We start from the raw sequence: 56356 nt of genomic DNA on the forward strand, positions 1-56356 counted from the left end.
GTTGCGAAAACCGGTGGTTTAGCGGTCATCAATTCGAATCCAAAAAAGCCGTTTCGAACGTACCACTAAAAACGTGGGCGGTTGGGCCGGTCATCCAGACGCCATCATCACGCCAGTCAAGGGTCAGCCAGCCGCCATCAACTTCGATCTGAACAGTTTTGCCCGTCAGGCCGCGTAGATTTGCGGCAACTGCTGTTGCGCATGCACCTGAACCGCACGCTAGCGTAATTCCTGTACCGCGCTCCCAGACGCGCATGCGGATTTCCTGTTTGGACCGGATCTCGGCAAATTCGACGTTGGTGTTGTTCGGGAACAATTCATGGTGTTCTGTCTCCTTCCCGAGTTCAGCAACATTTACGGCAAGAATGTCGTCCACAAAAAACACACAGTGTGGATTTCCCATGCTGATGGCGACGGGATCGCCATCTATTGGCAGATGTTGAGTATCAACGGCATGGGATAATGGGATGTCCTCCCAATCGAGTTGTGGAATACCCATATTTACCGATACCAAATCGTTGTCGGCTCGCCTGGCCTGCAAAACTCCACGCAGCGTTTCGATGGTTAAGGTCTCGGTACCCGTTTCAGATAAAACATGTTGAGCGACGCAGCGCGTGGCATTGCCGCATGCACCGGCGACGGTTCCATCTGCATTCCAGAAATCCAAAATTATGTCGGTATTCTCACCGGAACGAATTTCCGCGAGTTGATCAAAGCCAACACCGGTATTTCGGTTGCCAATTTTTCGTGCAAGTGCAGGAGTCGTCACAGCCTTCCGGCCCCGCGAATCGATGACTACGAAGTCATTCCCAAGCCCGTGCATTTTCATGAAGGCAAGGTTTTGTGTTGAATCTGAATATTCCATCGGATAGCGACATAACCTGCCATGCAAAGATTTGAAAGAACCGGAAATTTATGCTTGACGCGTTTAGGGGGCAGGGGTAGGCACACGGCTTGAGTGGGCCGTTAGCTCAGCTGGTAGAGCAACTGACTTTTAATCAGTAGGTCGATGGTTCGAACCCATCACGGCTCACCACTTTATCAAAGCCTTAGGCGGAAACGCCTGAGGCTTTCTCTTTTTCAGCACGGTGCAGCAGAGCGTCTCATGGGAATCCGGGGTGGGGTTGTACAGGGTACAAACTTCTGAGTTTTCACGATTGACCAACAGTGGAAGCGTGAATTGTCAGGCTCAAAAATACCACCAATGGATTAGAATAGGCACGACTGGTAAGAGCGCAGCAAGGGGGACGAAAAGCCCTACACACGGGCTTTTCGCATCTTAAAACAACAAGGCGCGGCTTAGAATGCGGCGTTGAACTGGTCCCGCAATGCGCGGCCTGCGTCTGAGTTTTCAAAGCAGATATGAAGCCCATGTTCCGCCAATGGGACGGGGTTGAATTCCAGTCGTTCAGCAAGCGCGGGCATATCGGCAAGCAGGTGCGCCATGACTTCGCGGTCGATCACAGCAGCATCGATGCGACCAGCGGCAACCTTTTTAAGGTTTGCGTCATCGGCGGTCACTTCCTGGGTTTGGAGCTCCCCATTGGCGACCATGGCGTCGAAACGGGCCTCGTTAAGATAGCCGGACACCACACCAATGGTGTAGCTGGTCAGGTCGGCGTGGTCAGACCAGGTGATTGGCGCGTCGATCCGCTGGGCAAAGCCAACCGGGCTGGTGCCAAAGGATTTGGAATACAGGCAGCGATCGCCACCTTTGTCGGCATCATCCGCTTCGGAGTAATATTCTGGGTAGACGCCAAGCCACGCCGGGTCTTTGGCGGCCAGGTTCACCGCACGGTTCCAGGGGAAGACCTGCACGGTGGTTTCGATGCCGGCGCCTTGCAGAATTTCGATAACCCGGTCGGTGCTGGTCCCAGATCCATCGGAATTCACATAGGGCGGCCATTCCAGGGTAGTGAGTTGCACAGGCTCCGCCATTGTTTTTGACGCCATGAGGGACGCAGTACACACAACCGCTGCCGCGAGGGTCAGGGTTTTACCAATTAACTTCATACGTATCTCCGCGATTTGTTGCCCTGTTTGGGCATTCATTTCGGGAGCAACGCTATAGGATCTCCCTGAATTTCTGGTGAATCCCTTGGTGGAGTGTCTTTGGGGCAGGACTCATTGGCTGCGTCTTATGGTGGACCAAGCGGGAGATTGAACTGTGCTTTGCGCGCGGTGCCGCTGATCGCATCAAAGCTCTTGCCCAACCGGTCTTCCGCCAGCAGGACCACCTGCGCTGCGGCGCGGGCATCTTCCCCGGCGTCGTGGTGTTGAAACGAAAGCCCCAGTTCCCTTTTTAGGTTGCCCAGCCCATGCCCGCCGTTGCCTTTGAACTCAGGCCAGGCCCGGCGGGCAATCTTGACGCTGTCACTCCAGCTCAGATCTGCATTGGGCAGGCGATAGGCACGGCAAGCTGCGCTGATGGCCCTGCTGTCAAAGCTGCTGTGCTGCACCAGATGATGTAGTTCTAACAGCGGCTTCAGCAGTTCCCATGCCTCTGGAAAGCAGGGGGCCTGGGCGACAGTTGCTGCATCAATGCCGTGTAATTCGGTGTTGAAGGCGGCAAAGCTTTGCTCGGGGTTTACATAGGTTGTGTAGGTTTCGATGTGGCTGTCCGCACGTACACAGGCAATGCCGATCTGGCAGATGCTGGCGCTGTCACGGCTGGCGGTTTCCACATCCAGCGCGATGAACCGAAAGGGGCCAGCCGGCAGGGCTGCGTCGGGTGAATAACCGATCATTTCATTCGGCCCCATCAATGCCAAGACGATAGGCACGCAGTGACAGCAGAAGGCGGCACTGTTGGTGCAGCGCCGCGCTGTCGCTGCTGCCGCCCTATGGCGACCCCGTGGAACTCCTGTTTCCACAAGGTTTTGAGAGCCATATCGACAAGGGTAGGCCGGTAAGGGGAGTCGGCGCGGGGCATTTTGATCCTTGGGTTGAAATGATCGGTGCACAGTCGGCATCGCACCCTGTTCCAAGGGGGATGAGTTGCCCCATGACTACGCGCTCTCGTAACAAAAAGAAACTCACCGCCGTCCATGGCGATCAGATGGCCTGTTTGAGGAAGACGAAGATGCAACCCAGTCGCTGATGGCCATGGGGCCAGTGGCGGGAGGCAGTGGAGGGGGCTTTGGATAGGCTCGTGGCCTTAGGGTCCGGTTGCGACACTTATGAAAAGCAGCACAAATTTCAACTGGGGGCGATCCATGATTGGCGGGCCAAGCTGTCGGGGCGTTGCGGCCTGATTCATTCTGAATTCGCATGAATTGGGCAGATAATCTCATTGGAATTCATGTCTGGTTTGCCTGATAACAGGGGCGGAACAGACAAAGGGATAGCCAATGGACCGCGCTCAGATCGTGCATCAAAACTTCCTGGATCGGGTTGCCTCCGGCGCCCTGCCGCAGGGCGCGGCGCCAGCGGCGGGGCTGGCACCTGAGCAGGCGGTGGGGATCTACCGGGCACAGGTGTTGAGCAGGGCGTTGGATATTACCAGCCGGGCGATGCAAAAGGCGGGCCAGGGGTTTTATACCATTGGTTCGTCAGGGCATGAGGGCATGGCGGCGGTTGCCCGTGCGCTGCGCCCCGATGATATGGCGTTTTTGCACTACCGCGATGCCGCCTTTCAGATTTCCCGCGCCGATCAGGTGCCGGGGCAACGCATTGCCTGGGATATGCTTCTGTCCTTTGCATGTTCATCTGAGGACCCAACCTCGGGCGGGCGGCATAAGGTGCTGGGCTCCAAGGCGCTGATGATCCCGCCGCAGACCTCGACCATCGCCAGCCACCTGCCCAAGGCGGTAGGTGCTGCCTATTCCATCGGTGCTGCCAAACGCCATGCGCCCGAACATCAGCTCATGCGCGACGACAGCATTGTCATGTGTTCTTTTGGCGATGCTTCTGCCAATCACTCCACCGCGCAGGGGGCGATCAATACGGCTGGCTGGACCTCGGTACAGTCAATGCCGCTGCCGCTGTTGTTTGTCTGCGAAGACAACGGCATCGGCATTTCGACCAAGACACCCCAGGGCTGGATCGAGACCTCGATGCGCGCCCGCCCCGGTATCAAATACTTCAAGGCGGACGGGCTGGACATCTACGCGGCCCATGCGGTGGCACAAGAGGCCGCCGATTACGTGCGCCGCCGCAAGAAACCCGCCTTTTTGCATCTGCGCACTGTGCGGCTTTACGGTCATGCCGGCGCGGATGTGCCAACGACCTATTTGCCCAAATCCGAGGTCGAGGCAGACGAGGCCAATGATCCGCTGCTGCATTCGGTGCGCCTGTTGGACCAGGCCGGCGCCTTGCCCCGGGCAGAGGCGCTGAAGATCTACACCGAGACCTGTGCCCGGGTGGAACGTATCCGCGCCGAGGTGGTGACACGTCCGCATCTGCAAAGCGGTGCCGATGTTGCGGCCAGCCTGATCCCGCCCACCCGCGCCTGCGCTGCCAGCAATGGACCCAGCGCAGCGGACCGCGCCACTGCTTTTGGCGGTGACATGCGGGCTATGTCCGAGCCGCAGCCGATGTCGCGGCTGATAAACTGGGCGCTGACCGATCTGATGCTGGCGCATAGCGAGATCGTCATGATGGGCGAAGACGTGGGCCGTAAGGGCGGCGTTTACGGCGTCACCCAAAAGCTGCACCAGCGCTTTGGCCCGGACCGGATGATTGATACGCTGCTGGATGAGCAGTCGATTTTGGGGCTAGCCATTGGCATGGGGCATAATGGTTTTGTGCCGATGCCGGAAATTCAGTTCCTGGCCTATCTGCACAATGCCGAAGACCAGCTGCGCGGCGAGGCGGCAACCCTGCCGTTTTTCTCCAATGGCCAGTTCAGCAACCCGATGGTGCTGCGCATTGCGGGCCTGGGCTATCAAAAGGGTTTTGGTGGCCATTTCCACAATGACAACTCATTGGCGGTGTTGCGCGACATTCCGGGGATCGTGATTGCCTGCCCTTCGGATGGGGCAGAGGCGGCGATGATGCTGCGCGAATCCGTGCGACTGGCGCGTGAAGAACAGCGGGTGGTGGTTTTTGTCGAACCAATCGCGCTCTACCCGATGCGGGACCTGCACGCGGCCAAGGATGGCGGCTGGATGCGGACCTACCCAGCCCCTGATCAAAGCATCGCTTTGGGTGAGGTAGGTCAGCATGGCGCAGGGACGGATCTTGCCATCGTGACCTATGGCAATGGGCGCTATCTGTCGACTCAGGCCCAGGCCGAGCTGGAGGCGCGGGGCATAAAGACCCGCATTATTGATCTACGCTGGCTGGCACCGCTGCCGGCAGAGGCGCTGCTGGAAGCGACCAAGAGCTGCAAACATGTCCTGATTGTCGATGAATGCCGCACCACCGGCAGCCAATCCGAGGCGCTGATGGCACTGTTTACAGAGGCCAGCGACCGCCCTGCCGCGCGCATCGCTGCCGAGGATTGCTTCATCGCCACCGGCCCGGCCTATGCCGCAACGCTGCCCTCAAAAGACAGCATTCTTGCCGCAGCCCTGGACCTGGTAGGAGCAAAACCATGACCCGCACCGCCGTTCTGATCTGCCCCGGCCGGGGCACCTACAACAAACCCGAGCTGGGCTATCTGCACCGCCATCACGCCGATAAGGCGGCGCTGTTTGCGGGTTTTGACGCGGCGCGGGCTGCATTGGGCCAGGAAGAGGTCACCGCTCTGGATGGGGCAACGCGGTTTTCGGTGGGGAAATACTCGCGCGGGGATATTGCTTCACCGCTGATCTATGCCAGCGCTTTGGCGGATGCGCAGTCACTGGCGGAGGATATCGAGGTGGTTGCGGTCACTGGCAACTCCATGGGCTGGTATATCGCGCTGGCCGCTGCCGGGGCGCTGTCAGCGCAGGACGGGTTTGAGTTGGTGAACACCATGGGGACCTTGATGCAGGAGCATCTGATTGGCGGGCAGCTGGTCTATCCCTTTACCAGTGATGACTGGCGCCCAGATCTGCAGCGCAAGGCCGAGCTTTTGGCACTGGTGGCGCAGATCAACGGCCGCAGCGGGCATGTTTTGGCGCTGTCGATTGATCTGGGGGGGATGCTGGTGCTGGCCGGAGATGACGCAGGCCTGGCTGCCTTTGAAGCTGCGGTGCCGCAAATCGCAGATCGTTTCCCCATGCGGCTGGCCAACCACGCCGGATTTCACACAGCGCTACAGGCTCCGGTGGCCGCTGAGGGGCGCAAACGTCTCGATGGCGCCATGCTGACGCAGCCCGCAGTGCCGCTGGTGGATGGGCGCGGGGCAATCTGGCAGCCGGGGTCTACTGATCTGGCAAGTCTTTGGGACTATACCCTGGGGCATCAGGTGGTGGAGAGCTATGATTTCACCCGTGCTGTGCAGATCGCAGCGCAGGAATTTGCGCCGGATCTGTTTATCGTCACCGGCCCTGGCACCACGCTGGGTGGGGCTGTGGCGCAATCGCTGGTGCATCAGGATTGGCAGGGTATGACGGACAAGGCGGCGTTCAAGGCGCGGCAGGCAGAAGAGCCGCTGTTGATCTCCATGGGGGATGATAGTCAACGATCTGTGGCGACTGCTCCTGCTTCGTAGGTAGGCTGTGGCTGCTGTCTGGTTTGAAATGGTCAAACCAGTCGGATCTGGTAAGCGGACAGCCTGACAGGCAAGGGGGGGCTCCCGCGCGCCGGGCCTGTTTTACTGACGCAAAACCACCCGGCCCTTGGGCCCGGCGCCGCCCGTTCCGGGCGGCGCGCCAGCACCTGCGGCAGGCGGTGCGCCTTGTGATCCCGTCTATTTTGGGCAACTTCAATTGCGCAGCTATTTGATGACTTTGACGGGAACGGGCGGTGGGCCACCTGGTTCGGGCTGGGGCTTACGGTCTGGCGCGATGAGGAAGGGCGCGAGAGCGTAGCTTTCGACTGGTTGGCTGACATTGTGCAGGCTCAAGGCGCCGAGAGGTGTGGCGTTTTGGCAGGAGCCTGGCAGCGAGTTCTGGCTGACCACGATCTGATGGCCCAGCGTCTTGCCATAGTCGCCAAGGCGGGCCGCGATATTGGCAGCCTGGCCAATGACGGTGAAATCCAGCCGCTCCCGCGAGCCGACATTGCCATAGGTCACGGTGCCATAGGCAATACCGCTGGCACATTTGAGTTCAGGCAGGTCATGCTCGGCTGCGACCTCCGCCAGAGCCGGGACAATACTGCGGGCGGACTTCAGCGCCTGAGCACGGGCCTGATCTGCATCCTGACCGCTCTCCTCGCCGGCGGGAAACACGGCCAGAACCGCGTCGCCGATGAATTTCAGCACTTCGCCGCCATTGTCATGCACGATGGTAGAGGCGGTGTCGAAAAACGCATTCAGCAGCTTGATATAGTCATGCCGCCCCAGCTGCTCCTCCAGAAGGGTTGAGCCACGCAGATCGCAGAACATGATGGCGGCGTCGATCTCATCGCCTTCACCGCGGCGGATCTTGCCGCCCAAAACCCGTTCACCGGTGCGTTTGCCCACATAGGTTTCCAGCAGGGATTGGGCGTTTTCGCGCTGCATGAATACCTCATAGTAGCGCGCCACCACGGCGGAACATTCAAAGATCAGGCCCAGATTGGCGGTAGAGAACCCATTCGGGTGATCCGAGGCCACGGTGAGCAGATTGATTCGCCCATCCGAGAAGGGCAGCGGCATGGCGACGTAATCCGTTGCCCCGGCGGCGCGCAGGTCGCTGAGGATGGGGAAGGCATCGTCGCTGTCTTCGGTGTCGATACGATGGCGCACACCGCCCAGGCCTTTGGAGACATGGCGCAACGGGCTGGCATTATAGGCGGGGTGTTCGTAGATTTCATAGCTGGGCGCATAGGTCGTCACCTCATCTGTGGCCTTCTGCCAGATGAAGTTTTTCCCCGCGATTTGTGGGTGCAAGGACCAGGCCAGTACCGATAGGCGCGACAGGTTCACGCCTTGCTCAAGCAGCTTTTCAGCAAAGGCCTTGGTAAACTCTGCTGGGGTGGGTAAAAAGGCAGCCTCACGCAGCAGCCAGTCGACCAGCGGACCGGAGATATTGCCATATTCAGGTGGCGCAATCTGATTCGAGCCAAGGTCGATCAGGGTGTCAGGATCAGAGACGAAGCCCACATGGCCTGCGATCTGCGAGGCCTCTGGCAGGGTGTTCTCATAGATCCAGACGGCGTTGTCGACGCGACCATCCTCTAGTTTCAGGTCATGGTAGCAGGCGGTGCCTTTGAAGGGGCAGAAGGTCTGCAGACCAACTTTGTTGGAGAGATCCACCACGAGATCATCGCGCGGAATGTAGATGGTTGGCTGTACCCGGGTTTCATACATCACCCGCGCGCGGGTGCTTTTGGCCAAAAGGCAACCACCGCGCCGCACCTGAACCTCGCCGCGCAGGGGCTCGACCAGAATGCCATAGCCATGATTTTGCGGGCCGCGATTCTGTGGCCCGGTACTGTTGGGGCCGGCACTGTTGGGGGGAGGCGGAACATGTGCGTTCATTCGGGGCGATCCTCTTGTCCCCCCGACGTCCGAGAGGCCTGTTGAGCCCCGGACGCAACGAGAGACACCCCAGGGCGCCTCCCACAGGGAGGCAGCCCTATATGTGGGGCTTTGGAGGTGAATATCCAGTGGCTGGAAGGATCATCTGTGCACAGGGGATGTGTTTTGCTGCCAAATCCACCCCGGCTCGCCAAGTTGTGACCAGCACTTGGCGCGCCCAGACACAGGCAGGCAGGTCAGACCATGCGGATGACGTCTTTGCTGATCGCCAAGACATAGCCGCGTTTGGCAATGTTTTTGACCAGAAGTTCGCTCACCATCTGGTTGCCCAGAGTGTCGCGCAGCCGCTTGATCCGGGTGGCGCCGGCGGCCTCTTCGCAATCGCTGCTGTGCTTTCCGGAAATCACCGCCTCGATCTCGGCGCCTGACAGCACGTCATCATCCATCCGGGCCTCGGCCAGGGCAGAGAGTGTCTCCATCGCGGCGGCGGTCAGTTTGAACCCCATGTTGTTGAGGTAGACAGTGTGTTCCTCGCGACTGATCAACAGCTCGGTCACCTGAATACCCGATCGTTCGATCTGGGCCATGCGGCGGTTGAGCAGCAAGAGCATTGCCAGCACCACCAGAGCGACAATCATCATGGCGGTGGCAAAGACCAAGAGCACAAAAATCACCACCCGGTAGCTGGCCAGGGTATCGGCAAAGGCGGTGCCGGATTGGGCCAGGATCTCCAGCAGTTTGATTTCGGCCTGGGCGGTCAGGTCGTTTTCGACAAAGAGCTGTTCCACCCGTGCGTTAAAGGCATTGGCGTCGGGCAGGGCCAGCAATAGCACTGTGCCAGTGATGGCCAACAGGGCGGCGATCAGGGCGATGCCAAAGGCGATGATACGGCTGCCTGCGGTGCGGGCCTCAGAAACGGAGAAAGTAGGATCCGGCATTGGCCTTCCTTTGTTGCAGGCCTTCGGGACCAAAGATCGCCATCACATTCAACAGGGTCCAGCCGGAGGCCGCAAGGCGGGACTGGATTTCCCCCTGCGCGGCGGCCTTGTTGCAGGCGCCCCGGATCTGGATCACCCCGTAATGCAATTTCAGCGGGTTGTTCTGCTTGGCCTTGTAATCGGCATAGCAATCGGCGGCCTGTGCGGGCGCAATCTGCGCCAACAAAGCAAAGCATATCAGCGGTATGGCAAGGGCGTGTTTCATCCGCACACCCTGCCCTGAAAACCGAATGAAATTCAATAACAACAGCCGTTTGTCCCATCGGTTATTCGATATCATGGCGCTGTTATTGCCTGTCTGAGCGGTGTGGGCCGAGTGTGAGGGCACAGATTTTAAACCCGCCAACATCCCTGCCATAACCCCTGCCGACATCACGGCAGACATGGCTGAAACACAGCGGGTTGCCGCCCTATCAGGCGGCACCACCAGACAGTAACACAATAGGAACCAATCCGATGACCCAGAGCACACAGCCTAAACAACACCGTAAATTCATCGCCGTCATTCTGGCCGCAGCACTGGCCATCACCGGGGCCTCCTCGGGGCCTGCGCGGGCCGGGGATGACTTTGGCAAGGTGGTCGCAGGACTGGCGGTTTTGGGCATCCTGGGCGCGGCAATTCACGATCACAACACGCGGGACCACCGCCGTGGGACTGTGACCCGGCCGCATCGCCCAAATCCAACGCCGCATCCCCGTCCGCTGCCGCCGCGCTTTGGTCGCTATGATCTGCCGGCACAATGCGTGAAGTATTTTCCCAACTTCCGAAATGGCAAAACCCTGGTGGCGCGCGGTTGCCTGCAACGCAACTACAATCAGGTCCGTTCCCTGCCGCAAAGCTGCAAGGTGACCTTCTGGAACGGTCGGAAAAATCGCACCGCTTACAAGCCCTGGTGTCTGAACAAGCATGGCTACCGCCTGGTCAATCGCTAAGGGGCACGCTGAAAAGTGACCCAAGTGCAACACGTCGAGCAGACTTGAGGGGGCCTTGGCCCCCTTCTTTTTGTGCCTCACAGCGGTCGGCTTGCGCCGAGAGCTTGCAAAACGGGATGATTTTGGGTCTGACAGGGACATGGAACAGCCAGACAACAGCCTAGAGCTCGCCGCCCATGAAAAGGGCTATTTGAGGATTGCCGGAGTCGATGAGGTGGGCCGGGGGCCGCTTGCCGGACCCGTCACGGCGGCGGCCGTGGTCCTGGATCTGGCGCAGCTGCCTGAAGGGCTGAATGATTCCAAAAAGCTGAGCGCAAAAAAACGCGCCGCCCTCGCCGCAGAGATCTGGGCCAGTGCCGAGGTTTCCCTCGCAGAGGCCAGCGTTGAAGAGATTGATTCCATTAATATTCTCCGCGCCTCGCATCTGGCGATGGAGCGCGCGGTGGCGGCCTTGGACCCGCCCCCGGATTACCTGCTGATTGACGGCAATATGATCCCCCGCGACCTGACAATTGAGTCGGAAGCAGTGGTCAAAGGAGATGGCAAATCAGTCTCGATTGCAGCCGCCTCGATCGTGGCAAAAGAGGCACGCGATTTGCTCATGGTGGATTTGGCGCAACAGTTTCCAGGATATGGATGGGAGCGCAACGCCGGATATCCTTCAAAGCAACACCGGGAGGCCTTGGTCGAATTGGGGGTGACACCACATCATCGGCGCTCCTTCAAGCCGGTACACAAGATATTGTATCAAGAGTGAACCGTAGAGGGCTGATCTAAAAAACAAATTGACCTCGAATCCCGGATGACTCATCCTGTGGATAACCAAAATGAGCGCAAAAATGCGCCGAGTGGTTTTGAGGCAGAGCAAATGACTAAAACAATGACGAAGGGCGCCGCGGCGCTTCCTTTAAACACGATTATTGACGGCGATTGTATCGACGTGATGGCCGGGTTGCCGGACAACTCTATCGATCTGATCTTTGCGGACCCCCCCTATAACCTGCAATTGAAGAACCAGTTGCACCGGCCCGACAACAGCAAGGTCGATGCGGTGGATGATCATTGGGATCAGTTCTCCAGTTTTGCGGCCTATGACGATTTCACCAGCCGCTGGCTACACCAGGCCCGCCGGATCCTGAAGCCAAACGGCGCGATCTGGGTGATTGGCTCGTACCACAACATCTTCCGCGTCGGCACCGCGCTGCAGGACGAGGGTTTCTGGATTCTCAACGATGTGGTCTGGCGCAAGTCCAACCCAATGCCGAACTTCCGCGGCAAGCGTTACACCAACGCCCATGAGACGATGATCTGGGCGTCGAAATCTGAAGGTGGCAAATATACCTTCAATTATGAGGCGCTGAAGGCGCTAAACGAGGGCATCCAGATGCGCTCGGACTGGGTGCTGCCGATCTGCACCGGCCATGAGCGGCTAAAGGACGAGAACGGCGACAAGGCGCACCCGACGCAGAAACCGGAATCCCTGCTGCATCGTATCCTGGTTGGCTCCACCAACCCCGGTGACGTGGTTCTTGACCCCTTCTTTGGCACCGGGACCACCGGCGCTGTGGCCAAGATGCTGGGCCGGGAATTCATCGGCATCGAGCAGGAAGAAAGCTATCGAAAAGTGGCCGAAGAGCGGATCAAATCCGTGCGCAAATTCGACCGCGAAGCGCTGCAGGTCTCGACCAGCAAACGTGCCGAGCCGCGTGTGCCCTTTGGCCAGCTGGTGGAACGTGGCATGCTGCGCCCCGGCGATGAGCTGTATTCGATGAACCAAAGACATAAAGCCAAGGTGCGCGCCGATGGCACGCTGATTGGGGACAATGTCAAAGGCTCGATCCATCAGGTGGGGGCACATCTGGAAAACGCGCCCTCCTGTAATGGTTGGACCTACTGGTGCTTTAAGCGCGATGGCCAGACGGTGCCCATCGACGTGTTGCGCCAGCAAATCCGGGCTGAAATGCAGAACTAGCCCGCCCGACTGTTTTCAAACTTATCCAAGTTAACCACCGGTCCCCGAGCCTGCGTCACCCAATGTGGCGCGGCATGAACATGGGGACCGCACCTTGCCCCGCCTGTTAGGCGGGGTTTTTTCGTGTTGCCTACCAGCTGGAGGATGTATGTTACCGAGGGACTGCCTATCTAGGGCACAGAAATAGGGATTTCCTGATGACTGACTCTGCTCTGATTCCGCCCAAGTCCAGATTGAATGATTTGTATCGGGTGACAGAGGTCGAAGACACTCCAGAGACGCAATATGTCTTGGCGGCGCTGGAAAACCACAAGCGTGAAGGCTTGGAACTGGCGGTGAAAGCGCGCTGGATCGCGATGACGATCTTTGCGATTTTTGTCGTCTCAGTGCACCCGCATTTTGAAGTCGCCTATCACATCGGCATCATGGCGCTGCTGTGCCTGAATGGCTGGTTTATCCAGCGTGTCGGGCGTGTTGGGCGGTCGCGCCTTGAGCTGTTCCTGATCTTTGTTGATTTGTTTTTGATGACCCTGGGGATGATCGGGCCGAACCCGTTGAGCGTCGATGCGATGCCGCTTGCGATGCAGTACAGGTTAGACAATTTCATCTACTTCTTTGTGATCCTGGCCGTTGGTACCATGGCCTATTCCTGGCGTACGGTGATTGCCATTGGGGTCTGGACCTTTGTGATGTGGCTGGGGGCGACGGCCCTGTCATGGTGGTTTGCCACGCCTGCTCCGGGGCTTACAGAGGCGGCGATTGATGCTTTTGGCGCTGATTCCGACTTGTTACAATTCCTGGACCCCAACAGCTATGTTCCCCAGTTGCGCATACAGGAGGTCATTGTCTTTCTCATCGTTGCAATCACACTGGGGATATCGGCGCGCCGGACCAATACCTTGCTGTTGAATAACGCCGGGCTTGAACGTGAACGCGCCAACCTGTCGCGCTACTTTTCACCCAATGTGGTGGAGCAGTTGTCGCAGAACGACGAACCTTTGAAGCAGGTGAAGATCCAGAGTGTTGCGGTACTGTTCATCGATATCATAGGCTTTACGCGGCTTGCCGCCGGACGGGATCCGCACCAGGTTATTGCCCTGCTGCGCGGGTTTCATGGCCGGATGGAGCGCGAGGTTTTTCGTCATAACGGCACGCTTGATAAATATCTAGGCGATGGGTTGATGGCGACCTTTGGCACGCCTACCGCCGGAGAACGCGACGCGAGCAATGCCTTGGAATGTGCCTTGGCAATGCAAGAGGCCCTGACGATCTGGAACCGGGAACGCCGCCGCATGGGCGAGCCGGAAATCCAAGCCGGGATTGGTATCCATTTTGGCGAAACCTTGCTGGGGGATATCGGGGCTAACCGTCTGGAATATGCGGTGATCGGGACAGCGGTGAATGTTGCAGCCCGGCTGGAAGAAATGACCCGGCGGCTAAAGACGCCAATTGTCATGAGCGATGCCCTGCGGCTGCAAGCTCAGCTGGAACATCCCAACTCTGAGATAACCCAGGGCTTTGAATGCCACCCAGAGCAAGAAGTGCGCGGTCTGGATGAGACGATGAAGGTTTGGGCAAAGCGCTAATTGACTTGCAGCCATGGGGTGCTCAGTAAGTTAATGTAATACCGCAACTGAGAAACCCCATGTTTCTATTTGGCTGCTTTCACTGCGCTAATGAAAATTCCCTTGGTTGTGTGGGTGGTGTTAAGCTTTTTTAAGGGTTGTATACGTCAGTATGCCCTTGTTGCAGTGCAGCAAGGGAGTTGTCCGTCCAAACTCACTTCCGACCTGTGCCTCATTGAGACCCTTGCCAAGGGTCTTATAAAGAACACTGACCCTTGGGCCGGTCAGTGTTCTTTTTCCGTTTCAGGCCCTTTCCGATTCAGACCATGGCACCCAGGCAGTATGAAGGGGTTTTCCCCTAGGCGCGCGGCATGGGGGTTTTGGCCTTGTTGTAGCTGCTCCAGTCGGTGATTTCGGGGTAATACATCTGACGCCAGCGCCGTACCCTTGGGTTCATCACCCGGCGCCACAGGGGTGGGATCATTGCCGCCACCGTCATCACCGGATAGCCATAGGGCAGTTGCGGTGCATCCGAGGGGGTATAGTTCTGCAACAAGGGAAACCGCCGATCCGGCCGGTAGTGGTGATCCGAGTGGCGTTGCAGGTTGATCAGCAGCCAGTTTGAGGCCTTATGAGCGGCATTCCATGAGTGATGCGGGCGGACATGTTCGTATTTCCCCTCGCCCAGGTGTTTGCGGGTCAGCCCGTAATGCTCCACGTAGTTGACCAGCTCCAGCTGCCAGATGGCAACGCCGGCCTGCACCAGGAACAGCACCAGACCGGTTACACCGCCAAGCAGCAGCGCCAGCATCAGCATGGTGATCTGCAATCCCCAGTAGCGGAAAAACGGGTTTTTGGCATGGGTCCAGGGCAGGTTCTTTTTGGCGAGCTTTTCACGTTCGGCCCGGAAGGCGGACTGCCAGCATTGTCGCAACACGCGCGGATAAAACCGGTGAAAGCCCTCGTTATAGCGGGCAGTGACGGGATCGCGGGGGGTGCCGACATAGCGGTGATGCACCAAAAGATGCTCAGAGCGGAAATGCGAATACAGGACCATGGCCAGCAACAGATCAGCCAGGCTGCGCTCCAGTCGGTTGCGCTGATGCATCAGCTCGTGGCTGTAGTTGATGCCGATGGTTCCGGTGACCACACCGGCACCAAAAAACACCCCGAACTTTTCCAGCCCAGACAGATGGCCGGCATCGCTGACATACCAGATCAGACCAAACAGGGTGAGAAACTGAAGCGGCACCCAGGCGGTGGTCAGGCTGCGATACCAGACCAGATCCTCCTCCGGTGTTGCCGGGTCGGCATTTTCAGGGTTGAGCCCTAAAACGCCATCCAGCACCGCAAACAGATACCAGGTCACCAGCGGCGGCAGCAGAATGATCCAGCCTCCAAACAGGGCGGCGGCCCAGATCAGCGGCAGCAGCAAAAAGGAGAGCCAGAAGGGCAGGGCGGATTGCCAGCGCGGCAGGATATCAGCGGCGATCATCAATCAGTCTCCAAAATCAGTGGCCTAGATCAGGCCTTGTGAGATGGGCTGAGCCTAGGCCCGTTTTATGCGAAACCCAAGGGGGCTGAGCAGCGACCAAAGGAGACAGGGCGCAGGGCTCTGCCTTGCCTTACCGGTCTTTGCCCGGATTGAAATCCGATCCGGCCCACAGATCAAATACCTTGCGCATCACTGTCGGCAGATCCTGGGGGCGAAAGTCATGCCGCGACAGCAGCTCCTGCCCCGGCAATAGGTTATGTCCCATGGGCAGCTCTGCCAGTTTGACCTGCAGGATCAGGTGGAAATGAGTGAAGGTATGGCGCACTTCGCCACCCAGGTCCTGCCACTCCGCCGCAAAGGGCGGGTGCGGTGCTGGGGCCGCGTTCCACTCCGATCCGGGCCAGCCCAGCATGCCCCCCAACAGCCCCTTGTCGGGACGGCGCTCCAACAGCCAGGCGCCATCGGCACTGCGGGCCAGATAGGCCACACCCAGCCGCGTTGGCTTGGGCTGCTTCGGGGTCTTCTTTGGCAGCTCGGGGGCGGTTCCGGCAACCCGGGCCAGGCACGGGCTGCGCCAGGGGCAAATGCCGCAGGCAGGATTTTTAGGGGTGCAGATGGTGGCGCCCAGATCCATCACCGCCTGGGCATAATCGCCGGGACGCAGTGTCGGCGTCAGGAGGCCGGCCTGCTCTTTTAGCACCGGTTTCACCGCAGGCAGTGGATCATGGATGTCATGAAGCCGTGCCATCACCCGCTCTACATTGCCGTCGAGCACCGTTTCGGCACGATCAAAGGCGATCGAGGCTATGGCGGCGGCCGTATAGGGGCCAATGCCAGGCAGTTTCAGCAGCGCCTCATAGCTGTCAGGAAAGCAGCCATCCAGATCCTGTGCGACCACGCGGGCGCATTTCAGCAGGTTGCGGGCACGCGCGTAATAGCCAAGGCCGGCCCATTCGGCCATCACCTGGGCGTCCTCAGCAGCGGCGAGATCCTGCACGCTTGGCCAGCGCTGGGTAAAGCGTTGAAAATACTCCGTGACGGCGGCAACCGTGGTCTGCTGCAACATCACTTCGCTGAGCCAAACCCGATAGGGGTCGGGGCGTTGGCCACGGGCGCGATCCGCCGGAGAGACCCGCCAGGGCATCGCACGGGCGTTGTGGTCGTACCAGGTCAGCAACTGCTGGTTCAGGGCAGAGCTGTCCTCCACTTTTGGGGGTTTGTCCAAATCACGCATTCTTTACCCCTTGCTATCGTTGTTTTGATGACCACGTTACAACGACCCTTTACAATAGGGGGACCAGTCACGCAAAACCAGATTATGGCATTCAGACGCAGTACCACACGCGGGTTCTCCCGCACCTCCCGGCTCCTGTCGGATCAGATTCGCAAGGCAGGCGAAAGCCGTGGCTTTGCGGTGTCGCGTCTGCTCACCCATTGGGAGGAGATTGCCGGGGCTGATATTGCGGCGATTGCCCGGCCAGTCAAGGTTGGTTATGGGCGCAGTTCCTTTGGCGCCACCCTGACGGTGCTGACCAATGGCGCCAATGCGCCAATGCTGGAGATGCAAAAGGAACGGCTGCGGGAAAAGGTGAACGCGGTCTACGGCTACAATGCCATCTCCAAGGTTTGGATCACCCAGACGGCCCCTACCGGGTTTTCCGATGGCCAGGTGGAATTCACACATGCCCCCAAGGTGCAAAAGCTGGCGCCGGTTGATCCCCAGGATCAGGCCGAGGCCGCCCAGGCTGCCGAAGGGGTTGAAAACGACGATCTGCGCGCCGCGCTCGAACGATTGGGGCGCAATGTGCTGACAAAAAAGAAAACTGAACGAAAGAGGTATGAATGACCCGTCTTATGTCTGGTGTTTTTGCTGCGGTGGCGCTTGCTGCCGGGGCCTATACGGTCAACGGCTACAACAGCCAAACCCGCCTGCCCGATCTTCCCCTGGTGGGGGCTGCCTCTGCACAAGAGGCCGAGGTTGACACCTCGACCATCACCGAAATGGTCATCGGTGCCGAAGATGCTCCCGTCACCCTGATCGAATATGCGTCCTACACCTGCATTCACTGCGCCAATTTCCACAAGGGCGTCTATCCGCAGCTGAAGGAAAATTACATCGACACCGGCAAGGTCAAACTGATCTACCGCGAGGTCTATTTTGATCGCTACGGTCTCTGGGCGTCGATGATTGCGCGCTGCGGTGGGCCTGAAAAATTCTTTGGCATCAGCGATCTGATCTACAAAGGCCAGTCCGATTGGACCCGCGCAGGTGGCGCAACTGAGGTCATCGATGCGCTGCGTAAAATTGGCGGCATTGCCGGGCTGGATAAAGACAGGGTTGAGGCCTGCCTGCAGGATGGCACCAAGGCACAGACACTGGTGGCCTGGTATCAGGAAAACGCGACGGCGGATGGTGTGGAATCAACCCCCTCTTTTGTCCTGAACGGCACCAAGGTCGCCAATCAGTCCTATGAGCAGTTCAAGGCCCTGATCGACGCCGAGCTGGAAGACTAAAGCGCTTATATCAAAGTGACTATGTCAAAGCCCGGGGGAAACCTCGGGCTTTGTTTTTTAGTGCTGTAGGGTGGTATCCTTGGCAACCCGCTAAGGCGCCGGGGCAATTGCCTTGAGCTGATCCATCAGCGCCTGATCATTGGCGATCTTCAGTCGCACCGGCAGGGTGATCACCTTATGGCGGAAACTTGAGGGCAGGCGCACTGCGTCTTTTTCTGTGGTGACCAGCTGAGCGCCGCGCATCTTGGAGTCGGCCTCCAACCGGGTCATCAACGCGGTGGACAGCGGCTGGTGATCATCCAGCGCCTCGGCGTGGATGATCCGAGCACCAAGGTCGCGCAGGGTATCGAAAAATTTTTGCGGATGACCAATGCCCGCAAAGGCAAGAACCGGAGTGTCCTTCCAGGGCATCCCCGTCTGCAGCGGCTCCAGCGCGGCCTGGACATGGGGCAGGTCTTGCAGGCTGGGCGACCACTGAGCGGCAAAGCGCGCTTGGGCGGCTGCATCACCGATGGAAAGCAGCAGATCCGCCCGGCGCAGGCCAGGCTGCACGGGCTCGCGTAGGGGGCCGGCGGGCAGGCAGCTACCATTGCCAAAGCCGCGGGTGGCATCCGCCACCACAATCGACAGATCCTTGATCACACTCGGGTTTTGAAACCCGTCGTCCAGCACGATAACCGTGGCGCCCGCCGCCTCGGCGGCTTTGGCCCCTGCGGCGCGGTCGCGGGACACCCAGACCTCGCCAAAAGCAGCCAGCAGCAAGGGCTCGTCGCCGCAGTCCTGTGCCCTGTGGGTGCTGGGGTCAACTGCCACCGGTCCCTGCAAGGTGCCACCATAGCCGCGTGTGATCACATGTGGATCATGACCCATGGCCCGCAGTGTCTCCAGCAGCCAGATCACGGTGGGCGTTTTGCCAGTGCCGCCGGCGTTGAGATTGCCGACACAGATCACCGGTACGCGGGCCTGGTACCCAGGCCGGCGCAGTCGTCTGGCGGTGGCGGCGGCGTAGACCCAGCCCAGTGGCGCCAAAACCAGGCGACGCAGATCAAAGGCTTGCGGGGGTTTGTTCCAGAACTCAGGAGGTCGCATCTTGGTCCTCGCGCAGGTCCAGGATGTCCTGAACTCTGTCTATCAGCTGATCGGTCATTTCTGCGCCTTCGGTCACTGCGGTCCAGCCGGCCAGTGCCCGTTTGGCCGCCATGTCCGGCGCGGAGAGATGGATCACCATCTTGGCCAGTGCCTGGGCGGTTTTGACCTGCTGCGTCGCCTTGAGCGGTGCAAGCTGGTCATAAATTACCCTGTGATGGCCGGTGCCCGGCCCGTGCAGAACAACCGATCCCAAAGCCAGCGCATCCAGTGGGTTTTGCCCCGGCATATCCTGAATCAGGCTGGAGGCGAGCAGGGTAATCGGGGCGAGCCGGTACCAAAGCCCCAGGTGGGCGCTGTCTGTGATCAGGATTTGGGTGTAGTCGTTGAGCTCTTCCCCGGCGTCCCAATCGGCGCATTGCAGACCACTGGCCTGCACCAGATTTCGGGCGCGGGCGCGGCACTCGGGGTTGTCCAGGGCGATAACCAACAGCATCCGATGCAGCAGCCGCAGCGCGGTGCGATGTGCGTCCAGTAGGGCGGGCAGTTCCTCCAGCTGGGCGCGGGCTGCCAGCCAGACGGGGCGGCTGCCAAGATCCTGTTGCAGGGTGCTCAGCGCCTCCTGATCGCAGCCCGGCGGCACGGTGGAAAGCCGCAGGCGACTGGTCAGCAGGACCTGCTCTGGTGACATCTGTCCGCCGCGTAGCAATTGGCTTTGTACGGATTTTGAAGGGGTGAAAACCGCATCAAAGGTGCTAAAAATGCGATGGCGCTGATCTGGTAGCCAGCGCAGCTTGCGGGCGGGCATTTCACTGTCCAGAATATCTACCAACAGTGCAGAGCCTCCCTGCTCGCGCAGCTGCCGCAACAGCCCCCGGCGCAGGTCGCCGCCGGCCCAGAGGCACAGATCGGGACGCCAGTGGCTGAGAAAGGCCTTGGCCTCGCTGGTTTGGTCACCTGGTAGCGGTCCGAGCATAAAATCACAGCCGTCAAACCCGGGAACCGCGCCCATTTCGGCTTCCCAGGTGGCCAGGACCACCAGATCCGGGCGCATCGCCTTGAGCCGCTGACCAATGTCACAAAGTGCCAGAAAGCGCTCAATGCTGGTGGCATGCACCCACAGAATTTCTCCCGCAGGTCGGGCAGGTGCGGCGAATGTATGCGGCTCTGTCATTGTTGCCCAGTCATATCTGCTGCGAGGAGGCCATTACCGGTCATTGCCCTGCAATGCCGGGACCTTTTGGGTCCAGGGCCTGCAGCAGTTCAAGATGCGTTGCAGGGGTTGCGGCGACAACCCCGTCCAACAGGGGCGTTGGATTGTTGAACAGCAAAGGCTTGTTCAACCGGTCGCTGATCACCCCCCCGGCTTCGCGCAGGATGAGATCACCAGCGGCAATATCCCATTCCCAGCTGCGCCGCAGGGTCAGCATGGCGCTATAGCCACCATCCGCCACCCGGGCCAGCCGATAGGCCAGCGAGGGGCGATAGCTGCGGTGAAAGGCGGGTGCGGCGCCTCCCAGCCAGTGCTGCGATGCTAGGTTTGGCTTGGCGGTGAGCACCTTTGTGGTACTCAGCGCCGCAGGCGCCGCCACACGGATGGGGGCGCCATTGCAAAAGGCGCCGCCGCCCTTGGCAGCGGTATAAAGCAAATCCCGTTGCGGCAGGTAGATCACCGCCGCAGTGATCTCACCACGATCTGCCACCGCCAAGGAATGCGCCCAGGTGGCGGAGCCTTCGGCAAAGCTGCGGGTGCCATCAATGGGATCAATGATGAAAACCCGGTCTTTGCTCAGCCGGGCGGCGCTGTCCTCGCTTTCCTCAGACAGCCAGCCGTAGTCAGGCCGCGCCTGTGGCAGCATGGTTTCGAGCATGGCATTGACCGCCAGATCGGCCTCTGTCACCGGGCCCTGGCCGTCGGGTTTTTCCCAGCGCTGCGCGGTTGGGCCAGAGTATTTGAGCGCGATTTCACCCGCGGCCCTGGCGGCCTGGATCAGGAGCGTGAGGTCTTCAGCTGCCGGCAAGGGTCATTCCTTCGACCATGAGCGAGGGCACCACCCGCGACAGGTAGCTGCGGGCGTCATTTGCCGGGGTAAGTGTTTTCAGCATGTCCCGCAGATTGCCCGCGATGGTGCATTCATTCACCGGATAGGCGATTTCGCCGTTCTCGACCCAATAGCCCGAGGCCCCACGTGAATAATCGCCGGTATTGGGATTGATGGTCGAGCCAATGAGCGATGTCACCAGCAGACCGGTGCCCATGCCTGCGATCAGCTGCTCGCGGCTGTGCTGGCCAGGGGTCAGCGCGATGTTCCAGTTCGACGGTGACGGAACAGAGCCAACACCCCGTGCCGCATTGCCGGTGCTTTGCAGGCCCAGTTTGCGGGCCGAGGCCAGATCCAGGGTCCAGCCGGTCAGGACACCATCCTGAATGATGGCGCGTCGCTGGGTGGGCAGGCCTTCACCGTCAAAGGGGCGCGACCCGGAAATCCGGGCGCGATGGGGATCCTCAATGACGGACAGTGTTTCTGGCAGGATCTGTTCGCCCACCGCGCCCTGCAACCAGGAGGATCCACGGGCGATGGCGGCGCCGTTGGCGGCGGAGAGCAGATGGCCAATCAGCGAAGACGAGACCCGTTCGTCAAACAAGACCGGGTAGCTGCCGGTCTTTGGCCGACGGGCGTTGAGCCGCGCTACGGCGCGCTCACCTGCGAGGCGGCCAATGTCTGTCGCACTGCGCAGGTCGTTCTGAAAAGTGCGGGAATCGCCATCATAGTCGCGCTCCATCCCGGCGCCGGTTCCGGCAATCCCGGTGCAGGACAGCGACCGGCCGGTGCGCTGGTAGCCGCCCGCAAAACCATTGGAGGTGGCCAGATAGATGCTGTGGTGGCCATAGCTGGCCCCTGCTGCCTGCACCTGGCTGATGCCCTCAATGGCGGCGCAGGCGGCTTCGGCTGCTAGCGCATCCTGTTGCAGGGCTTCTGGTGCGGGCTCGGCGCTGGGATCGCACAGCTCCAGCGCGTCCAGATCCCAGTTCTGGGCCAGCTGATCGGCGCTGGCCAGACCGCTATAGGGATCCTCGGGGGCCTCGCGGGCCATGGCCACGGCGCGTTCGGCCATGGCGGTGAGGGTTTCCGGGCGGCTGTCAGAGGAGGACACCTGCGCCTGACGCTGACCTACAAAGACCCGCAGCCCCAAGTCAGTGCCTTCTGAGCGTTCTGCATGCTCAAGTTTGCCTTCGCGCACCTCGATGCTGAGAGAGCGGCCCTCGGTGGCCATGGCATCGACGGCATCGGCGCCGGCACGTTTGGCGGCGTCAATCAGGGCGTGGCAAAGCGCTTGGGGAGACTGGGTCATGGGCACCTACTGAATTTGGATTGCAACAAGAGCTAGCCAGACCGGCGTGCTGCCGCAAGGGTGTGGCACAAAAAAGGGCCGCGCGGGGCGGCCCTGATTGCTTATTTTTTGCCGAACAGGCGCTTATTTGATGCGCTGACCATTGGCGAGGATCTGACCGTCCTCGGAGACCTTGATTTCCGATGTCAGGGTGTCTTCACCTTCGCCGGGAACGCCAAACATGCCCATCATCATCCGCGCGCCCATGGCATCGCTGTCGCTGACCAGTCCCATTTTGATCAGGTTGTCGATCAGGCCATTGGCGCCTTCCAACTTGATATTGGCAGTGCCATCGGGAGCAGGCATACCATCAAAGGTCACCAGGTCTTCGTTGTTGAAGGTAAAATCACCAGTGCCGGTCAGCTTGGCGCCAGCGGCGGTTACCAGCAGTTGCTTGATGGTGACGGCGTTGAATTCACCCGGTTTTTGAGCGCCACGTTCCATGGCTTTCATCGATTCTGGGTCGAACATGTCAAACAGCAGTTTGCCCTTGCCGGCCAGATCCAGCACAATTGTTGCCGGATCATGTGGCAGGGTGCCGGTGGGATCAACCATGCCCCACAGCATGTCAGGAACCGCAAAATCACGCAGGGTGATGCCAAGGCCAAAATCCTGCTCTTCGTCAGACTGGCTTACTGGCATCAACAGTTTGAAGCCGGCTTCCGCCATGGTGAGTGCCAGCGGGAAGGGGATTTCCGACCCGGAGACATCTACCGAGATATCTTTCTGACCAACGTCATAGGACAAACCGTCCTTGCTCATGGTGACGCCAAAATCGCCGCCCGCAGAGGTGCTTTGCATGTCAAAGCTGTCAGATCCGGTCACCGAAATGGCACTATTGCCGCCGGTATAGGCGAGCTTTGCATCAATGCTCAGACCCGCCTTGATCAGGTCAGCCATCTCCGGGCTGTCCAGACCGGATGGAATGGTGCTGACGGCCGTGCCTGTGATGTCGCTCATGCTGCCTGTGATGGTGCCGGCGTCGTCGGAATCCGGGTCTTGGAAAGCGATGTCATAGGCCAGTTTTGCCATCGACTGGGTTTGAGTATAGCTACGCTGACCATCAATCTGCATCACAGTCTTGGCGACCATATCGTTGATCACCACGGAGGCTTTCAAGGCATCCGCAGGCATCTCTTTGCCGTCGCCGATGATTTGGCCCAGTGTCAGGCTGGCCTGACCTATCGCATAGTCATAGGTCATAGCAGAGGTATCACCCGAGACCACCATTGGGCTGCCGTCATGGGAATACAGGATCTCAGCCGAGAATTTTTCGCCATCGTCTTCCCCGGCAAAGGTCATCGGGAAATCTTTGGGCAGCATCACATTGACTGTGCCATCACCATTCTCGACAAACTGGATCTCGGGCATGGTCACGCCGCCGGTGCCGTCCTGTTCGGGCATGGGCATTGTCATCGAGATATCGCTGACGGTGAGCACATTGCCGGACTGGCTTTCGGTGCCGGTCACGGTGTAGCCCGTGCCTGTCATATAGGCTTTCCAGTCCGACCAGACATCCTGGGCGCTGACGTCAGCAAATGCGCCTTGGGCGGAGATAATCAAAACCGCAGCAGCGCCCGTGCCGCGCGCGAGGGAAACTGTCATAGGATAACCTTTCTGCATATAAGCAAATACAATGGCCCATATGGTCAACTGCATGTCTTTACCCGTCAAGGTGCCAAGGGCTGGACCGTTCCCCCTAAGCAGTTTACCACATTTGGAATTAGAGGACTTGGAGATTTAGTTGATGGATATCAAGGGCAAAACAGTTGTCATCACCGGTGCCAGCCGTGGCATCGGGGCGGATGCGGCGCGCGTTTTTGCGCAGGCAGGTGCCAATCTGGCCTTGCTGGCAAGGAGCACCGATAGTCTGGCAGCCCTCGCTGAGGAGCTCGGCGGAAACACGCTGGCCTTTGCCTGTGATGTCTCTGAACCCGCAGCGGTTGCAGCCGCACTGCAAAAGGTACATGCGGATTTTGGCAGCATTGACGTCTTGATCAACAACGCTGGCATCATCGATCCGATCGCCCGAATCGAAGATGCTGACCCGGCGGCCTGGGGCCAATTGATGGATATCAACATTAAGGGCGTTTTTAACGGCATCCATGCGGCCTTGCCGTTGATGAAATCAGGGAATGGCGGCACCATCATCAATATCGGCTCCGGTGCGGCCTATAGTGCGCTGGAAGGCTGGAGCGCCTATTGCACCTCAAAGGCGGGTGTTTTGATGTTGACCAAGGCCCTGCATCTGGAGGAGGCCAGCAACGGTATTCGCGTACTCAGCCTGTCGCCGGGAACCGTGGCCACCGAGATGCAGCGCAAGATCAAGGCCAGTGGGATTAACGCGGTTAGCCAGCTTGACTGGAATGACCATGTGCCAGCGGAATGGCCCGCCAAGACCCTGCTGTGGATGTGCAGCTCGGATGCGGATGAATTTCTCGGCGATGAGGTCTCATTGCGTCTCGACCTGATCCGTCGCCGGGTGGGCCTGCTATGATCAATCTTGATATATCCGAGGCGGGGCTTTGGACCGTCACCATTAATCGGCCGGAAAAGGCCAATTCGCTGACCTCAGATATGCTGGAAGAGCTTGTCGATATCGCGACCCGGGCGCAGGCGGCGCGCGGGTTGATTCTTACCGGCGCTGGCAAGGTCTTTAGCGCAGGTGCCGATCTGGACGAGGCCCGCGCCGGGCTGGCGACCTCCACCGTTTGGGAACGCCTCTCGGCGGCGCTAGCGGCGGTGCCATGTCTCAAGATTGCGGCGCTGAACGGCACCCTGGCGGGGGGCGCCAATGGTATGGCGCTGGCCTGCGATATCCGTTTGGCGGTGCCTGGGGCAAAGGTCTTTTATCCGGTGATGAAGCTCGGCTATCTGCCCCAGCCTTCGGATGCCGGGCGCATGGCTGCGCTGATCGGTCCGGCCCGCACCAAGATGGTTCTGGCTGCTGGACAAAAGATCGAGGCGCCAGAGGCCTGCGCCTGGGGGTTGGTGGATCGTTTGGTGGCCCCAGAGGATCTGATGGCACAGGCGCAGGCCTTGCTGGCGGATTCGCTGGCGGCCAAGCCTGAAATCGCCAGCGGTATTCTGGAGATGTGCCAAAGCTAAAGCTCGGAAGCGCGGGCCTCGTCTTTTGTATGGTCCTTCGTTAGGTGCGCAGGCAGAGAGCCCTTCTGAAGTCAGGAGGCCAAAAGCGGGAAAGAGGCCGGGATGGATCAGGAACGGGTATGGGATGCGGTGGTGATCGGTGGCGGGCCTGCGGGGCTGATGGCTGCCGGTGAGCTTGCAGCCCAGGGCCATAGGGTGCTGCTGGTTGAGGCCAAGCCCTCATTGGGGCGCAAATTCCTGATGGCGGGGAAATCCGGACTGAACCTGACCAAGGATGAGCCCCTGGCGCAGCTGTTGCCACATTTTGGCGCTGCCGCTGCATCCTTGGCGCCGATCATTGCGGCGTTTGACGCTGCTGCCATTCAAGACTGGGCGCGGGGCTTGGGTCAGCCCTTGTTCACAGGCTCCACTGGTCGGGTCTTCCCTGAAAAAATGAAAGCCTCGCCGCTGTTGCGCGCCTGGTTGGGTGAGCTGGATAAACTGGGCGTGACCCAGCAGACCCGCTGGCGCTGGACCGGTTGGCAGGGGGCTGATCTGTGTTTTGACACTCCTGACGGGGCGCAGCAGGTCAAAACGCGCTGCACGGTGCTGACGCTGGGCGGCGCCAGCTGGGCGCGGCTGGGCTCGGACGGGGGCTGGAGTGAAATTCTTGTGGCGCAGGGGGTTGGCCTGGAGCCATTCAAACCGGCCAATGCGGGCCTACTGGTCGATTGGTCTGCGCACGTGCAGGGGCAGTACGGCCAGCCAGTGAAAGGCGTGAAATGGCAGGCAGGCAGCAGCGCGTCGCGCGGTGAGGCGGTGATCTCGGCGCGTGGGCTGGAGGGCGGCGGGATCTATACCGTCAGCGCTGCGGTACGCGATGGCGCGGATCTGAGCGTGGATTTGCTGCCGGATCTATCCGCTGGAGAAATCACCAAGCGCCTGTCGCGCCCCCGTGGCAAGGCCAGCCTGGCCAATCATCTGCGCCGCAGTTTGAAACTGGGGGTGGCCCGCACCGCCCTGTTGCATGAATTTGGCCGCCCGCTGCCGCAGGATCCGGGGGATCTGGCCGCATTGATCAAGGCGCTGCCGGTGAACCATGCGGGCCTGCGTCCCATGGATGAGGCAATCTCCACCGCTGGTGGGCTCAGTTGGGCAGAGCTGACGCCGGATCTGATGCTGGCCAAACGTCCCGGTACATTTTGCGCCGGGGAGATGCTGGACTGGGAGGCCCCCACCGGGGGCTATCTGTTGACGGGTTGTTTTGCCACTGGCCGTTGGGCTGGCCAGGGCGCCGCGCGCTATCTCGCGGCCCAGTAACAGGCCCAGTCACAACTGGGTCGGCGCAACTGGGCTGGGGGGCGGCTATGTCTTGGTGAGGGCCGCAACCCGCTGATGCGCCGCCCGCCCACGCATGGCCTTGCCGTAGTCCAGCATCGCTTGGTTATCCACTGGAAACTTGGCGCCAAAGGCCCAGCTCAGGCAATGGGTCAGAACGATATCCGCCAGGGTGAAGTTTTCCCCCAAGACAAAGGGGCCTTTGATCAACGGCGCGATTCGGTTGAGGTTGCGATTGAATTCCCACATCAAGCTGGGTTTCACATCTGCCACGCGCTGGTCCTTGGGTAGGGCAAAGCTGTGCCGTGCTGCTGTCCACAACACCGCGTCCAGCTCATCCAGAAACCGCTGGGTCATGGCATCTTGCTGGGCCCGCGCCAGCGTGCCGGCCGGCGCTGTGAGGCCCCCGTGTTTGTCCGCTAGATAGGTGATGATCGCGGTGGAGTCGGTCAGCACCGCGTCCCCCTCAATCAGGGCAGGCACCTTGCCCGAGTCCGTTACTTCCAGGATCTCGGGGCTTTGTGGCAGGGCCGGGATCAGCTCATAGGGCTGGCCCAGTTCTTCCAGGGCCCACAGCACCCGAAAGCTGCGTGTCATAGGTGCGCCGACAACTGTATACATGATGGTCTCTCCCTCTTGGACGTTGGCGCCAAGATGAAGCCTGGGGGCGAGAGGTCAAGGCTGGAAAGGAGATGTGACGCAGCGCGTACAGCCTTAGCGGGCGCGGCCCAGCATCGACAGTCGGATCAACGCACGTTCCATCAGCGCCAGGGCCGGCGCGGTTTGCCCGGCTGAGCGCAGCATAAGGTCGGTGTCTGTCAGGATTGTCAGGCCCCGTTGCAACCGATCGGCGCCCCAGTTTTGCGCCTGGCGCAACACCCTGTCGCGGCGCTTGCCATAGAGCGGCGGGCGCAAACGGCCAATACCCTGCGCCGGACCGCCGGGATCGGCGGCAACAGTGTAAAGTGTGCGAAAATGGCGGGTGGCGCCAATACACAGTGTTACTGCATTGGTGCCTTGCGACTGTAATCTACTGATCAAGGGGCCAATTTCGGCGGTGCGTCCCTCGGCCACCACGTTGAGCACATCATCCAAGGCCGCTTCGGTGGACTGTGGCGCCACCGCCTGGATATCCTCCAGTGACAAAGGCGCAGTGTCGCCATGTTTATAAAGCGACAGCTTGTCGATCATCCGCGAGAAATCCCCGGGGCCAATGTCATTGGCAATATCGGTCAGCGCCAGCATGCTGTCATTTGGCACATCGCGGATCTGCGCCGCCCCCAGGATACGCTCAATCTCAGCCCGCGAGGGGGGATCGTCATAGATACCGGTGGCATAGGCATTTGAGTGACTTTCAAACCCCTTGCGCAGCTTTGAGGTGGCTTTGAGCTGGCCGGCGGTGACGATAATCTGCGCGTCTCCCGGTTGCCATTCTTCGAGTGCGGCCAGGATCGCCGGGGCGGCGGTGTCGTTGGCCTCTTCTACAAAAACGGCGCGGGCGCCGGGGAAAAAACCGACCGCCTTGACCGCATCCAGCAACTGCGCGGGGTCTTTGCGCAGCTCGCTGCCCGGCATCCGGGCAAGGCGCATTTCTTCATCTGCACCAGGCCCCAGCAGGGCCGCGAGCATCTGCTGGCGCTTTAGCGCTACCCGCATGGCATCGGCACCATAGATCAGCAGCCCGGTCTTGGAGGGATCCGGGCGTTGGCAATAGGCGTCGGTGTCACGCGGCGAAAGCTTCATTCGGCGGCTGTGGGGGCCAGATCCGCTGAGGCCAGCAGGCGGGCAGAGATCTGATCCGCCAGAATGCGCATCAGGCGCTTATAGGCGTCGCGCTCCCCGGCAAGGGTTTCAACGGTTGAGCCAGTGGCAGAATAGCCGGTGAAGTTGGTCTCACTGCCGCTGGCCACCACCACCCCATCCGATTTTCGCGTCAGGCTGTAGCCCGCAGCGCCGATGATCGAATAGCGGGTGATCGAGTTGTCAGCGGTGATCGCCTGGCCGTCGGTTCTGGTCGTCAGGGTCAGGTCAAGTTGGTAGGCGCCACTGCTGGCGCGTCCCAGACGCTGTTCCAGATCCCGCACCAGGAAATAGGCGTTCTTGTCGCCAGTCGAATCGGGCAGGTCAGGAAAGGTGATATCCACCTCTCCATAGAGCGCATCCCCGGTGCCCCCCGGTGCATGCACCGGGGTAAAGCCACAGGCACTGACCACCACAGAGGCGGCCAGCGTTAAGATCAGCAAAGACTGTTTAAGCAACGACATTGACGATACGACCCGGCACCACGATGACCTTTTTCGGGGCGCCGCCATTCAGCGCCTTTTGTACAGCTTCGTGTGCCAGGGCGATTTTTTCAACCTCTGCTTTGTCGAGATCAGCCGCCACGGTGATTTCCCCACGGCGTTTGCCATTGATCTGGATCGGCAGGGTGACGCTGGCCTCGACCAGCATCGCCTCATCCGCAACCGGCCAGGGCGCTGTGGTGACCAGACCGGTCCCGCCCTGGTGAGCCCAGATGTCTTCGGCCAGGTGCGGCACCATGGGGGACATCAGCTGCGCTAGCACCATGATGGCCTGTTTCTGTGCCGCTTGCCCCGCCTTGGATTTGGCCAGGGTATTGGTGAAGCCATAGAGCCGCGCGATTGAGGCGTTAAAGCCAAAGCTTTCAATGCCAAGGGTCACGTCGCGGATGGTTTTATGCATCTCACGCAGCAGGTCTTCGTCGCCCTGACCAGCTGTTCCGGGCTCCATCGCGGCAATCTTGTCGCAGAGATTCCAGACCCGGTTGAGGTGCTTGTAGGAGGCCTCGGCGCCGGAGGCGGTCCATTCCACGTCCCGTTCGGGGGGCGAATCGGAGAGGACAAACCAACGCGCAGTGTCGGCGCCGTAGGACGAGATGATCGACAGCGGATCGACGACGTTGTTCTTAGACTTCGACATCTTGGCCGACGGGATGATTTTCACCTCGGCGCCGCTCTCTTTCAGGAAGGCGCCACCGTCGCGCAGCTCCACCTCTTCGGGGTAGTGGTAGACCGGTCGGCCATTGGCCCCCGTGCTTTGATAGATCGCATGGGTCACCATGCCCTGGGTGAACAGCGCGTCAAAGGGCTCTTCGCAGCCATCCGGCAGGTGGCCGCAGATCTTCATCGCGCGGGAAAAGAACCGGGCATAGAGCAGGTGCAGAATCGCATGTTCGACGCCGCCGATATACTGATCCACATTCATCCAGTATTTGGCCTCGGGCAGAATCGTGGGTGTTTTGGCATTTGGCGCGGTGAAACGGGAGAAATACCACGAGGAGTCCACAAAGGTGTCCATGGTATCGGTTTCGCGCCGGGCAGGTTTGCCACAGGCGGGGCAGGCACAATCGCGCCAGCTGGGGTGACGATCCAGCGGGTTGCCCGGCACCGAGAAATCAATCGCCTTGCCGTCTTCGTCATAGGGCAGGGCGATGGGCAGGTTTTCTTTCTTTTCCGGTACCACGCCGCAATCGGCGCAATGCACTACGGGAATCGGGCAGCCCCAATAGCGCTGACGCGACAGCCCCCAGTCGCGCAGGCGGAACTTGGTGACGCCCTCGCCCCAACCGGCCTTTTCGGCAAAATCAACGGTGGTGTTGATGGCTTCTTCGCCGGTGGCCTCGGTGAGACCGGCAAAATGGTCAACCCAGCGGACTTTTTCCGATTTGGCAGGCACCAGGGCCTCGTTTGCAACCGGTGTTGCGTCTTCCAATGTGAAGAAGGCGTTTTTCACCGGCAGATCGTATTTGCGGCAGAAATCCAGGTCGCGCTGGTCATGTGCTGGGCAGGCAAAGATGGCGCCGGTGCCGTAGTCCATCAGGATGAAATTGGCGATCCAGACCGGCAGTTCCCAGTCCGGGTTCAGCGGATGTTTCACCCGGATGCCGGTGTCGTAGCCCAGCTTCTCCGCGGTCTCGATGGCCTCTTCGGTGGTGCCGCCCTTGCGGCATTGTGCAACAAACTCAGCCACTTCAGCGGATTTCGCTTCGAGCTCTTTGGCAATGGGGTGATCGGGCGAGATACCGACAAAGGACGCGCCCATCAGGGTGTCTGGGCGAGTGGTGTAGACGTCAATCGGGTCACCGCCATCTGTGCGCTCAAAGCCAAACTGCAGACCGCGGGACTTGCCGATCCAGTTTTCCTGCATCAGGCGCACCTTGGCGGGCCAGTTGTCCAGCCCGTCCAGCGCGCTCAGCAGCTCTTCGGAATAATCAGAGATCTTGAAGAACCACTGAGTCAGCTCGCGCCGTTCCACCAGCGCGCCCGAACGCCAGCCACGGCCGCCTTCGACCTGTTCGTTGGCCAGAACGGTCATATCAACCGGATCCCAGTTCACCACGGCGTTTTTGCGGTAAACCAACCCCTTGTCGAGGAAATCCAGGAACAGTGCCTGTTGCTGGCCGTAGTAATCTTCGTCACAGGTGGCAAATTCACGCGACCAGTCGAGCGACAGGCCCAGGGGCTTCATCTGCTCTTTCATCGCGTCGATATTGGCGTAGGTCCAGTCCTTGGGGTGGCCACCGCTGGCCATTGCAGCGTTTTCTGCGGGCATGCCAAAGGCATCCCAGCCCATTGGGTGCAATACGTTATGTCCGGTGGACATCTTGTAGCGCGCCACCACGTCGCCCATGGTGTAGTTGCGCACATGACCCATGTGCAGCTTCCCCGATGGGTAGGGGAACATCTCGAGCACGTAGTATTTCTCTTTGCCAGGTATGCGTTTGGCCTCAAAAATACCGGCCTCATCCCAGGCCTTTTGCCATTTTTCTTCGATTTTGGTGGCAGCGTAGCGCGACATCACGACAGGTCCTTTAAGAATGAAAACGCCGGGTGGTGACCCGGCGCATGTAATACTGTTGTTTTGATCTCTGTTCCAGAGCCGTCGTCGCGGCCTGTCAGAGGTTCTTGTCAGCGATGCGCAACTGGCGGGCGCGTGACAGGATTGCGTCTTCGACGGCGCGGGTGGTCGATGCGCTGACAGGGCGGCCGCCCTTTGTCTGCAGCGAGACATTCAGAGACCGCGCGTCCAGGGCCGGGTCCTTGATGTGAACCGTGGCGCGATAGGAGCGGCCGCTGCCAGGAGGTGTGCCATAGCCGGTTACGATGACGCCGGTGAAGGGGTCAACCGATTGCACTGGCAGGAATTCCAGCACATCCAGGGTGGCATTCCACAGGTAGCGGTTCACCTGGACCTTCTGATCCGGCGTGCCGCCGAACAGATCCCAGATCGATGACTTGCTGCTTTGGGCAGTATCAATGTCATTGTTGAATTCTTGGGGGGCTGTCCCACGGGGACCGGTTCTGTCAGAGCGCCCGCCACAGGCTGCTAATCCAAGGCACACAACTCCGATAAGAGTTGTCTTTACTATCTTATGCAGTGTCATCGTCACTCCCGGCGCCAGTATCTTGCCGCACTCCTACCGTATCGACGGGTTGCGGAGCAAGGGGTTTAGCGATCTGCGCCAGCTTCCAGCGAATCGTGCGGGCGGACAGTTATATATGGGGCACAGCCAATTACGGGCAGGCTGGTTAGCTAGGGCCATGCGCGGACTGTTGTTGATTGTGATACTGCACAGGGCGCAAATCAGGTGGATTCAGAGGGGGAAGAGCCGGGGTAGGCTTAAGACTGTGGCAAAGCTGCACCATCCGAAAGAGCAATGCTGGCTGGCAGTTGGGCCGCTCTTGCCAAAACGGGGGTGAAAAAGCGAAACCCCTTGTCATACCCACACCGGATTCCCCGGTTTGGGCATCAGATTTGAAAACCGAGGGAAAAGACAATGAAAAAGGTTCTCTTCGCGACTACCGCGCTGATCGCCACTGCTGGCATGGCAGCGGCCGAGTTGAACATCAGCGGCTATGGCCGTTTTGGCCTGAGCTACGACAGTGGTGGACCAAATGCTGCTCTGGAAGGTACCGGTGGCTACCCTTCGAATGGTAACGACCGTGCAGTAAACGGTGTTTCCAAAACCAACATCATCAGCCGTCTGCGTCTGCAGTTCGATTATTCGACTGTAACCGACGGCGGTGTTGAACTTGGTGGTCGGATGCGCGCCGAAGCTGACAACGGCAATAACGCACCTCAGGTTATGCTGTGGAGCGCACCGCGTTTCTATGCGACTTACGGCGGCTTCACTGTTGGCGTTGGTAACATCAACGGTGCATTCGAAAACATGGCTGGAACTTACCTGGAAACCCGCGCTGTCGGCGCTGGCCTTGACGGTGCCCAGTTCATGTCTCACGTTGGCAACGTGAACAACGAATACTTCAACTGGGACTACTATGATTCCGATGGCAATGTGACCAACGGTGTAGAAGTAATGTACAGCGCTGGCGGCTTTGGCGGTCACATTTCGTACTCGACCTCTAACGGTGCCGTTGCAATGGACCGTATTGCTGCCAATCTCTCTTACACTTTTGGAGATTGGACCGTAGCTTTGGGTCACCAGTCTTCTGACAACGCTTGGGAAGACAAGACCGCAGTATCCCTTTCCGGTGATCTGGGTCAGTTCGGCGTTCGTGTAGCCTATGCCGACAACGAAGGTATCGACAAGTTCGGCCTGTACGGCAACGTAGAGCTGGGCGCTGCTTCCAGGCTGGTAGCATGGGTCACTTCGGAAGATGCCGTTTCTGCAGCTGACGTAGCTGCTGGCCGTGGTGACAACCGTGACAACGTCGCCGGTTCGAATGGCCAGGAAGGTACCTCTTACGGTATCAACTACTCCTACGACCTGGGTGCCGGTGCATCCTTCGAAACCGGCTACCGCCGCGGTTCGCAGGACAACAACACCTTCCAGGCTGGTGTTGTATTCAGCTTCTAAGTTGAACCACGCTTAGCGTGATTTGGGGCGGGCTCTTAGTTGAGCTCGCCCTTTTCTTTTGCCCTTAACATTTGCCTGCAAACAGTGTTTCTCTCCTCTCCAAACGAAGGATGAGGCCCCATGTCGCTGCAAGACATCAAATCCCGCATAGCCCAAGCCGAAGCCACTGCCGGTCGCGCCGCCGGATCGGTCACCCTGATTGCGGTGTCCAAGGTGCAACCCAACGAACGTGTGGCGGCGGTGCTGGATCAGGGGCAGCGCTGCTTTGGCGAAAACCGGGTGCAAGAGGCGGCGGGCAAATGGCCCGACTTTGCCAAGGAATACGACGATATCGATCTGCATCTCCTTGGCCCCTTGCAAACCAACAAGGCGCGTCAGGCGATGGAGCTGTTCAACGCCATTCATACGCTGGATCGCCCAAAGCTGGCCAAAAGTATCGCACGGCTGGCGCAGGAGCTGGGCCACTGCCCTGATCTGTTCATTCAGGTCAATACCGGAGCCGAACCACAAAAGGCAGGCATCCTGCCGGAGGAGGCCGATGGCTTTGTCGCCGAGTGCCGTGGGCTGGATCTGCCGGTCAAAGGCCTGATGTGTATCCCGCCGGTAGATGAGGCCGCAGCCGATCATTTCACCCAGCTGGCAGAAATTGCCGCCCGCAATGGGCTGGCGGGGCTGTCCATGGGAATGAGCGGCGATTTCGAGCAGGCCATCGCCCATGGGGCAACCCATGTGCGGGTTGGCTCAGCCATCTTTGGCGCCCGCGCTTATGATACGCAAGCCTGACCGAGCCTAAGCCAGATCTGGGACAATCACCCGGCTGCCCGGCTCTACGCGGGCGGCCAGCCACTGTAGATCACGCCGATCAAAGGCGATGCAGCCCTCGGTCGGATATCCCGGACGGCGCCATTGGTGGATAAATATGGCAGAGCCCTTGCCGGGGGTGGCATTGGGCCAGTTCCAATCCAGTATCAGTACCAGATCATACAAAGGGTCGGCCCGGCGCAGGTGCTCGTGGCTGAATCCATAAGGCGCTGTGACCAGGGTGTTGTAGTGGCTGTCGTGACTGTCATCCGACCACAGATCACCGGGGCCAGTCGGCCGGGCCCAGGCATTTGGTCTGGCCATGCGGTCCGGGCGGTACAGCATCCCGACAATGTGGTGCAGCCCGGTTGGCGTGGCCCCGTCGCCTTCGCGCTTGTTGCGCGAGATGCCGCCCTTGCCGATGCTGCAGGGTAACAGCCGTCCGGCAAAGCGCAGCCCGCGCTTGGTCAGCACCAGATCGGCTGCAGAATAGGGCGGTGTGGTGGTCATAACATGTGACCCGATTTGGCGGCCTTGGTGGCCAGATACTGCGCGTTGAAGGCATTTTCGCCAACTTTAAGCGCCACCCGCTCGGTGACCTTGATGCCGGTTTTTTCCATCATCGCGATCTTGTTTGGGTTGTTGGTCAACAGACGCACCTGGGAAAACCCCAGCTCTTTCAGGATGGCAGAGCCAAGGCGGAAATCGCGTTCGTCATCTTCAAAGCCCAGGCGATGGTTGGCTTCCACCGTGTCAAACCCTTGATCTTGCAGGGAATAGGCGCGCATCTTGTTGGCCAGACCAATGCCGCGCCCCTCTTGATTGAGGTAAAGCAACACGCCGCTGCCCGTCGCCCCCATCTGCGCCAGCGCCGCGTTGAGCTGCGGGCCGCAGTCGCATTTTAGCGATCCCAGAACATCGCCGGTGAAACAGGCCGAATGCAGCCGTGCCAGAACCGGCTGGTGTCGATCGGGCCGCCCCACTTCGATGGCGTAGTGTTCTTCGGCGCCATCTTCGGGGCGAAACACATGCAGCCGACCAGCCTCGGCAGCCTGCATCGGCAGGCGGGCGGCAGCGACGGCATGCAGCGGCGAGCTTTGGCTCATCAGCGGTTCAGCGGCAGCCTGCGGCAACAGGGTGAGCCCATGACTGACGGCAAACTGCGCGCCACTCTCAAGCGGCACCAACAATGCAGCGGGCAGCAGCCGCGCCGATTTCACCAGAGCAATGGCCAGACGGTGCAGGGTGGCGGAGCCCTCACGGGCGCTGACCAGGGGGCCTTTCATCGGCGCCTTCAGATCATCCGTCGGATCTGCCAGCGCCTGGATCCAACCCAGATCTGCTGCGTCTGGCAGGTGGATGCGGGCGGTATCGCCATCATAGGCGCGGGCCTTCAGGGTCTCGGCGCGGCGTGCGGTCAGGGCCAGGGTGACCTCTCCCAGCGCCTGCATTTCGCTCAGACGGTCCTGTGACAGGCTCTCGGCGGCGATCGCTAGGGCGGCTTGCCCCTCCTCAATCAGGACGACTGGCAGCCCCATGCGCAGATCTACCCGCGCGCGGGCCAAGAGTTCGATCATGGTGGGCATCAGGCTCATGCGGCAAATCCAGCATTGGGTGACATAAATACCGGCCTTTCCTAGGCTCAATTTCAACAGAAGTGAAATAATTCCTTTGCTACGGACACGACGGCGTGAATGTTTTGCAGCATATCTTGTCCTTTGCAGGGGGGAGGCGCATCTGTCAGTCACGCAAACAGGATCTAGAGGCGGGAGACCAGAACCATGGCGCAACTGAAGAAAATTCTACTGGTGGATGATGACGAGGATCTGCGCGAGGCTCTGAGTGAACAGCTGATTATGACCGAGGACTTTGATGTCTTTGAGGCCGAAAATGGCCAAGGCGCCATGGAGCGCGTGAAAGAGGCGCTGTATGATCTGGTGATCCTGGATGTGGGCTTGCCCGACACCGATGGTCGTGAGCTGTGCCGCCTGATGCGCAAGCAAGGCGTCAAGGCGCCGATCCTGATGCTGACAGGCCATGACAGCGATTCAGACACCATTCTGGGACTGGATGCCGGTGCCAATGACTATGTCTCGAAACCTTTCAAATTTCCGGTGCTATTGGCGCGTATCCGCGCCCAATTGCGCCAGCATGAACAATCCGAAGATGCGGTTTTTGTGCTTGGGCCCTATACGTTCAAGCCGGCGATGAAGATGTTGCTGACCGAGGATGAGCGCAAGATCCGGCTGACCGAGAAAGAGACCAATATCCTGAAATTCCTCTATCGCTCCACCGATGGGGTGGTGGCGCGGGATGTGCTGCTGCATGAGGTCTGGGGCTATAACGCCGGTGTCACCACGCATACCTTGGAAACCCATATCTATCGGCTGCGCCAAAAGATCGAACCGGATCCCTCCAATGCCCGTATCCTGGTAACGGAATCCGGTGGCTATCGTCTGATCAGCTAGCGCCTGTCTTTTTTCCCTCATCCCGCGCATGTCCGGGTTATGATGTGCACCTCCCTGTTGGACTGGGCCGGGCTTTATGCCCGGCCTTTTTTTGCGGCTTTTGGCTCTGTGCGCCCCCAGGGGGGGTGCAAACTGGATTTCACAAAAATCCCGTCTCTGCTCTCTTCTCCGGTCAGCAGCACTGTGATAGCGAGTGGCATACCCCTGCCAATCGGAGCATCTACATGGCTTTTTCCCTTGCGACCTGGAACATTAACTCTGTCCGCCTGCGCGAAGAGCTGGTGCAAAAACTTTTGCGCGAGGAAGGCCCGGATGTGCTGTGTCTGCAGGAGTGTAAAAGCCCGGTGGACAAGATCCCGACACAGGGTTTTGCCGATTTGGGCTACCCCTATATGGTTGCACGTGGGCAGAAGGGATATAATGGCGTCGCCATTCTATCGCGCTTGCCCATCGTGGAAGCCGGGGCTGAGGATTTTGCCAATCTCGGCCATGCGCGCCATATCGCGGGGCGGCTGGAAAATGGCGTGACTGTGCATAATTTCTACGTGCCTGCAGGCGGGGACAAGCCCGACCGGGAAGTGAATGAGAAATTTGGTCAGAAGCTGGATTACCTGAGCGAGATGCGGGACTGGTTTAAGGCGGAGAAGCCTGAAAAATCCATTCTGGTTGGCGATCTCAATATCGCGCCGCGCGAAGATGATGTCTGGGACCACAAGAAAATGCTGAAGATCGTCAGCCACACGCCGGTGGAGGTGGATCTGCTGGCAGAGGTGCAGGAGGCCGGAAGTTGGGCCGATGTGACCCGCGCTGATATTCCTGAGGGGCTGCTGTATAGCTGGTGGAGCTACCGGGCCAAGGATTGGGACGCGGCTGACAAAGGGCGCCGTTTGGATCACGTCTGGGCCACCGGGGACATTCGTCAGGCAGCGCATTCCAGCCGGGTTCTGCGCGCCGCCCGGGGCTGGGAAAAACCCAGTGACCACGCGCCGGTTTTTGCCACCTTTGATCTGTAACGTTCTTGAGGAACGGGGGGCTCCCGCCCGTCGTTTGGGCATCACAGATGCCCGCCTCCCGTTGGGCCCGGCGCCGCGCCAGGGCGCGGCGCGGGTGCGCTGTGTTGAGGTCGGACACCAAGCGTCTTAGGCTGGCGAGAAATGACAGTGGGACCAGGGCGGAGAGAACTCCACTCTTGGTTTCTGTGTTCCGGCGCTCCATATAGGGGCCAAGCTTCAAACGGAGAAGATTGAGACAATGGATATTATTGGCGGAGCGGGCACCGCAGCCCCCGCAGGTGATGTGATCAAGGACGTCGGTGAGGCGACCTTTATGCAGGATGTGATCGAGGCCTCGATGCAGGCGCCGGTCATCGTTGATTTCTGGGCGCCCTGGTGTGGTCCTTGCAAGACGCTTGGACCCGCCTTGGAGGCGGTTGTGACCAAGGCCAAGGGCGCGGTCACCATGGCCAAGGTCAATGTCGATGAAAACCAGCGCCTGGCCCAGGCTTTGTCGCAGCAGGGGTTGCCGTTGCAATCGATCCCAACTGTGGTTGCCTTTGTGGAAGGGCGCCCCATTGATATGTTTCAAGGCAATGTGCCGCCGAGCGAAATCGAAGCCTTTGTGAACAAGGCAATCGAGGCGGGTGGTGGCAGTGCTGACGGTGGCCTGAGCGAAGCCCTGGACGTTGCCGAGCAAATGCTGGCAGATGGTGACGTCGCGGATGCGGCGCAGACCTTTGCAGCAATTATTGGCGAAGATGACAAAAGCGCGGCGGCCTATGGTGGTCTGGCGCGGGCGCATATCGCGCTGGAAGATCTGGACCAGGCCGAAGCGGTTCTGAATGGCGCCCCGGCAGAGATTGCCGATGCCGCCGAGATCGAGGCGGCGCGGGCGCAGATCGAACTGGCGCGACAGGCGGAAAACGCCGGCCCCGTTGCCGAACTGGCAGCCAAAGTTGAGGCCAGCCCAGAGGATCTGGACGCGCGCTTTGAATTGGCGCAGGCGCTGCATGCCGCGGGCGATGCAGAAGCGGCGGTGACTGAGCTGCTGGAGCTGTTCCGCCGTGATCGCGAGTGGAACGACGGCGCTGCCAAGGCGCAGCTTTTCACGATCTTTGACGCGCTGCAGCCCAATGATCCGGTGGTTTTGAACGGTCGCCGCAAGCTGAGCTCATTGATATTTGCCTAATTGGGTCTCTGCCCTACAGTAATAGCCATGATGCATATCGCAGATCTGCCGGACACTATTGCTGTCTTTCCACTGCCCCGGGCGATTTTATTGCCCCGGGCCCGCCTGCCGTTGCATATCTTTGAACCGCGCTATTTGCAGATGTTCGAAGATGCGTTGAAGACCCCGGAGCGCCTGATTGGCATGATCCAGCCCTGCGCAGGTAATGGGAATGCTGAGGCGCTGCAGGCCATTGGCTGCGCCGGACGGGTGACGCAGTTCTCCGAGACCGAAGATGGCCGCTATATGGTTACCCTGTCGGGCCTGTCCAGGTTTCGTATTCTGGGTGAAGTCAGCGGCTTTAGTCCCTACCGGCGCTGTGACGTCAGCTGGACAGGGTTTGACCGCGATCTTGGCACTGCTGCCGAGACGGATACCGAGTTTGACCGTGCCGGTTTTCTGGCTTTGCTGGAGCGCCTCTTTGTGGCCCAGGGGCTGTCAACGGATTGGGATTCTCTGAAAGAGGCCGAAGATGAGCTGCTGATCAACTCCCTGTCGATGTTGCTGGAATTCGAGCCAGAAGACAAACAGGCCTTGCTAGAGGCGCCCTGCCTTGCCACAAGGCGAAAAACCTTGGTGACATTGATCGAGTTTTCCCTAAGGGGCGGCGCAGATGAGGATATCTTGCAATGAGTGATACAAAACCGGTGACCTTTGATCGCCGCATGTTGGAGGCTCTGGTGTGTCCACAAACCCAAGGCACTCTGGAGTATGATGCTGAGGCGCAGGAATTGCTGTCCAGAGCGGCTAATCTGGCCTTTCCAATCCGCAATGGCATTCCCGTTATGTTGGTGGATGAAGCCCGCGCCATTGAGTAGGCCTACAGCAGCACTTTCCTTTTGTTCTCGGCTAGATCGCTCTGGTCGTTTTGTTCTGGGATGAGTGCCGTCGTTTGAAAACTGCCCTGGTTCATGCTGCGGCAAAAGCAGCCGTTGCATGGTTTGGTAAAAAAGGGGGGCTCCCGCGCCCGCAGGTGCCCCTTTGGGGCGCCTTGGCGGCCTTGGGCCCGGCGCTGTGCTTACGCACAGCGGGCGCGCAATTTGGATCGTTGTGGCTTTGACGATCTATCGGCAGTGGTGCCGGCGGTCAGGGTGGCTTTTAGCTACAGCTGTGAAACCCGCGGTGCCGCGCCTTGCCGCTAGGCAAGGCGCTGGGCCCAACCAGATCGCAACACCGCAGATGTTGACGCAATGGGCGGGAGCCCCACCTTGCCGGGGCGGGACGTCAAATGGCTTCACCTTTGAGCAGACGCGGCAATTCGCCGGTCAGCCCGGCAGCTTCGCGCATGAAACCACGTCTCAGACCGGGCAGGCTGTTAACCAGCCCCATCCCCAGATCCCGGCCAAGGCGCAGCAGTGGGTTGTCGTTGGAAAACAGTTTGTTGACCATATCCGTGCCGGCGACAAGCGTGGCTGTATCAAAGCGGCGCCACTGCTGGTAGCGGTCCAGCACCAGCGAGGAGCCCGCATCTTCGCCACGCCGCCGGGCCTCGGTCAGCACCTCCGCCAAGGCACCAACATCGCGTAGCCCTGCGTTCAGCCCTTGCCCGGCAATGGGGTGCATGCCATGGGCCGCATCGCCAATCAGCGCCATCCGGGCGCCTATGAAACTATTGGCGATGGTCAGGTTCAGCGGATAGGTAAAGCGTTTGCCCGCCAGGGAAATCTCGCCGAGAAAATTGCCAAATCGCGGCTTTAGCGCCGTGATGTAATCCCTGTCATCCAGCCCCTGGATCGCCTCGGCCATCTCGGTCTTTTCGCTCCAGACTATCGAAGAGCGATTGCCCGGCAGCGGTAAGACCGCCAGTGGGCCGGGTTCCATAAAGAACTGATGGGCAATGCCGTGGTGCGGCTTTTCGTGATCAATGGCGCAGACCAGCGCGGTTTGGCCGTAGTCCCAGCCTGTACGCTTGATCCCGGCGCGCGCGGCGGTGCCGCTTTTGCGCCCATCCGCCCCCACCAGAATGCCGCCGCGCAGGGTGTCACCACTTGCCAAAGTCAGGGTAACGCCGGTCTGGTCCGTGTCTTGGGCCACCACGCGGGCATCGTTGATCAGGGAAATGCGGTGCTCCTCCTCCAGCGCCTTGAGCAAGGCGCGTCGCAGATAGCGATCCTCCAACATATAGCCCATCGGGCCTTCTTCGATCTCGCGGTGATCAAAATGCACAAAAAACGGCGCCGCCCCTTCGCCGGCATGGCCATCGCTGGCCTTGATTTCCAGCATTGGCTGGGCCTGCTCGGCCACCTGCGGCCAGATGCCAATCTGCGCCAGCAACCGCTGCGAGGCCAGGGCCAGGGCATAGCCGCGGCCGTCAAAGCCTTCATCCTCAAACCCACCGCGTGGCAGGGCGTCGACAACGGTGACGCTATGGCCGGTTTGTGCCAGGGCCAAAGCCAGGGCGGCGCCGTTCAAGCCGCCACCAACGATCAAAATATCGGATGTGTTTTTCATAGCTCGCAATATGCGCCGATTGGCGGAATTGTCCATGGGAGTGGATCAAAAGCAGGCAATTCTCAGCCGCTTTGCGGGCTCGTTTCGTCTCTTCGGGATTGTACCAGTTTGAGCAGAGGGCTACCGTCCTGAAAAATCAAATGGAGGGATGGCAATGCAGGACTGGCTAAAGATGAGCGCCGCAGATCTGGGGCGGGGAATTGCAGCACAAGAGATAGATCCTGTTGCTTTGGCGCAGTGCTATCTGGCGGCCATCGACAGCCATCCGCATCGCGATCGCATCTATAGCACGGTGACCCCTGAGCGCGCTCTGGCCGAGGCCGAGGCCGCAGCCGAGCGGGCGCGGGCGGGGCTGCGCCGCTCCCCGCTTGATGGGGTGCCGATCAGCTGGAAGGACCTGTTTGATTCGGCGGGGGCCGGGACCGAGGCGGGCTCGGCGCTGCTCAAAGGCCGGGTGCCGGATCAGGATGCCTTGGTTCTGGAAGTTGCGACCTCCATGGGGGCTGTGTGCCTGGGCAAAACCCATATGAGCGAGCTGGCCTTTTCCGGGCTGGGGCTCAATCCGGTGACAGCAACGCCGCCCTGTGTCAACGATGAGGCGGCAGTGCCGGGGGGCTCGTCCTCTGGCGCCGCAGCCTCGGTTGCTTTTGATCTGGCGGCAGGGGCCATTGGCTCTGATACCGGAGGGTCGGTGCGTATTCCCTCGGCTTGGAACGATCTGGTGGGGCTGAAAACCACCGCCGGGCGGATTAGCCTCGAAGGGGTGGTGCCGTTGTGTCTGAAGTTTGACACCATCGGCCCGCTGGTGCGCTCGGTTGAGGATGCGGGCCTGTTTTTGGGGTTGCTTGAGGGCACGGCTGGCCCCGATCTGCGTGGCGCGACGGGTCTTGAGGGGCGCCGATTTGCGGATCTGCAAACGATTGCGCAGGATGATCTAGATCCTGTAGTCGCCCAAAGCTACGCGGATGCGCTGCTAAAACTGCAGCAGGCGGGCGCTGAGATTGTGCCGCTGGAAGTGCCCGAACTGGTTGAGCCCATGGGGCTCAGCGCTATCTTGTTCACTACCGAGGCCTATGGGCTGTGGAAAGAGGTGATCGAGGCCAGCCCCGAGGTGATGTTTGACAAGATCCTGGAGCGTTTCCGCTCTGGCGCAGGCTTCTCCGGGCCTGACTACGTTGCCGCCTGGGGGCGGCTGGAACAGGCCCGCATGGCCTGGGATCAGGCCACGGCTGGCTTTGATGGCGTCCTGTCCCCCAGCTGCCCGATTCTGCCGCCCAATCTGGCGCGTTTGGAGCAGGAGGAGGACTACTATGTACAGGCCAATCTGCTGACGCTGCGCAATACCCGCATAGGCAACCTGATGGGCACCTGCGGGCTGAGCCTGCCTACGGGCACCCCCAGTTGTGGTTTGCAGGTCCTTGGCCAACCCAACTGTGAGGAGGCTTTGCTGCGGGTTGGCATGGGGATCGAAGCTGCCCTGGCAGTTTAACCCCGGGGCAGCCAATCGCCAAAGTCTGGCCGGAATGCCACAAATTTGCCCAAGGCCGCATCCTGCGGCTGGACGCATTGGCTCTTGCTCTGTAATTTGACTGCAAACGGGGCGCGAATGATCCCGAATTCGAGGCACAGCTATGAATTTCCCTGACCGGTTTGCGAACCTGCCAGCCTATGCGTTTCCGCGTCTGCGGGCGCTTTTGGACCATCACGCGCCTGGCGGCGATGTGGTGCATATGACCATTGGCGAGCCGAAACACCAATTCCCGCAATGGGTGACGGATGTCATCGTTGAAAACGCCGCTGGCTTTAACAGCTATCCGCCCAACGATGGTTCGGATGACCTGCGTGGCGCGATGGCGGGCTGGATTTCCAACCGCTACGGCGTGACCATGGACCCGGCGACACAGATTATGGCGCTGAATGGCACCCGCGAGGGGCTGTATAATGCTGCCATGGCGCTGTGTCCTGAGACAAAGAATGGCGAAACACCGGCGATTTTGATCCCGAACCCGTTTTATCAGGTCTACATGGTGGCCAGCCTGTCAGTCGCGGCTGAACCTGTGTTCCTGTCGGCCACAGCTGCGACAGGCCATCTGCCAGATTATGAGAGCCTGCCGGTTGAGCTGCTGCAGCGCACAGCGATTGCCTATATTTGCTCTCCCGCCAACCCCCAGGGCGCGGTGGCGGATCGTGCCTATTGGCAGCGGCTGATCGCCCTGGCCGAAAAGCATGATTTCTGTATTTTCGCCGATGAATGCTACAGCGAGATTTACCGCGATGCGCCGCCGCTTGGGGCGCTGACCGTGGCGCAGGAAATGGGCGCGGATCCCGAGCGGGTGGTGCTGTTCAATTCGCTTTCCAAACGTTCAAACCTGCCGGGGCTGCGGTCGGGGTTGATTGCCAGCGGGCCGGAGAATATCAAACGGATCAAGCAGCTGCGGGCCTATTCCGGGGCACCGCTGCCGGGGCCGTTGCAGGCTGCCGCGGCAAAGGTCTGGGCGGATGAGGCCCATGTGGTGGAAAACCGGGCGCTCTATGTTGAGAAATACACCATTGCAGATGAGGTGTTTGCCGGGTTGGACGGGTACGTCTCTCCCCATGCCGGGTTCTTCCTGTGGCTGCCGGTTGCGGATGGAGAAGACGCCGCGCTGAAGCTGTGGCAGCAGACTGGCGTGCGGGTCTTGCCGGGGGCCTATCTGGCTCAGGGCAGTGGTGACGAAAACCCCGGTAAAGGCTATATCCGGGTGGCGCTGGTGGCCGCGCCTGAGGTGACACGGGAGGCGCTGAGTAAGCTGCGGCGCTGTCTCTACGACGACTGAATGACTGCGATTGCCTGCCAGAGCGGGGGCATCGCCAATACAAAAGACAAACCGATGATCCGATCCTGTGGTACAATTCAGGGCACATCGGCAACAATGAACCGAGGTAGGCATGGCATTTCAAACCCGCAGCAGGGACCCCCTGCTTGACAGTTCGATGCAGGCGGCGATCGAAAAGCGTGGCAAGGAGCTGATTGGAATCTTTCTGATCGCGCTTGGCTTGCTTGTGGCTGCAATGGTTGGTTCCTACACCCCGGATGATCCCAACTGGATGGTCTCTACCGATGCGCCGGTGCAGAATTGGATGGGGCGCCCTGGGGCCTCGATTGCGGCACCGTTGTTCCTGATTGTGGGTTGGGCTGCCTGGAGCCTGGCGCTGACGCCACTGGCCTGGGGGCTGCGTTTTTTGTTCCACAGTGGCGAAGAACGCGTGCTTGGCCGGATGATCTTTGCGCCGGTTTTGTTGGCGGTGGCCTCGATCTATGCGGCGACGCTGGTGCCCGACGCCGATTGGAAAACCACCCATAGCTTTGGGCTGGGTGGGCTGTTTGGCGATACCGTGATGGGGGCCTTGCTGACGCTTTTGCCGGTGAGTTCACATTTTGCGGTGAAATTGATGTCGCTGCTGATGGCCATTGGCATGTTGTCCCTTGGCGCCTTTGTGGCTGGGTTCAGCCGCGAGGAGATCAACCGCGCCGGTCGCTATCTGACCTTGGGCTTTGTGCTGATCTACGGTGGCATCGCCAGCCTGCTGGGGCGCGGCGCTACCAGCGGTTTTCGGGCTGCGATGACCCTGCGCGAACAGCGTCGTGCCGCCAAATTGCAGGCCGAAGAAGAGGCCTGGATTGCCGAGGACACTGAGGCGCAGATGTTTGAGAGCTATCCCCAGGGCGGTGATGCTGAGGCGAGGCTCGGTGACGATGATTTTGTGGTGGAAAAACCCGAAAAAACCAGCCTGTTTTCCCGTGTGCCAGGGCTGATGCGCCGGTCTGACCCCGACGATATCCCAGATCAGATGCCGGAACCTGAGCTGGTTGAGAATGCGCAAACTGGGGAAGCCCTGCTGTCGGGCGACGCGCGTATTTCGGAAAAGATCGCCAGCGCGGTGCGCATTCGCCGCGCGGCCACCCAGGCAGCTGCGAGCAATGACGCAGATCTGCCCCTGACCAAGGGGCGCGGCAAGCGGGCGGAGCCTTTGCTGTTCAATCCCAATGCTGCCACGAATGGCCTGCCCCCCGAGCCGCCGTTGACCGCCACCCCCGCCATTCCCGCAGCACCGGGCGCTACAGCATCGATGGCGGCATTTGTGCCCTCTGCCCCAGAGCTGCAGGCGGGACAGGGCTATGACGCGACACCTGTTGCAACCGGACCTGCAGATACCGGACCTGAGTATGCAGAGCCCACAGCAGACCATGCCGAAGCTGAGACAGCGACAATGGAGCCAAGCGCGGCGATGGGGATGCCCTCTGAATTGGCGCCGGACCGGGTTGTTTCAGAAGAACTGCCCGCAGGCCGGGTCATCAACCGGGAATTTGGCGCGCCCGCAAGCCCCGCTGCGGCACAGCAGGCACCAGAGCCGGTGGAATATGACATTCCCGTTGCCACCCCGCGCAAGGCGGTGGTCGAGCAGCCGCAGCGCAAGCCGGTCCAGCCCTCGACACGGGCTAAGGCTGAGGCGCAGCCAGGTCTGGCCTTTGAAGAAAGTGCATCGGATTTTGAACTGCCGCCGCTGTCGTTGCTCAGCCATCCCAGTGGGGTCGAACGTCACCATCTGAGCGATGAAGCCCTGGAAGAAAACGCCCGGATGCTGGAAGTGGTTCTGGATGACTACGGCGTCAAAGGTGAGATCGTCTCGGTGCGCCCCGGTCCTGTTGTCACCATGTATGAGCTGGAACCGGCGCCGGGTCTCAAGGCGTCGCGTGTGATTGGTCTGTCTGATGATATCGCGCGATCCATGTCGGCGCTATCGGCGCGGGTGTCTACCGTGCCTGGGCGCACTGTCATCGGCATCGAGCTGCCCAATGAAAAGCGCGAGATGGTGAACTTCCGCGAAATCCTGTCGAGCCGCGATTATGGCGATGGCACGCAGAACCTGCCGCTGGCGCTGGGCAAGGATATTGGCGGCTCCTCGATGGTGGCCGATCTGGCCAAGATGCCCCACTTGCTGATCGCGGGAACCACGGGCTCTGGTAAATCGGTGGCCATCAACACCATGATCCTGTCGCTGCTGTATAAGCTGTCACCGGATGAATGCCGCCTGATCATGATCGACCCCAAGATGCTGGAACTGTCTGTCTATGATGGCATTCCCCATCTTTTGTCACCGGTTGTGACCGATCCCAAAAAGGCGGTTGTTGCCCTGAAATGGGTGGTGGGCGAGATGGAAGATCGCTACCGCAAGATGTCCAAGATGGGCGTGCGCAACATCGCCGGCTACAATGGCCGCGTAAAAGAAGCCCTGGAAAAGGGCGAAATGTTCAGCCGCACCGTGCAGACCGGGTTTGACGATGACACCGGCGAACCCGTGTTCGAGACCGATGAATTCGCCCCCGAAGCGCTGCCCTATATCGTGGTGATCGTCGATGAGATGGCGGATCTGATGATGGTTGCCGGCAAAGAGATCGAGGCCTGTATTCAGCGTCTGGCGCAGATGGCGCGGGCCTCTGGGATCCACCTGATCATGGCCACCCAGCGCCCGTCGGTGGATGTGATCACCGGCACCATCAAGGCCAACTTCCCCACCCGGATTTCTTTCCAGGTGACCTCGAAAATCGACAGCCGTACGATCCTGGGCGAGATGGGCGCCGAGCAGCTGTTGGGCATGGGCGACATGCTTTATATGGCGGGCGGCGCCAAAATCACCCGCTGCCATGGGCCCTTTGTGTCGGATGAAGAGGTCGAAGAGGTGGTGAACCACCTGAAACAGTTTGGCCCGCCGGAGTATATGGGCGGTGTGGTCGAGGGGCCGGATGACGACAAGGCCGAAAACATTGACGCGGTTCTGGGGCTGAATACCGGTGGCAACACCACCGGCGAGGATGCGCTTTATGATTCCGCAGTGCAGATCGTGATCAAGGACCGCAAATGTTCGACCTCCTATATTCAGCGCAAGCTGGCCATCGGCTATAACAAAGCCGCGCGCCTGGTGGAGCAGATGGAGGACGAGGGTCTGGTCTCTCCGGCCAACCACGTGGGCAAACGGGAAATCCTGGTGCCGGAGCAGTAAGGCTGGGTGAAAATCGGCTTTCCCAATCAAGAAACCGCGAGGTCGGCCCGCAAGCGGGGCGGCCTCTTTTCTTTTCCGCTCCAAGGATTATCTAACGCATATGAAAAAACTTCTTTGTATCTTGGCGCTGGGCGTCACAGCGTCGCTGTCCGGCACTCTGGCCTGGGCTGACGAAAAGCTGAGCCTGGATGAGATTTCCGGCTATCTGAACGAGATGAAGACCGCCACGGCGAGCTTTACCCAGATCAATGATGATGGGTCGCTGACCACCGGCAAGCTCTATCTGCACCGTCCGGGCCGGATGCGGTTTGAATATGATGGGACCGATGGTGGCACAGTTGTGGCCGGCGCAGGCGCGGTGCGCATTCACGACCCCAAATCCAATCAACCGCCCGAGACCTTCCCACTACGCCGCACTCCGCTGTCGATCATCCTGGCCAAGCGGGTCAATCTGGATCAGGCCAATATGGTTGTCGGCCACGGCTTTGACGGCACCTCGACGGTGGTGCAGGCTCAGGACCCGGAAAACCCGGACTACGGCAGTCTGGAGCTGATGTTCACGGATGCGCCGGTGGAGTTGCGCAAATGGGTGGTACATGACGGGGCCGGGGGCAAGACCACCGTGATCCTTGGTGCGCTGGAAACCGGGATGCGCCTGCCCTCAACCCTGTTCAGCGCCGGTGGCGGTGGCAATTCACCCTAGAAACACCAAAGAATGGCCAGGTGAGGCAGAGTGGATATTGCCTTGCGGCGGAAATTCTACATGGGGTCTGCCGAGCTCTCTTTAGATCGTCTTAAGTATTTGATTTGTCTATCTGACGGAGGAAAAAATGTCATTTGAAGCTTGGCTGGCATTTACGTTGATATCTGCTGCAAACATCATAACACCAGGTCCTGCGATCTTGAATACGATCCGACGGGCCGCGCAACTTGGCTTCAAACAATGCCTGCCGACGATTGCTGCAAACGCGGCCGGTCTCGCTGTCGCGGGTTTTGCATGTGCGTTCGGCGTCGCCGCATTTGTTCTTGCCTCTGAGTGGCTGTGGTTCCTGTTTCGCTGGGCGGGGGTGCTCTATCTTGCCTATTTGGGGCTGCGCCTGATTTTTGTCCGCGAAACGCTTGACCTTGGCCAGTCAGCATCCGCGCCACCATCCGTATCGACCCGGACATTGTTTCTGGAGGCGTTCACTCTGGCCGTGTCCAATCCCAAGGCGGTTCTTTTTTATGTGGCGATCTTTCCGCAAGTCATTCAGCCGGACGCGCCAGCCGGGCCGCAGGCGCTGGTGCTGGTGTCCACCTATTGTGCGATATCCCTCGCCTCGCTGACGACCTATGCGGCACTAGCGGGGGTGTTGCGGGCACGCTTTCTGACACAGTCCAGATACCGAGGGTTTCGGATTCTGTCTGGGATGCTGCTTTTGGGGTTTGCCGGAAAGCTGGCAAAAGAAGTTCGCTAGATCTCAGGCGCCGAGCTGCCGTTCTAAGCAGTGCGGAGAACGACAGCCTGGTGTGTGTGACCTAGATCAGCGGGCGCGACGGCAGGTGGCAAGCTGGGCCTGGTACATCTGCGAGCGGGCTTCGACCTTGCTGGCGACCCGCAGCAGCCAGGTTTTTGCTTTGTAGGTTCCGCGTGCATAGCCGGTGTGACCGTCGTGATAGGCTAGGTACTGGTTGCGCGCGTCGTAAAGCGGGATGCTGTTCTTCTCGAGGCTTTTGTTCATATACCAGCCCATAAAATCGGTGGCGTCCTCGATCCGGTCGCGTTTGGCGCGGCGCCGTCCGGTGTCGCGTTTGTAATCCTCCCAGGTGCCGTCCAAAGCCTGGCCATAGCCATAGGCGCTGGATTGCCGCCCCATGGGGATCACCCCCAGCAGGTATTTGTGCGGGGTGCGGGCATTACCGCGGAATGCGCTTTCCTGATGGATGGTGGCCATTTGCACATGGATGGGCACGCCCCAGCGGCGCTCGGTGGCGCGAAAGGCGTGCAGGTATTTGGGCCGCTCCTTGATGATGGCGCACGCGTTTTCCAGATTGCGGGGTGGGGTATTGGGACCACCTCCGCAGGATGCGACAACCAGAAGAAGGGCGAGTACGACGATGATTCTGCTCATTGCCTCTGCCTATTCGTTATATTTTTTTGTCATTCTAGCTTGTTTGGCCATCCGTGAAAATCACAAATCAATCAAAAGTGACAGCACCAGCGGCAGGGCCGCAATCGCCATCAGGGTCGAGACCACCACAAGCCCGGCAACCGCTTCTGCATCAGCACCGAATTTTTCGGCCAGCAGATAGGAGGTGACGGCGACGGGGGTGGCCAGTTGCAGAACCAACACGCCAAAGGCGATCTGGTCGAGGCCAAAGGCCCAGCCCAACCCCCAGCCAATGGCGACACTGGCGATGAGCTTGGCAAGAGACAGCAAAACCGCCAGCCCAGTTTTGCCCGGCGTCAACCGGGCGATGGCCACGCCCAATGTGATCAGCATCATGGGGATGGCCATTTGGCCAATGAGATCCAGCGCATTGGTCAAGAATTTGGGGGTCTGCCAGTCTTGCCACAAAAACAGCGCGCCCAGCAAAGTGGCCCAAACCATTGGTTCGCGCAGGGCCTTGGCGCCGCCGCCCTTACCCGCCACCAAGGACAGGCCGAGGGTAAAGGACAACACCGCCGATACGGCCAACATGACCACCGCATAGCCAAGGCCCGCCTCGCCAAATGCAAACAGGGCCAAGGGGATGCCAAGATTGCCGGTATTGCCAAAAATGAAAGGCGCCAGATAGGTTTGCCGGTTCAGGCGTCCCGTTTTGATCAGCACCGAACCCACCAGGGCGAGCAATACATGGCCCAAAATGGCAGCGATAACAAAGACCCCAAGCGCAGACTTGTCGAGCTCGGTTTTCATCAAGGCAGTGAAGATGAGTGCCGGGACCGCAAGGGTCATTGCTAGGCGGGTGACAAACTGAATGCGGTATTCAAATCCCAGTTTCACCCAGGCAAAACCGACACCCGCGAGCAGGAAAACGGGGGCGGTAATTTCAAGCACTGTTAAGGCCAGGTTCACAGACTGTTTCCTCGAAAATTTGTCTCAAGAGTTGGACATCTGCCAGTGTTTCACGTTAGTAACAAGTCACGGAGACAGTCTGCCAATGCTAAGAACACGTGCAAAATATAATCTGGGACAGGTTGTCCGTCATCGAAAACACCCGTTTCGCGGTGTGGTCTTTGACGTCGATCCAGAGTTCGAGAACACGGAAGAGTGGTATGAAGCCATTCCCGAAGACAGCCGTCCGGTGCGGGATCAGCCGTTCTACCATCTGCTGGCAGAGAATGATCAGACCTACTATGTGGCCTATGTCTCTGAGCAGAATCTGGTTGCGGATTATTCCGGTGAGCCAATCAGCCACCCGGACTTGCCAGAGATGTTTGATCAGTTTGATGGGGCGGCCTACGCCTTGCAGTATCAGCTCAACTGAACGTCCCCGGATCGACGATCCGCTTTTCTATCACTCGTTTTGAAACCTGGCTCCGGCCGTGGTCCCCCTCTTCTCGGGCGGGTTCTGATACAGGTCGCGCTTGGCCGACCTGTCAGGTGTTTTGCTGGACTTCTGGCTGGCAATTTCACGACTGGCAATTGCACGGGTGTTTTACCCGCACCGACCCCCAGGTCCGGCGCGGGTGCGCGTTTTTCAATACGTCTTGGTCAACGGTCGGCTAGCCTCAATAGCCGAGGGCGCAGCCATCCTTGCGCGGGTCGCTGCCACCTTCCAACAGCCCATCAGGGTGGATCTTGATCGCCTGAGCGCCGCCAATGGCGGTGTCCGGGATTTCAACCTTATGACCCAGATCGCTCAGGTCTTGCCGCGTTTGATCGCTGTAGCCCTGTTCAACTTTGAGAACGCCGTTATCGGAGAAGCTGCGGGGGGCATCAATTGCGGTCTGCGCATCCATGCCAAAGTCCTGCAGGTTGGATACAAACCGGGCATGGCCATTGGGCTGATAGGCCCCACCCATCACCCCAAAGGGCATCATCACCCGTCCCTGATGCCGGAGCATGCCTGGGATGATTGTGTGCATTGGGCGCTTGCCACCTGCCAATTCGTTTGGGTGCCCCTGCTGAAGGGTAAAGCCGGCGCCCCGGTTTTGCAGCAGGATGCCGAATTTCTCAGAGGCAAGGCCCGAGCCAAAGCCATGAAAGATCGAGTAGATCAGCGAGACTGACATGCGATCTTTGTCCACCACGGTGATATAGATGGTGTCTTTGTGGATGGCTTCGGTAAGCGGAGCGGCAGCAGCCATGGCGCGCTTTGGGTCAATAAGCGCTGCAAGTCGGCTGGCTGTTTCGGGCGACAGCATATGGTCGAGCCGCTGCATATGCGCCGGGTCAGCCAGAAACCGGTTGCGTGCATCATAGGCCAGCTTGGCGGCTTCGGCCTCGATATGGGCGCGTTGGGCGCCCAGAGGGTCCAGGGCTGCGATGTCAAAATGTGAGAGGATATTGAGCATCAGCAAGGCGGTCGCCCCCTGACCGTTGGGGGGATGCTCAACCAGATCAACGCCTTTGTAGTTGGCCGAAACCGGGGTGACCCGGTCGCAGGCGGCGGCGGAAAAATCTGCCACCTGGTGGGTACCTCCCGCGGCCTGAAGTGTCGCAACCATGTCTTCGGCGATTTCACCGGTGTAAAAGGCATCGCGGCCATCGCGCGCGATGCGGCGCAGGACTTCGGCCTGGCCGGGGGCACGAAAGATCTGGCCAACCTTCGGAGCCTTGCCATCAAAGAGGTAAGCCTCGCGGGCCGCGCCCTGCAGGGTGGCGGCATCATTCGCCCAGTCAAAGGCAACACGTGGCGCCACCGGGACGCCGGTTTCTGCATACTGAATGGCGGGGGCAAGCAGGGCATCCAGGCCAAGCTTGCCTTCGGTTTCCGCGAGATGGCAGAAGGTCTCGATCGCGGTGGGAATGGTGACGGCATCGGCGCTTTGCAACGGGACGCTGGTCAGGCCCTGATCCCGCAGAGCCTGGGCCGTGGCACCTGCCGGTGCCCGCCCCGAACCATTCACCGCCTGAATTTCATCGCTGTCGCTGCGTGAAAAGAGCACAAAGCAATCGCCGCCAATCCCGGTCATTTGTGGCTCGCATATGCCGAGAAGAACAGCCCCGGCAATGGCGGCATCCATGGCGTTTCCGCCGCGTTTCAACACATCAATAGCAGCGCCAGCTGCCAGCGGGTGCGATGTTGCACAGAGACCGTTCTGGGCAAAGACGGCAGAACGTCCGGGAGATTGAAAGTTGCGCATTGACCGACCACTCCTGTTAGGCTGCCCGGCAAAGTAGTGACCCTGATTGAAATGACAATGAGATTTTGTGATTCCGCGGGGTGATACGCAGCCCTGCGGGGCGCAATCTGGGAGGTCTGGTGGGAGGTCTGGACTGAGGAGGAGGATTGTCCCTGGCGTCGTACGATCGGTGGGGGCTTGGATGTCCGACGCCAGGAGAAGCTATGTCAGCTACGGGTTAATCAATGCCTGAGACCTGGGGCGAGAGTGGGCCGGAAATGTGGTGCTTTTGCGGCGCGGGTTCACCCCGTGCCCCGCTCTTGCGTGATCCAATGATCTGAGCTGAGGCTTGCTTGTATGGCTCATCAGCTAATTTTGTTTGGCCTGCATATCAAAAAACAGCGACAACTGGTTGCTGTCGGCCTGTCTTTCGTAGTGCAGGCGACAGGTTAGCGCACGAATAAGATGCCAGCCAAATCCCCCCTCCGGCAGCGTCTCCATGGGGCCGCTGATATCAGCGGGCAGGCCGACTGGCAGCTCGCCGTTGGGCAGCGGAGGGCCGGTGTCGCTGATGCAAATTTGCAGTTCGTCCGGCGACAGATCGCATTGGATATAGATTTCGCCGTCTGAGAGGTCAGAATAGGCGTGCTCTACGATGTTGTTGACAGCTTCTGCCAGGGCTATTTGCACATCTCCGGCCCGGTTCACCGGCAGATCAATATCGCGCAGTTGTTGCATTACCGCCGAGATACAGGATCTGGCGCCTTGTTCGGTTGCTTTGAACGAACATGCAAAAGTCTCAGCCATTCATTTCTCGCTTCCCGCCCCTATGCGGTCGGTTGGACAGAACTCAGGTGTTATTTGCACTGACAGCGTCATTCAAAGAGGCGTAGAGATTGAAAATTGTATCCATGCGGGTCAGGCGAAATACTTTTTCTACCATTGGTGTGGGCCCAGCCAGGTCCAGACGGCGGTCGCGCCCCAATTGCTTCATGGCGGCGACAATGGCGCCCAATCCGCTGGAGTCGATGAACTGTACCAGTGACAGGTCCAAAATGACGCGGTCAGGTCCGCTTTCGGTCTCTGACCGCATGTCTTCTTTGAATTGAATTGCCATGGCTGCATCGATGCGATCCGCATTTACAGTCACAATTTGTGCACCATTGGCCTCTGTACTTGTCAGGCTCATAGTGATCCCCCAGGAAAGTTGTCTCAACGTATTTATACCAGTCTAGACCTCAATCCTTAGCATTCAGTATGTTTATTGGCGACGATTGGAGGAATATCTGATGAAAAATGTTGTGATTGCCGGCGCGGCGCGCACCCCTATGGGTGGATTTCAGGGGGTCTTTGAAGCCCTGCCCGCATCTGAGCTGGGCGGGGTCGCCATCAAGGCGGCGCTGGAAGGGGCCGGCGCCAAGACCGTTGATGAGGTGCTGATGGGCTGCGTTTTGCCAGCAGGACAGGGCCAGGCGCCCGCACGGCAGGCAGGTTTTGCCGCCGGGCTTGGTGAAGAGGTTCCGGCAACCACGCTCAACAAGATGTGTGGCTCGGGCATGAAAGCGGCAATGATCGCCTATGACCAGATCGCCCTGGGACAAACTGACACGGTTGTTGCTGGCGGTATGGAGAGCATGACAAATGCGCCCTATTTGCTGCCAAATCAGCGTAGTGGCGCGCGAATCGGGCATGGCCAGGTCATTGACCACATGTTCCTGGATGGGCTGGAGGACGCCTACGACAAAGGCCGCCTGATGGGCACCTTTGCCGAGGACTGCGCCGAACACTACCAGTTCACCCGCGAAGCACAGGATGACTATGCGCTAAAGTCGCTCTCCAATGCTTTGGCTGCGCAAGAAAGCGGAGCTTTTGAGGGTGAAATTGCCAGTGTTACGATGAAAACGCGGAAAGGCGAAACCACCAGCGCAGCTGATGAGCAGCCCGGCAATGCCCGTCCCGAAAAGATCCCAACACTGAAACCGGCCTTCCGCAAGGACGGCACCGTGACTGCGGCGAATGCCTCGTCGATTTCCGATGGGGCGGCGGCTCTGGTTTTGGCCTCGGAAGAGGCGGCAACCACCCAGGGCCTCACTGTGCGGGCCCGCGTTCTGGGCCACGCCAGCCATGCTCAGGCGCCGGGCTGGTTCACCACTGCGCCGGTTCCTGCCGCCAAAAAACTGCTCGATTCAATTGGCTGGGCCGTAGAGGATGTCGATCTCTGGGAAGTGAACGAAGCCTTCGCCGTGGTTCCCATGGCCTTTATGCATGAAATGGGCATCAGCCGTGACAAGGTGAATGTGAACGGCGGCGCCTGTGCGTTGGGCCATCCCATTGGCGCATCGGGCGCGCGCATCATTGTGACGCTTCTGAATGCTTTGGAAAAGCGTGGGTTGAAACGCGGCGTTGCGGCGATTTGCATTGGCGGTGGCGAAGGTACGGCCATTGCCATCGAAGTGGTCTGATTTCCATTTGGACAAAAATATCCTCGGGGATGAATTGACCCGGAGGGGCAAGAGGGGGCAGAAGAGCCCCCTCTTTTGCTTTTAAAGGACAGTGACATGGCTGTGGATTACAATACCTTGTCCAAGACACTTGCCTCTCTGACCGAGGGTGAGGATGACACCGTGGCGCTGATGGCCACTGTTGCCTGCGAATTGCATCACAGCGATGATCGATTTGACTGGACCGGGTTTTACCGCGTTGTCGCGCCTGATCTATTGAAGATCGGCCCCTATCAGGGCGGCCATGGCTGTTTGCAAATCCCGTTTTCGCGCGGTGTTTGCGGTGCAGCAGCGCGCAGTGGGGAGGCACAGCTGGTGGCGGATGTCGACGCTTTCCCCGGGCATATCGCCTGCGCCTCTTCTACCCGGTCTGAGTTGGTGCTGCCGGTGTGGAATGCGGCAGGGCAGTTGATTGCGGTTTTGGATATCGATAGCGACCAGGCAAATGCCTTTACCCTGGACGACCAGCAGCAATTAGCTGCGATTTTACAGCAGGTATTTGCCAGGGCTTGAGGGAGGCACCCGCAAGAGGGGCTTTGCCCCTCGGCCTGCGGCCTCACCCCAAGGTATTTTTGGAAAGATGAAAGCCGAAAGGGCGCGCGCCTGTTCGCGCCGTCTTTTGGAGCCCATTGCTACGACGGGGCTGCGAGGGATGTGAAAAAAGGTTTGAAAATTTCACCGGATCGGCACATAGTGAAAAAACAGGTAAAAATTTCACCAGCATTTTGCGGAGGGAGATCTCAGCCGTGACCAGTCAAGCCCCGCAACCGGCAACTTTGGGTGCAGATATTCGGGCCCTGCGCAAGGCACGCGGGCTGACGTTGACTGATATCGCGGGAAAACTGGATAAATCTGTTGGTTGGCTGAGCCAGGTGGAGCGGGATC

53 protein-coding genes and 1 tRNA gene (1 of these 54 cut by a window edge) are annotated in these 56356 nt (G+C 59.6%); 28 read left to right on the forward strand and 26 right to left on the reverse strand.

Annotated elements, in window-relative coordinates:
- Positions 1–28: 28 nt before the first annotated feature.
- Positions 29–865 carry a diaminopimelate epimerase gene (dapF, locus tag QZ268_RS11075; protein WP_295452317.1) on the reverse strand — a complete coding sequence of 279 codons (837 nt, stop codon included), beginning with the start codon at positions 863–865 and terminating at the stop codon, positions 29–31.
- A 95-nt stretch (positions 866–960) separates the two neighbouring features.
- On the opposite strand from dapF, the gene QZ268_RS11080 reads away from it, so the two are divergent.
- Positions 961–1036: transfer RNA gene (locus QZ268_RS11080), tRNA-Lys, on the forward strand.
- A gap of 263 nt (positions 1037–1299) precedes the next feature.
- On the opposite strand, the gene QZ268_RS11085 is transcribed toward QZ268_RS11080, so the two are convergent.
- Both QZ268_RS11085 and QZ268_RS11090 read right to left on the reverse strand, forming a co-directional pair.
- Positions 1300–1926: an ABC transporter substrate-binding protein gene (locus QZ268_RS11085; protein WP_295452320.1), complete on the reverse strand. Its 627-nt coding sequence runs from the start codon at positions 1924–1926 to the stop codon at positions 1300–1302.
- A gap of 212 nt (positions 1927–2138) precedes the next feature.
- Positions 2139–2747, reverse strand: a complete 609-nt coding sequence (locus QZ268_RS11090) for a 3'-5' exonuclease (protein WP_295452323.1) — start codon at positions 2745–2747, stop codon at positions 2139–2141.
- Between the two features lie 603 nt (positions 2748–3350).
- On the opposite strand from QZ268_RS11090, the gene QZ268_RS11095 reads away from it, so the two are divergent.
- Positions 3351–5540, forward strand: coding sequence for a thiamine pyrophosphate-dependent enzyme (locus QZ268_RS11095; RefSeq protein WP_295452326.1), 2190 nt, complete (start codon positions 3351–3353; stop codon positions 5538–5540).
- Positions 5537–6580, forward strand: a complete 1044-nt coding sequence (locus tag QZ268_RS11100; RefSeq protein ID WP_295452329.1) for an ACP S-malonyltransferase — start codon at positions 5537–5539, stop codon at positions 6578–6580. The genes QZ268_RS11095 and QZ268_RS11100 overlap by 4 nt, the downstream gene beginning before the upstream one ends.
- A gap of 225 nt (positions 6581–6805) precedes the next feature.
- Here the strand turns inward: QZ268_RS11100 and QZ268_RS11105 are convergent, their stop codons facing one another.
- The 3 genes from QZ268_RS11105 to QZ268_RS11115 all read right to left on the reverse strand — a co-directional run bounded on the left by QZ268_RS11105 (position 6806) and on the right by QZ268_RS11115 (position 9697).
- Complete coding sequence (locus tag QZ268_RS11105; protein WP_295452332.1) at positions 6806–8494, reverse strand: DUF427 domain-containing protein; 1689 nt, start codon at positions 8492–8494, stop codon at positions 6806–6808.
- 236 nt (positions 8495–8730) lie between these two features.
- Positions 8731–9432, reverse strand: coding sequence for a hypothetical protein (locus QZ268_RS11110; RefSeq protein WP_295452334.1), 702 nt, complete (start codon positions 9430–9432; stop codon positions 8731–8733).
- Complete coding sequence (locus QZ268_RS11115; protein WP_295452337.1) at positions 9404–9697, reverse strand: hypothetical protein; 294 nt, start codon at positions 9695–9697, stop codon at positions 9404–9406. Before QZ268_RS11115 ends, QZ268_RS11110 begins: the two co-directional genes overlap by 29 nt.
- Before the next feature lie 251 nt (positions 9698–9948).
- On the opposite strand from QZ268_RS11115, the gene QZ268_RS11120 reads away from it, so the two are divergent.
- From QZ268_RS11120 to QZ268_RS11135, 4 genes are all read left to right on the forward strand, one after another.
- Entirely contained in the window at positions 9949–10425 is a 477-nt protein-coding gene (locus QZ268_RS11120) for a hypothetical protein (RefSeq protein WP_295452339.1), read from the forward strand.
- A gap of 139 nt (positions 10426–10564) precedes the next feature.
- Entirely contained in the window at positions 10565–11182 is a 618-nt protein-coding gene (locus tag QZ268_RS11125) for a ribonuclease HII (RefSeq protein WP_295452342.1), read from the forward strand.
- 111 nt (positions 11183–11293) lie between these two features.
- Positions 11294–12397, forward strand: a complete 1104-nt coding sequence (locus tag QZ268_RS11130; RefSeq protein WP_295452344.1) for a site-specific DNA-methyltransferase — start codon at positions 11294–11296, stop codon at positions 12395–12397.
- Between the two features lie 197 nt (positions 12398–12594).
- Positions 12595–13983, forward strand: a complete 1389-nt coding sequence (locus QZ268_RS11135) for an adenylate/guanylate cyclase domain-containing protein (protein ID WP_295452346.1) — start codon at positions 12595–12597, stop codon at positions 13981–13983.
- Between the two features lie 337 nt (positions 13984–14320).
- On the opposite strand, the gene QZ268_RS11140 is transcribed toward QZ268_RS11135, so the two are convergent.
- On the reverse strand, positions 14321–15457 hold the full coding sequence (locus QZ268_RS11140) for an alkane 1-monooxygenase (RefSeq protein ID WP_295452348.1): 1137 nt from the start codon (positions 15455–15457) through the stop codon (positions 14321–14323).
- A gap of 130 nt (positions 15458–15587) precedes the next feature.
- Positions 15588–16691: an A/G-specific adenine glycosylase gene (gene mutY / locus QZ268_RS11145; protein ID WP_295452351.1), complete on the reverse strand. Its 1104-nt coding sequence runs from the start codon at positions 16689–16691 to the stop codon at positions 15588–15590.
- A gap of 84 nt (positions 16692–16775) precedes the next feature.
- On the opposite strand from mutY, the gene QZ268_RS11150 reads away from it, so the two are divergent.
- Positions 16776–17303 carry a DciA family protein gene (locus QZ268_RS11150; protein WP_295452354.1) on the forward strand — a complete coding sequence of 176 codons (528 nt, stop codon included), beginning with the start codon at positions 16776–16778 and terminating at the stop codon, positions 17301–17303.
- Positions 17300–17971 carry a DsbA family protein gene (locus QZ268_RS11155; RefSeq protein WP_295452357.1) on the forward strand — a complete coding sequence of 224 codons (672 nt, stop codon included), beginning with the start codon at positions 17300–17302 and terminating at the stop codon, positions 17969–17971. Before QZ268_RS11150 ends, QZ268_RS11155 begins: the two co-directional genes overlap by 4 nt.
- A gap of 90 nt (positions 17972–18061) precedes the next feature.
- On the opposite strand, the gene lpxK is transcribed toward QZ268_RS11155, so the two are convergent.
- The 5 genes from lpxK to QZ268_RS11180 form a co-directional block, all read right to left on the reverse strand.
- Positions 18062–19060 (reverse strand): tetraacyldisaccharide 4'-kinase, encoded by a 999-nt coding sequence (gene lpxK, locus QZ268_RS11160; RefSeq protein ID WP_295452359.1) that lies wholly within the window; start codon positions 19058–19060, stop codon positions 18062–18064.
- On the reverse strand, positions 19047–20231 hold the full coding sequence (locus tag QZ268_RS11165) for a glycosyltransferase N-terminal domain-containing protein (RefSeq protein ID WP_295452361.1): 1185 nt from the start codon (positions 20229–20231) through the stop codon (positions 19047–19049). Before QZ268_RS11165 ends, lpxK begins: the two co-directional genes overlap by 14 nt.
- A 40-nt stretch (positions 20232–20271) precedes the next feature.
- Positions 20272–21078: a 3'(2'),5'-bisphosphate nucleotidase CysQ gene (locus QZ268_RS11170; protein WP_295452364.1), complete on the reverse strand. Its 807-nt coding sequence runs from the start codon at positions 21076–21078 to the stop codon at positions 20272–20274.
- A complete protein-coding gene (locus tag QZ268_RS11175; RefSeq protein ID WP_295452366.1) occupies positions 21065–22411 on the reverse strand; it encodes a TldD/PmbA family protein in 1347 nt (448 codons plus the stop codon). Before QZ268_RS11175 ends, QZ268_RS11170 begins: the two co-directional genes overlap by 14 nt.
- A 123-nt stretch (positions 22412–22534) precedes the next feature.
- Positions 22535–24055 carry a DUF2125 domain-containing protein gene (locus tag QZ268_RS11180; RefSeq protein WP_295452369.1) on the reverse strand — a complete coding sequence of 507 codons (1521 nt, stop codon included), beginning with the start codon at positions 24053–24055 and terminating at the stop codon, positions 22535–22537.
- 142 nt (positions 24056–24197) lie between these two features.
- Between QZ268_RS11180 and QZ268_RS11185 the strand changes: the two genes are divergently transcribed.
- The 3 genes from QZ268_RS11185 (at position 24198) to QZ268_RS11195 (ending at position 26857) form a co-directional block, all read left to right on the forward strand.
- The gene (locus QZ268_RS11185; RefSeq protein WP_295452373.1) at positions 24198–24947 is read left to right on the forward strand and encodes an SDR family oxidoreductase; all 750 of its coding nucleotides are present in this window, start codon (positions 24198–24200) and stop codon (positions 24945–24947) included.
- Positions 24944–25558 (forward strand): enoyl-CoA hydratase/isomerase family protein, encoded by a 615-nt coding sequence (locus QZ268_RS11190; protein WP_295452375.1) that lies wholly within the window; start codon positions 24944–24946, stop codon positions 25556–25558. The genes QZ268_RS11185 and QZ268_RS11190 overlap by 4 nt, the downstream gene beginning before the upstream one ends.
- A 102-nt stretch (positions 25559–25660) precedes the next feature.
- A complete protein-coding gene (locus QZ268_RS11195) occupies positions 25661–26857 on the forward strand; it encodes a TIGR03862 family flavoprotein (protein ID WP_295452378.1) in 1197 nt (398 codons plus the stop codon).
- Between the two features lie 45 nt (positions 26858–26902).
- Here the strand turns inward: QZ268_RS11195 and QZ268_RS11200 are convergent, their stop codons facing one another.
- From QZ268_RS11200 to QZ268_RS11220, 5 genes are all read right to left on the reverse strand, one after another.
- Positions 26903–27496: a glutathione S-transferase gene (locus tag QZ268_RS11200; protein ID WP_295452381.1), complete on the reverse strand. Its 594-nt coding sequence runs from the start codon at positions 27494–27496 to the stop codon at positions 26903–26905.
- A 93-nt stretch (positions 27497–27589) separates the two neighbouring features.
- On the reverse strand, positions 27590–28618 hold the full coding sequence (holA, locus tag QZ268_RS11205) for a DNA polymerase III subunit delta (RefSeq protein ID WP_295452384.1): 1029 nt from the start codon (positions 28616–28618) through the stop codon (positions 27590–27592).
- Positions 28615–29139, reverse strand: coding sequence for an LPS assembly lipoprotein LptE (gene lptE / locus QZ268_RS11210; protein ID WP_295452386.1), 525 nt, complete (start codon positions 29137–29139; stop codon positions 28615–28617). The genes holA and lptE overlap by 4 nt, the downstream gene beginning before the upstream one ends.
- A complete protein-coding gene (gene leuS, locus QZ268_RS11215; protein ID WP_295452389.1) occupies positions 29126–31693 on the reverse strand; it encodes a leucine--tRNA ligase in 2568 nt (855 codons plus the stop codon). The genes lptE and leuS overlap by 14 nt, the downstream gene beginning before the upstream one ends.
- Before the next feature lie 97 nt (positions 31694–31790).
- Entirely contained in the window at positions 31791–32279 is a 489-nt protein-coding gene (locus QZ268_RS11220; RefSeq protein ID WP_295452391.1) for a DUF3576 domain-containing protein, read from the reverse strand.
- A gap of 393 nt (positions 32280–32672) precedes the next feature.
- Here QZ268_RS11220 and QZ268_RS11225 point away from each other — a divergent pair, with 393 nt between their 5' ends.
- Both QZ268_RS11225 and QZ268_RS11230 read left to right on the forward strand, forming a co-directional pair.
- Complete coding sequence (locus tag QZ268_RS11225) at positions 32673–33713, forward strand: porin (RefSeq protein ID WP_295452394.1); 1041 nt, start codon at positions 32673–32675, stop codon at positions 33711–33713.
- Between the two features lie 120 nt (positions 33714–33833).
- Complete coding sequence (locus QZ268_RS11230) at positions 33834–34496, forward strand: YggS family pyridoxal phosphate-dependent enzyme (protein ID WP_295452396.1); 663 nt, start codon at positions 33834–33836, stop codon at positions 34494–34496.
- Positions 34497–34502: 6 nt separating this feature from the next.
- Here QZ268_RS11230 and QZ268_RS11235 read toward each other — a convergent pair whose 3' ends face one another.
- Together QZ268_RS11235 and ribA are read right to left on the reverse strand one after the other, a co-directional pair.
- Entirely contained in the window at positions 34503–35024 is a 522-nt protein-coding gene (locus tag QZ268_RS11235) for a L,D-transpeptidase family protein (RefSeq protein WP_295452398.1), read from the reverse strand.
- Positions 35021–36109 carry a GTP cyclohydrolase II gene (ribA, locus tag QZ268_RS11240; protein ID WP_295452401.1) on the reverse strand — a complete coding sequence of 363 codons (1089 nt, stop codon included), beginning with the start codon at positions 36107–36109 and terminating at the stop codon, positions 35021–35023. The genes QZ268_RS11235 and ribA overlap by 4 nt, the downstream gene beginning before the upstream one ends.
- 186 nt (positions 36110–36295) lie before the next feature.
- On the opposite strand from ribA, the gene QZ268_RS11245 reads away from it, so the two are divergent.
- The 5 genes from QZ268_RS11245 (at position 36296) to QZ268_RS11265 (ending at position 40023) form a co-directional block, all read left to right on the forward strand.
- A complete protein-coding gene (locus QZ268_RS11245) occupies positions 36296–36982 on the forward strand; it encodes a response regulator transcription factor (protein WP_295452403.1) in 687 nt (228 codons plus the stop codon).
- A gap of 224 nt (positions 36983–37206) precedes the next feature.
- Positions 37207–37995 (forward strand): exodeoxyribonuclease III, encoded by a 789-nt coding sequence (locus tag QZ268_RS11250; RefSeq protein ID WP_295452406.1) that lies wholly within the window; start codon positions 37207–37209, stop codon positions 37993–37995.
- A 238-nt stretch (positions 37996–38233) separates the two neighbouring features.
- The gene (locus QZ268_RS11255; RefSeq protein ID WP_295452409.1) at positions 38234–39166 is read left to right on the forward strand and encodes a tetratricopeptide repeat protein; all 933 of its coding nucleotides are present in this window, start codon (positions 38234–38236) and stop codon (positions 39164–39166) included.
- 27 nt (positions 39167–39193) lie between these two features.
- On the forward strand, positions 39194–39838 hold the full coding sequence (locus QZ268_RS11260) for an LON peptidase substrate-binding domain-containing protein (protein ID WP_295452413.1): 645 nt from the start codon (positions 39194–39196) through the stop codon (positions 39836–39838).
- Positions 39835–40023, forward strand: a complete 189-nt coding sequence (locus QZ268_RS11265; RefSeq protein ID WP_027242269.1) for a Trm112 family protein — start codon at positions 39835–39837, stop codon at positions 40021–40023. Before QZ268_RS11260 ends, QZ268_RS11265 begins: the two co-directional genes overlap by 4 nt.
- Before the next feature lie 406 nt (positions 40024–40429).
- On the opposite strand, the gene QZ268_RS11270 is transcribed toward QZ268_RS11265, so the two are convergent.
- Positions 40430–41656, reverse strand: coding sequence for an FAD-dependent oxidoreductase (locus QZ268_RS11270; protein ID WP_295452417.1), 1227 nt, complete (start codon positions 41654–41656; stop codon positions 40430–40432).
- Between the two features lie 154 nt (positions 41657–41810).
- Here QZ268_RS11270 and QZ268_RS11275 point away from each other — a divergent pair, with 154 nt between their 5' ends.
- From QZ268_RS11275 to QZ268_RS11295, 5 genes are all read left to right on the forward strand, one after another.
- A complete protein-coding gene (locus QZ268_RS11275; RefSeq protein ID WP_295452420.1) occupies positions 41811–43145 on the forward strand; it encodes an amidase family protein in 1335 nt (444 codons plus the stop codon).
- 142 nt (positions 43146–43287) lie between these two features.
- Positions 43288–44472, forward strand: a complete 1185-nt coding sequence (locus QZ268_RS11280) for an aminotransferase class I/II-fold pyridoxal phosphate-dependent enzyme (RefSeq protein ID WP_295452422.1) — start codon at positions 43288–43290, stop codon at positions 44470–44472.
- A gap of 112 nt (positions 44473–44584) precedes the next feature.
- Positions 44585–47698: a DNA translocase FtsK gene (locus QZ268_RS11285; protein WP_295452424.1), complete on the forward strand. Its 3114-nt coding sequence runs from the start codon at positions 44585–44587 to the stop codon at positions 47696–47698.
- A gap of 100 nt (positions 47699–47798) precedes the next feature.
- Positions 47799–48401: an outer membrane lipoprotein carrier protein LolA gene (locus QZ268_RS11290; protein WP_295452427.1), complete on the forward strand. Its 603-nt coding sequence runs from the start codon at positions 47799–47801 to the stop codon at positions 48399–48401.
- Positions 48402–48528: 127 nt separating this feature from the next.
- Positions 48529–49155 carry a LysE family translocator gene (locus QZ268_RS11295; RefSeq protein ID WP_295452430.1) on the forward strand — a complete coding sequence of 209 codons (627 nt, stop codon included), beginning with the start codon at positions 48529–48531 and terminating at the stop codon, positions 49153–49155.
- A 66-nt stretch (positions 49156–49221) separates the two neighbouring features.
- Here QZ268_RS11295 and QZ268_RS11300 read toward each other — a convergent pair whose 3' ends face one another.
- Complete coding sequence (locus tag QZ268_RS11300) at positions 49222–49809, reverse strand: lytic transglycosylase (RefSeq protein ID WP_295452434.1); 588 nt, start codon at positions 49807–49809, stop codon at positions 49222–49224.
- Between the two features lie 60 nt (positions 49810–49869).
- Complete coding sequence (locus tag QZ268_RS11305) at positions 49870–50757, reverse strand: AEC family transporter (RefSeq protein ID WP_295452436.1); 888 nt, start codon at positions 50755–50757, stop codon at positions 49870–49872.
- Between the two features lie 85 nt (positions 50758–50842).
- Between QZ268_RS11305 and hspQ the strand changes: the two genes are divergently transcribed.
- Entirely contained in the window at positions 50843–51169 is a 327-nt protein-coding gene (gene hspQ / locus QZ268_RS11310) for a heat shock protein HspQ (RefSeq protein WP_295452439.1), read from the forward strand.
- Positions 51170–51413: 244 nt separating this feature from the next.
- Here hspQ and QZ268_RS11315 read toward each other — a convergent pair whose 3' ends face one another.
- The 3 genes from QZ268_RS11315 to QZ268_RS11325 form a co-directional block, all read right to left on the reverse strand.
- Positions 51414–52991: a gamma-glutamyltransferase family protein gene (locus QZ268_RS11315; protein WP_295452442.1), complete on the reverse strand. Its 1578-nt coding sequence runs from the start codon at positions 52989–52991 to the stop codon at positions 51414–51416.
- Positions 52992–53339: 348 nt separating this feature from the next.
- On the reverse strand, positions 53340–53777 hold the full coding sequence (locus tag QZ268_RS11320) for an ATP-binding protein (protein WP_295452444.1): 438 nt from the start codon (positions 53775–53777) through the stop codon (positions 53340–53342).
- A gap of 43 nt (positions 53778–53820) precedes the next feature.
- Positions 53821–54159 (reverse strand): STAS domain-containing protein, encoded by a 339-nt coding sequence (locus QZ268_RS11325; RefSeq protein WP_295452447.1) that lies wholly within the window; start codon positions 54157–54159, stop codon positions 53821–53823.
- A gap of 100 nt (positions 54160–54259) precedes the next feature.
- Between QZ268_RS11325 and QZ268_RS11330 the strand changes: the two genes are divergently transcribed.
- The 3 genes from QZ268_RS11330 to QZ268_RS11340 form a co-directional block, all read left to right on the forward strand.
- Positions 54260–55432, forward strand: a complete 1173-nt coding sequence (locus QZ268_RS11330; protein WP_295452449.1) for an acetyl-CoA C-acyltransferase — start codon at positions 54260–54262, stop codon at positions 55430–55432.
- Positions 55433–55528: 96 nt separating this feature from the next.
- Entirely contained in the window at positions 55529–55984 is a 456-nt protein-coding gene (locus QZ268_RS11335) for a GAF domain-containing protein (RefSeq protein ID WP_295452452.1), read from the forward strand.
- Positions 55985–56217: 233 nt separating this feature from the next.
- Positions 56218–56356 carry the beginning of an XRE family transcriptional regulator gene (locus QZ268_RS11340; protein ID WP_295452454.1) on the forward strand. The gene runs 431 nt beyond the window's last position, so only the first 139 of its 570 coding nucleotides appear in the window; the start codon lies at positions 56218–56220; its stop codon lies off the right edge, out of view.

It is taken from the genome of uncultured Pseudophaeobacter sp., from assembly GCA_905479575.1.
Taxonomy (GTDB): domain Bacteria; phylum Pseudomonadota; class Alphaproteobacteria; order Rhodobacterales; family Rhodobacteraceae; genus Pseudophaeobacter.

Coding starts and splice junctions, on each gene's coding strand:
- dapF (WP_295452317.1), bottom strand. CDS start 865: ATGGAATATTCAGATTCAACACAAAACCTTGCCTTCATGAAAATGCAC.
- QZ268_RS11090 (WP_295452323.1), bottom strand. CDS start 2,747: ATGATCGGTTATTCACCCGACGCAGCCCTGCCGGCTGGCCCCTTTCGG.
- QZ268_RS11095 (WP_295452326.1), top strand. CDS start 3,351: ATGGACCGCGCTCAGATCGTGCATCAAAACTTCCTGGATCGGGTTGCC.
- QZ268_RS11100 (WP_295452329.1), top strand. CDS start 5,537: ATGACCCGCACCGCCGTTCTGATCTGCCCCGGCCGGGGCACCTACAAC.
- QZ268_RS11105 (WP_295452332.1), bottom strand. CDS start 8,494: ATGAACGCACATGTTCCGCCTCCCCCCAACAGTGCCGGCCCCAACAGT.
- QZ268_RS11110 (WP_295452334.1), bottom strand. CDS start 9,432: ATGCCGGATCCTACTTTCTCCGTTTCTGAGGCCCGCACCGCAGGCAGC.
- QZ268_RS11115 (WP_295452337.1), bottom strand. CDS start 9,697: ATGAAACACGCCCTTGCCATACCGCTGATATGCTTTGCTTTGTTGGCG.
- QZ268_RS11120 (WP_295452339.1), top strand. CDS start 9,949: ATGACCCAGAGCACACAGCCTAAACAACACCGTAAATTCATCGCCGTC.
- QZ268_RS11125 (WP_295452342.1), top strand. CDS start 10,565: ATGGAACAGCCAGACAACAGCCTAGAGCTCGCCGCCCATGAAAAGGGC.
- QZ268_RS11130 (WP_295452344.1), top strand. CDS start 11,294: ATGACTAAAACAATGACGAAGGGCGCCGCGGCGCTTCCTTTAAACACG.
- QZ268_RS11135 (WP_295452346.1), top strand. CDS start 12,595: ATGACTGACTCTGCTCTGATTCCGCCCAAGTCCAGATTGAATGATTTG.
- QZ268_RS11140 (WP_295452348.1), bottom strand. CDS start 15,457: ATGATCGCCGCTGATATCCTGCCGCGCTGGCAATCCGCCCTGCCCTTC.
- mutY (WP_295452351.1), bottom strand. CDS start 16,691: ATGCGTGATTTGGACAAACCCCCAAAAGTGGAGGACAGCTCTGCCCTG.
- QZ268_RS11150 (WP_295452354.1), top strand. CDS start 16,776: ATGGCATTCAGACGCAGTACCACACGCGGGTTCTCCCGCACCTCCCGG.
- QZ268_RS11155 (WP_295452357.1), top strand. CDS start 17,300: ATGACCCGTCTTATGTCTGGTGTTTTTGCTGCGGTGGCGCTTGCTGCC.
- lpxK (WP_295452359.1), bottom strand. CDS start 19,060: ATGCGACCTCCTGAGTTCTGGAACAAACCCCCGCAAGCCTTTGATCTG.
- QZ268_RS11165 (WP_295452361.1), bottom strand. CDS start 20,231: ATGACAGAGCCGCATACATTCGCCGCACCTGCCCGACCTGCGGGAGAA.
- QZ268_RS11175 (WP_295452366.1), bottom strand. CDS start 22,411: ATGACCCAGTCTCCCCAAGCGCTTTGCCACGCCCTGATTGACGCCGCC.
- QZ268_RS11180 (WP_295452369.1), bottom strand. CDS start 24,055: ATGACAGTTTCCCTCGCGCGCGGCACGGGCGCTGCTGCGGTTTTGATT.
- QZ268_RS11185 (WP_295452373.1), top strand. CDS start 24,198: ATGGATATCAAGGGCAAAACAGTTGTCATCACCGGTGCCAGCCGTGGC.
- QZ268_RS11190 (WP_295452375.1), top strand. CDS start 24,944: ATGATCAATCTTGATATATCCGAGGCGGGGCTTTGGACCGTCACCATT.
- QZ268_RS11195 (WP_295452378.1), top strand. CDS start 25,661: ATGGATCAGGAACGGGTATGGGATGCGGTGGTGATCGGTGGCGGGCCT.
- QZ268_RS11200 (WP_295452381.1), bottom strand. CDS start 27,496: ATGTATACAGTTGTCGGCGCACCTATGACACGCAGCTTTCGGGTGCTG.
- holA (WP_295452384.1), bottom strand. CDS start 28,618: ATGAAGCTTTCGCCGCGTGACACCGACGCCTATTGCCAACGCCCGGAT.
- lptE (WP_295452386.1), bottom strand. CDS start 29,139: ATGTCGTTGCTTAAACAGTCTTTGCTGATCTTAACGCTGGCCGCCTCT.
- leuS (WP_295452389.1), bottom strand. CDS start 31,693: ATGTCGCGCTACGCTGCCACCAAAATCGAAGAAAAATGGCAAAAGGCC.
- QZ268_RS11220 (WP_295452391.1), bottom strand. CDS start 32,279: ATGACACTGCATAAGATAGTAAAGACAACTCTTATCGGAGTTGTGTGC.
- QZ268_RS11225 (WP_295452394.1), top strand. CDS start 32,673: ATGAAAAAGGTTCTCTTCGCGACTACCGCGCTGATCGCCACTGCTGGC.
- QZ268_RS11230 (WP_295452396.1), top strand. CDS start 33,834: ATGTCGCTGCAAGACATCAAATCCCGCATAGCCCAAGCCGAAGCCACT.
- QZ268_RS11235 (WP_295452398.1), bottom strand. CDS start 35,024: ATGACCACCACACCGCCCTATTCTGCAGCCGATCTGGTGCTGACCAAG.
- ribA (WP_295452401.1), bottom strand. CDS start 36,109: ATGAGCCTGATGCCCACCATGATCGAACTCTTGGCCCGCGCGCGGGTA.
- QZ268_RS11245 (WP_295452403.1), top strand. CDS start 36,296: ATGGCGCAACTGAAGAAAATTCTACTGGTGGATGATGACGAGGATCTG.
- QZ268_RS11250 (WP_295452406.1), top strand. CDS start 37,207: ATGGCTTTTTCCCTTGCGACCTGGAACATTAACTCTGTCCGCCTGCGC.
- QZ268_RS11255 (WP_295452409.1), top strand. CDS start 38,234: ATGGATATTATTGGCGGAGCGGGCACCGCAGCCCCCGCAGGTGATGTG.
- QZ268_RS11260 (WP_295452413.1), top strand. CDS start 39,194: ATGATGCATATCGCAGATCTGCCGGACACTATTGCTGTCTTTCCACTG.
- QZ268_RS11265 (WP_027242269.1), top strand. CDS start 39,835: ATGAGTGATACAAAACCGGTGACCTTTGATCGCCGCATGTTGGAGGCT.
- QZ268_RS11270 (WP_295452417.1), bottom strand. CDS start 41,656: ATGAAAAACACATCCGATATTTTGATCGTTGGTGGCGGCTTGAACGGC.
- QZ268_RS11275 (WP_295452420.1), top strand. CDS start 41,811: ATGCAGGACTGGCTAAAGATGAGCGCCGCAGATCTGGGGCGGGGAATT.
- QZ268_RS11280 (WP_295452422.1), top strand. CDS start 43,288: ATGAATTTCCCTGACCGGTTTGCGAACCTGCCAGCCTATGCGTTTCCG.
- QZ268_RS11285 (WP_295452424.1), top strand. CDS start 44,585: ATGGCATTTCAAACCCGCAGCAGGGACCCCCTGCTTGACAGTTCGATG.
- QZ268_RS11290 (WP_295452427.1), top strand. CDS start 47,799: ATGAAAAAACTTCTTTGTATCTTGGCGCTGGGCGTCACAGCGTCGCTG.
- QZ268_RS11295 (WP_295452430.1), top strand. CDS start 48,529: ATGTCATTTGAAGCTTGGCTGGCATTTACGTTGATATCTGCTGCAAAC.
- QZ268_RS11300 (WP_295452434.1), bottom strand. CDS start 49,809: ATGAGCAGAATCATCGTCGTACTCGCCCTTCTTCTGGTTGTCGCATCC.
- hspQ (WP_295452439.1), top strand. CDS start 50,843: ATGCTAAGAACACGTGCAAAATATAATCTGGGACAGGTTGTCCGTCAT.
- QZ268_RS11315 (WP_295452442.1), bottom strand. CDS start 52,991: ATGCGCAACTTTCAATCTCCCGGACGTTCTGCCGTCTTTGCCCAGAAC.
- QZ268_RS11320 (WP_295452444.1), bottom strand. CDS start 53,777: ATGGCTGAGACTTTTGCATGTTCGTTCAAAGCAACCGAACAAGGCGCC.
- QZ268_RS11325 (WP_295452447.1), bottom strand. CDS start 54,159: ATGAGCCTGACAAGTACAGAGGCCAATGGTGCACAAATTGTGACTGTA.
- QZ268_RS11330 (WP_295452449.1), top strand. CDS start 54,260: ATGAAAAATGTTGTGATTGCCGGCGCGGCGCGCACCCCTATGGGTGGA.
- QZ268_RS11335 (WP_295452452.1), top strand. CDS start 55,529: ATGGCTGTGGATTACAATACCTTGTCCAAGACACTTGCCTCTCTGACC.